Origin of the sequence: Pseudoalteromonas sp. MelDa3 (genome assembly GCF_002863625.1) — a bacterium.
In the GTDB taxonomy this organism is placed as follows: Bacteria; Pseudomonadota; Gammaproteobacteria; order Enterobacterales; family Alteromonadaceae; genus Pseudoalteromonas; species Pseudoalteromonas arctica.
The window spans coordinates 1-49,913 of record NZ_PJBR01000013.1; the positions used below are offsets into that span (position 1 = coordinate 1).

At 39.6% G+C, this 49,913-nt stretch carries 52 protein-coding genes; 8 read left to right on the plus strand and 44 right to left on the minus strand.

What is annotated here, in order from left to right; translation table 11 throughout:
* Positions 1-271: 271 nt before the first annotated feature.
* Together dsbB and CXF89_RS04760 are read left to right on the plus strand one after the other, a co-directional pair.
* A complete protein-coding gene (gene dsbB, locus CXF89_RS04755) occupies positions 272-790 on the plus strand; it encodes a disulfide bond formation protein DsbB (protein ID WP_007584117.1) in 519 nt (172 codons plus the stop codon).
* A gap of 1 nt (position 791) precedes the next feature.
* Positions 792-1,094 carry a DUF6170 family protein gene (locus CXF89_RS04760; RefSeq protein ID WP_010553884.1) on the plus strand — a complete coding sequence of 101 codons (303 nt, stop codon included), beginning with the start codon at positions 792-794 and terminating at the stop codon, positions 1,092-1,094.
* A gap of 24 nt (positions 1,095-1,118) precedes the next feature.
* On the opposite strand, the gene CXF89_RS04765 is transcribed toward CXF89_RS04760, so the two are convergent.
* On the minus strand, positions 1,119-1,415 hold the full coding sequence (locus tag CXF89_RS04765; RefSeq protein WP_121953956.1) for a ComEA family DNA-binding protein: 297 nt from the start codon (positions 1,413-1,415) through the stop codon (positions 1,119-1,121).
* A gap of 313 nt (positions 1,416-1,728) precedes the next feature.
* On the opposite strand from CXF89_RS04765, the gene CXF89_RS04775 reads away from it, so the two are divergent.
* A complete protein-coding gene (locus tag CXF89_RS04775; protein WP_007584105.1) occupies positions 1,729-2,046 on the plus strand; it encodes a YebG family protein in 318 nt (105 codons plus the stop codon).
* A gap of 275 nt (positions 2,047-2,321) precedes the next feature.
* Here CXF89_RS04775 and putP read toward each other — a convergent pair whose 3' ends face one another.
* The gene (gene putP / locus CXF89_RS04780) at positions 2,322-3,800 is read right to left on the minus strand and encodes a sodium/proline symporter PutP (protein WP_101217622.1); all 1,479 of its coding nucleotides are present in this window, start codon (positions 3,798-3,800) and stop codon (positions 2,322-2,324) included.
* 332 nt (positions 3,801-4,132) lie between these two features.
* On the opposite strand from putP, the gene CXF89_RS04785 reads away from it, so the two are divergent.
* Positions 4,133-5,359 carry an EAL and HDOD domain-containing protein gene (locus tag CXF89_RS04785; protein WP_007584100.1) on the plus strand — a complete coding sequence of 409 codons (1,227 nt, stop codon included), beginning with the start codon at positions 4,133-4,135 and terminating at the stop codon, positions 5,357-5,359.
* Positions 5,360-5,621: 262 nt separating this feature from the next.
* Here the strand turns inward: CXF89_RS04785 and CXF89_RS04790 are convergent, their stop codons facing one another.
* The 10 genes from CXF89_RS04790 to ccmA are packed head-to-tail and all read right to left on the minus strand — an operon-like array spanning position 5,622 to position 13,339.
* A complete protein-coding gene (locus tag CXF89_RS04790; protein ID WP_121953958.1) occupies positions 5,622-6,353 on the minus strand; it encodes an MlaA family lipoprotein in 732 nt (243 codons plus the stop codon).
* Positions 6,354-6,362: 9 nt separating this feature from the next.
* A complete protein-coding gene (ccmI, locus tag CXF89_RS04795; RefSeq protein ID WP_010553888.1) occupies positions 6,363-7,613 on the minus strand; it encodes a c-type cytochrome biogenesis protein CcmI in 1,251 nt (416 codons plus the stop codon).
* On the minus strand, positions 7,614-8,075 hold the full coding sequence (locus CXF89_RS04800; protein ID WP_007585854.1) for a cytochrome c-type biogenesis protein: 462 nt from the start codon (positions 8,073-8,075) through the stop codon (positions 7,614-7,616).
* Complete coding sequence (locus tag CXF89_RS04805; RefSeq protein ID WP_007585852.1) at positions 8,075-8,644, minus strand: redoxin family protein; 570 nt, start codon at positions 8,642-8,644, stop codon at positions 8,075-8,077. The genes CXF89_RS04800 and CXF89_RS04805 overlap by 1 nt, the downstream gene beginning before the upstream one ends.
* The gene (locus CXF89_RS04810; protein ID WP_121953959.1) at positions 8,641-10,611 is read right to left on the minus strand and encodes a heme lyase CcmF/NrfE family subunit; all 1,971 of its coding nucleotides are present in this window, start codon (positions 10,609-10,611) and stop codon (positions 8,641-8,643) included. Before CXF89_RS04810 ends, CXF89_RS04805 begins: the two co-directional genes overlap by 4 nt.
* A 2-nt stretch (positions 10,612-10,613) precedes the next feature.
* Complete coding sequence (gene ccmE, locus CXF89_RS04815) at positions 10,614-11,093, minus strand: cytochrome c maturation protein CcmE (RefSeq protein ID WP_007585848.1); 480 nt, start codon at positions 11,091-11,093, stop codon at positions 10,614-10,616.
* Positions 11,090-11,293 (minus strand): heme exporter protein CcmD, encoded by a 204-nt coding sequence (gene ccmD, locus CXF89_RS04820; protein ID WP_007585846.1) that lies wholly within the window; start codon positions 11,291-11,293, stop codon positions 11,090-11,092. The genes ccmE and ccmD overlap by 4 nt, the downstream gene beginning before the upstream one ends.
* 2 nt (positions 11,294-11,295) lie before the next feature.
* Positions 11,296-12,033, minus strand: coding sequence for a heme ABC transporter permease (locus CXF89_RS04825; RefSeq protein WP_007585844.1), 738 nt, complete (start codon positions 12,031-12,033; stop codon positions 11,296-11,298).
* Positions 12,033-12,719, minus strand: coding sequence for a heme exporter protein CcmB (ccmB, locus tag CXF89_RS04830; RefSeq protein ID WP_002959286.1), 687 nt, complete (start codon positions 12,717-12,719; stop codon positions 12,033-12,035). Before ccmB ends, CXF89_RS04825 begins: the two co-directional genes overlap by 1 nt.
* On the minus strand, positions 12,719-13,339 hold the full coding sequence (ccmA, locus tag CXF89_RS04835) for a cytochrome c biogenesis heme-transporting ATPase CcmA (RefSeq protein ID WP_096058052.1): 621 nt from the start codon (positions 13,337-13,339) through the stop codon (positions 12,719-12,721). The genes ccmB and ccmA overlap by 1 nt, the downstream gene beginning before the upstream one ends.
* Positions 13,340-13,452: 113 nt before the next feature.
* On the opposite strand from ccmA, the gene CXF89_RS04840 reads away from it, so the two are divergent.
* Both CXF89_RS04840 and CXF89_RS04845 read left to right on the plus strand, forming a co-directional pair.
* Positions 13,453-15,912 carry a flagellar hook-length control protein FliK gene (locus CXF89_RS04840; RefSeq protein ID WP_121953960.1) on the plus strand — a complete coding sequence of 820 codons (2,460 nt, stop codon included), beginning with the start codon at positions 13,453-13,455 and terminating at the stop codon, positions 15,910-15,912.
* A 2-nt stretch (positions 15,913-15,914) separates the two neighbouring features.
* Complete coding sequence (locus CXF89_RS04845) at positions 15,915-16,223, plus strand: EscU/YscU/HrcU family type III secretion system export apparatus switch protein (RefSeq protein WP_024589934.1); 309 nt, start codon at positions 15,915-15,917, stop codon at positions 16,221-16,223.
* 31 nt (positions 16,224-16,254) lie between these two features.
* On the opposite strand, the gene CXF89_RS04850 is transcribed toward CXF89_RS04845, so the two are convergent.
* The 31 genes from CXF89_RS04850 to CXF89_RS05000 all read right to left on the minus strand — a co-directional run bounded on the left by CXF89_RS04850 (position 16,255) and on the right by CXF89_RS05000 (position 46,561).
* A complete protein-coding gene (locus CXF89_RS04850) occupies positions 16,255-16,656 on the minus strand; it encodes a DUF2802 domain-containing protein (protein ID WP_007585829.1) in 402 nt (133 codons plus the stop codon).
* Positions 16,657-16,673: 17 nt separating this feature from the next.
* Positions 16,674-17,171, minus strand: coding sequence for a chemotaxis protein CheW (locus tag CXF89_RS04855; RefSeq protein ID WP_002959294.1), 498 nt, complete (start codon positions 17,169-17,171; stop codon positions 16,674-16,676).
* Between the two features lie 24 nt (positions 17,172-17,195).
* Positions 17,196-17,990 carry a chemotaxis protein CheW gene (locus CXF89_RS04860; RefSeq protein ID WP_121953961.1) on the minus strand — a complete coding sequence of 265 codons (795 nt, stop codon included), beginning with the start codon at positions 17,988-17,990 and terminating at the stop codon, positions 17,196-17,198.
* Between the two features lie 3 nt (positions 17,991-17,993).
* Positions 17,994-18,764, minus strand: a complete 771-nt coding sequence (locus tag CXF89_RS04865; protein ID WP_007585827.1) for a ParA family protein — start codon at positions 18,762-18,764, stop codon at positions 17,994-17,996.
* 12 nt (positions 18,765-18,776) lie between these two features.
* Positions 18,777-19,736, minus strand: a complete 960-nt coding sequence (locus CXF89_RS04870) for a flagellar motor protein MotB (RefSeq protein WP_121953962.1) — start codon at positions 19,734-19,736, stop codon at positions 18,777-18,779.
* Position 19,737: 1 nt separating this feature from the next.
* Entirely contained in the window at positions 19,738-20,502 is a 765-nt protein-coding gene (locus CXF89_RS04875) for a flagellar motor protein (protein WP_007585825.1), read from the minus strand.
* Positions 20,495-21,661 (minus strand): protein-glutamate methylesterase/protein-glutamine glutaminase, encoded by a 1,167-nt coding sequence (locus CXF89_RS04880; protein ID WP_121953963.1) that lies wholly within the window; start codon positions 21,659-21,661, stop codon positions 20,495-20,497. Before CXF89_RS04880 ends, CXF89_RS04875 begins: the two co-directional genes overlap by 8 nt.
* A 58-nt stretch (positions 21,662-21,719) precedes the next feature.
* Positions 21,720-23,927, minus strand: a complete 2,208-nt coding sequence (locus CXF89_RS04885; RefSeq protein WP_121953964.1) for a chemotaxis protein CheA — start codon at positions 23,925-23,927, stop codon at positions 21,720-21,722.
* A 15-nt stretch (positions 23,928-23,942) separates the two neighbouring features.
* A complete protein-coding gene (locus CXF89_RS04890) occupies positions 23,943-24,716 on the minus strand; it encodes a protein phosphatase CheZ (protein ID WP_007585814.1) in 774 nt (257 codons plus the stop codon).
* Between the two features lie 17 nt (positions 24,717-24,733).
* Entirely contained in the window at positions 24,734-25,117 is a 384-nt protein-coding gene (gene cheY / locus CXF89_RS04895) for a chemotaxis response regulator CheY (protein WP_008132609.1), read from the minus strand.
* A 40-nt stretch (positions 25,118-25,157) separates the two neighbouring features.
* On the minus strand, positions 25,158-25,868 hold the full coding sequence (locus CXF89_RS04900; RefSeq protein WP_007585810.1) for an RNA polymerase sigma factor FliA: 711 nt from the start codon (positions 25,866-25,868) through the stop codon (positions 25,158-25,160).
* Between the two features lie 26 nt (positions 25,869-25,894).
* Positions 25,895-26,755: a MinD/ParA family ATP-binding protein gene (locus tag CXF89_RS04905; protein WP_007585809.1), complete on the minus strand. Its 861-nt coding sequence runs from the start codon at positions 26,753-26,755 to the stop codon at positions 25,895-25,897.
* Positions 26,748-28,229, minus strand: coding sequence for a flagellar biosynthesis GTPase FlhF (flhF, locus tag CXF89_RS04910; protein ID WP_007585808.1), 1,482 nt, complete (start codon positions 28,227-28,229; stop codon positions 26,748-26,750). The genes CXF89_RS04905 and flhF overlap by 8 nt, the downstream gene beginning before the upstream one ends.
* A 21-nt stretch (positions 28,230-28,250) precedes the next feature.
* A complete protein-coding gene (gene flhA / locus CXF89_RS04915) occupies positions 28,251-30,362 on the minus strand; it encodes a flagellar biosynthesis protein FlhA (RefSeq protein WP_010553901.1) in 2,112 nt (703 codons plus the stop codon).
* A 72-nt stretch (positions 30,363-30,434) separates the two neighbouring features.
* The gene (gene flhB / locus CXF89_RS04920; RefSeq protein ID WP_007585806.1) at positions 30,435-31,565 is read right to left on the minus strand and encodes a flagellar biosynthesis protein FlhB; all 1,131 of its coding nucleotides are present in this window, start codon (positions 31,563-31,565) and stop codon (positions 30,435-30,437) included.
* Between the two features lie 9 nt (positions 31,566-31,574).
* Positions 31,575-32,354 (minus strand): flagellar biosynthetic protein FliR, encoded by a 780-nt coding sequence (gene fliR / locus CXF89_RS04925; protein WP_007585805.1) that lies wholly within the window; start codon positions 32,352-32,354, stop codon positions 31,575-31,577.
* 2 nt (positions 32,355-32,356) lie between these two features.
* Positions 32,357-32,626, minus strand: a complete 270-nt coding sequence (gene fliQ, locus CXF89_RS04930) for a flagellar biosynthesis protein FliQ (protein WP_002959325.1) — start codon at positions 32,624-32,626, stop codon at positions 32,357-32,359.
* A gap of 40 nt (positions 32,627-32,666) precedes the next feature.
* Positions 32,667-33,407, minus strand: coding sequence for a flagellar type III secretion system pore protein FliP (gene fliP, locus CXF89_RS04935; protein WP_121953965.1), 741 nt, complete (start codon positions 33,405-33,407; stop codon positions 32,667-32,669).
* A 4-nt stretch (positions 33,408-33,411) separates the two neighbouring features.
* Entirely contained in the window at positions 33,412-33,795 is a 384-nt protein-coding gene (gene fliO / locus CXF89_RS04940; protein ID WP_007377952.1) for a flagellar biosynthetic protein FliO, read from the minus strand.
* Positions 33,792-34,190: a flagellar motor switch protein FliN gene (gene fliN / locus CXF89_RS04945; RefSeq protein ID WP_007585803.1), complete on the minus strand. Its 399-nt coding sequence runs from the start codon at positions 34,188-34,190 to the stop codon at positions 33,792-33,794. Before fliN ends, fliO begins: the two co-directional genes overlap by 4 nt.
* A 20-nt stretch (positions 34,191-34,210) precedes the next feature.
* Complete coding sequence (gene fliM, locus CXF89_RS04950; protein WP_024592743.1) at positions 34,211-35,302, minus strand: flagellar motor switch protein FliM; 1,092 nt, start codon at positions 35,300-35,302, stop codon at positions 34,211-34,213.
* A gap of 9 nt (positions 35,303-35,311) precedes the next feature.
* Positions 35,312-35,839, minus strand: a complete 528-nt coding sequence (gene fliL, locus CXF89_RS04955) for a flagellar basal body-associated protein FliL (protein ID WP_024592742.1) — start codon at positions 35,837-35,839, stop codon at positions 35,312-35,314.
* 57 nt (positions 35,840-35,896) lie between these two features.
* Positions 35,897-38,029 (minus strand): flagellar hook-length control protein FliK, encoded by a 2,133-nt coding sequence (locus CXF89_RS04960; RefSeq protein ID WP_121953966.1) that lies wholly within the window; start codon positions 38,027-38,029, stop codon positions 35,897-35,899.
* 89 nt (positions 38,030-38,118) lie between these two features.
* Positions 38,119-38,565 carry a flagellar export protein FliJ gene (fliJ, locus tag CXF89_RS04965; RefSeq protein WP_024589948.1) on the minus strand — a complete coding sequence of 149 codons (447 nt, stop codon included), beginning with the start codon at positions 38,563-38,565 and terminating at the stop codon, positions 38,119-38,121.
* Entirely contained in the window at positions 38,565-39,899 is a 1,335-nt protein-coding gene (fliI, locus tag CXF89_RS04970; protein ID WP_002959338.1) for a flagellar protein export ATPase FliI, read from the minus strand. The genes fliJ and fliI overlap by 1 nt, the downstream gene beginning before the upstream one ends.
* A gap of 18 nt (positions 39,900-39,917) precedes the next feature.
* Positions 39,918-40,724, minus strand: coding sequence for a flagellar assembly protein FliH (gene fliH, locus CXF89_RS04975; RefSeq protein ID WP_121953967.1), 807 nt, complete (start codon positions 40,722-40,724; stop codon positions 39,918-39,920).
* Positions 40,725-40,727: 3 nt separating this feature from the next.
* Entirely contained in the window at positions 40,728-41,768 is a 1,041-nt protein-coding gene (fliG, locus tag CXF89_RS04980; RefSeq protein WP_121953968.1) for a flagellar motor switch protein FliG, read from the minus strand.
* Positions 41,761-43,476: a flagellar basal-body MS-ring/collar protein FliF gene (gene fliF / locus CXF89_RS04985; RefSeq protein ID WP_121953969.1), complete on the minus strand. Its 1,716-nt coding sequence runs from the start codon at positions 43,474-43,476 to the stop codon at positions 41,761-41,763. The genes fliG and fliF overlap by 8 nt, the downstream gene beginning before the upstream one ends.
* 20 nt (positions 43,477-43,496) lie before the next feature.
* A complete protein-coding gene (fliE, locus tag CXF89_RS04990) occupies positions 43,497-43,829 on the minus strand; it encodes a flagellar hook-basal body complex protein FliE (protein ID WP_007581879.1) in 333 nt (110 codons plus the stop codon).
* Positions 43,830-43,985: 156 nt separating this feature from the next.
* Positions 43,986-45,452 (minus strand): sigma-54-dependent transcriptional regulator, encoded by a 1,467-nt coding sequence (locus CXF89_RS04995; protein WP_121953970.1) that lies wholly within the window; start codon positions 45,450-45,452, stop codon positions 43,986-43,988.
* Entirely contained in the window at positions 45,449-46,561 is a 1,113-nt protein-coding gene (locus CXF89_RS05000; protein WP_121953971.1) for a sensor histidine kinase, read from the minus strand. The genes CXF89_RS04995 and CXF89_RS05000 overlap by 4 nt, the downstream gene beginning before the upstream one ends.
* 132 nt (positions 46,562-46,693) lie before the next feature.
* Here CXF89_RS05000 and CXF89_RS05005 point away from each other — a divergent pair, with 132 nt between their 5' ends.
* Positions 46,694-47,287, plus strand: a complete 594-nt coding sequence (locus CXF89_RS05005) for a DNA-3-methyladenine glycosylase I (protein ID WP_121953972.1) — start codon at positions 46,694-46,696, stop codon at positions 47,285-47,287.
* A 338-nt stretch (positions 47,288-47,625) separates the two neighbouring features.
* On the opposite strand, the gene CXF89_RS05010 is transcribed toward CXF89_RS05005, so the two are convergent.
* Complete coding sequence (locus tag CXF89_RS05010) at positions 47,626-49,062, minus strand: sigma-54 dependent transcriptional regulator (RefSeq protein WP_101216692.1); 1,437 nt, start codon at positions 49,060-49,062, stop codon at positions 47,626-47,628.
* 395 nt (positions 49,063-49,457) lie between these two features.
* On the opposite strand from CXF89_RS05010, the gene fliS reads away from it, so the two are divergent.
* Positions 49,458-49,859, plus strand: a complete 402-nt coding sequence (gene fliS, locus CXF89_RS05015; protein ID WP_121953973.1) for a flagellar export chaperone FliS — start codon at positions 49,458-49,460, stop codon at positions 49,857-49,859.
* Positions 49,860-49,913 lie beyond the last annotated feature (54 nt).

Sequence of the window (49,913 nt, forward strand, 5' to 3'; positions counted from 1 at the left end):
AAAAAGGAACACCTATGCAACAGAGCGCTCTAACTGCAACTTTAAAGAACTTTTTAGGCAATGCACCAATGTGATATAAGTAAACGATATAACTAAGCTTATGTATCAATGGGAACTAAGTAGAGCGTCATGTAGCCTCTGCTGAGGCTGCATTGAGTGGTCAATAATTTCATCTTATAAAAAGCGACTTCGGTAGCTTTTTTTTCCTTTTTGTTGCCGCATACATTATCCTAGGTCATAATCTAACGTCTTATTTAAACGCGGAATTTTTATGAACTGGCTTGCGCAATTACCCACCCAACGTACCCCGTGGCTTTTATTTACAGCTATCGTTTTTTTACTTGAAGTGACCGCCCTTTTCTTTCAATACCAAATGGGATTGGCGCCTTGCATAATGTGCATATATCAACGTACAGCCGTACTGGGTCTATTAGGCGCAGGAATTGTAGGTTCGACTAAACCACAGAGCAAAGCAGTTCGTATATTAGCGTATGTAATTTGGGGTGTATCGAGTGTTTGGGGATATTTAATTGCTCGCGAGCATATTGATATGCAAACCACCACAGACCCTTTTGCATTTAGCTGTGAGTTTGAACCAAACTTCCCGTCGTTTATGCCGTTACATGAATGGATACCTAGCTTTTTTCAGGCGACCGGGGATTGTGGAAATATAGATTGGCAGTTTGTTGGTTTGAGCATGCCTGCTTGGATGGAAATTATATTTGGGATTTTCTCACTAACACTATTTATTATAGTTATTGGCCGTTTATTAATTAAAAAGTCGATTTGATATGTTTACATTTTTTTCAAGCCAATTAGATGAGCTTAAACATCTAAAAGTACGCAAGCGCCAAGACGTGATAGCACTTTCGTTAAGTATGTTATCGCCAACTGATAAAGTGTTACTGCGTATTATTAAATTAATATTACTAAGTCCACTATTTTTAATATTCACGGTATTTAAAGGTTGGATATTAATCCCGTTTTTGATACTCGGCGGACTTTGCTACCCACTTTTAACAACACCTATTGAAATCAACTTTGCTAAAAAACACTTAAGCGATGCATTAAAACAATTTAATCAGGGCGCATAGCGCCCTGATTGTTATCTACTGCTATTAAAGGGATATTTTCCCTTCTAATTTGGTTAATAGTTTTTTACCAATTCCTTTAACTTGCGATAAATCACTGACACTTTTAAATTCGCCGTTTTCTTCACGATAATCCACAATTGCCTGCGCTTTTTTCTTACCTATACCCGGTAGCTTAGCAAGCATATCTGCATCAGCATTATTTATACTAATTGTCTCAACTTGAGGCATTTGCTTAGTTACTTCCGATAGTTGTGCATATACGGTAGTTGCAGGTAGTAAGCATAATAAGCTTATTATGAATAAATTTTTTAACGTTTTCATCAAACTTGTCCCTATTCTTCTTTTCTTAATTTTGAATGTTGCTCAGGAAAACCAAAAAGTAAGGAACTGAAATGCTCATCACTTAAAGTGTACCTAAACGCATTATCACTATGATCCGAAATCCTGAAAATGCAGCTGGTACAACAAAGTGATTGCTTAACTAAAGTAAAGTTACCGTTTTTTGTCAAATTTAAGACACCTAAAATTAATACTTCGCGCTTGCAAATTCACGCCCAAACCATTACTGTACATAAAAACAGTAATCTAATGGTTTTTACAAACCACGGTGCCAAGCAATTTTGCAGGAGAAATCATGGCTGTTGTTGTTAAATATGTTGTAGAACGAAACGGAGTCGAGCGTATGACGTTTACTACCAAAAAAGAAGCTGATGCTTATGACAAGATGCTCGATATAGCAGAATCACTTGAGCTAATGCTAGAAAAGGTAGACGTACCGCTTAGTGAGCAACAAATTGAATCACTTGCTTTAGAAATAGCGAAAAGCAAAGATGACTTTATGACCATATTAAAGGGCGGCAAAGATCCAGTTGTTACCAAAGCGCCAGCAAAAAGTAAAAAGTCAGATAACGTTGCGTCAATTGAAGATAACAACGATAAAAAAGCAAGTTAACTCGTAGATTGTCCTCTCCTCGGACGGGACAAACTAAATAAAAAAGGGAGCAACTTAGTTGCTCCCTTTTTTATTATACCAATTCGCTTAATTAAGTGATCTATTTTGAGGGTGGAAAAACGTATTGATAGCTAGGCAAAAAATTTGATATTTAGTTGTTCTAAATGATAATTTTTTAACGCCGGTAGCAACACGTTTAGCACCGCAAAATGATTAAGTATTATCGCGGATTGGTATTACTTACTACTCATTTTAAAATGAATAGTAATTGCTATTTAAAGCTCTTTTTCTACTTCATCAAATAAAGCAGTGATATTTTGCTCTGGCTCTTTTGTTACTAAGCTAACAACAACAATTGCGATACTCGCTAAAATAAAGCCAGGTACTATTTCATACATGAAGCTACTTAAACTTTCACCATTAATAGTAAACGGACCATAAATCCAAACAAGCACTGTAAACGCACCTACTAACATACCAGATAAGGCGCCAGCAAAATTCATACGTTTCCAATAAAGGCTAAACAATACAAGTGGTCCAAAAGCAGCACCAAAGCCTGCCCATGCATTACTTACTAGGTCTAAAATAGAGCTATCTCTATCGTACGCTAAATAAATTGCAAACAGGGCAACAAATGCAACGCTAATTCGACCAACAGTAACTAATTCAAAGTCGCTAGCATCTTTACGTAAAAATGTTTTATATAAATCTTCAGTCAATGAACTTGAGCTTACTAGCAATTGCGATGAGATAGTACTCATGATAGCAGCCAAAATTGCAGCTAGTAAAAAGCCAGCAATAAGTGGATGGAACAATAACTCAGAAAGAATTAGGAAAATCGTTTCAGGATCTTCAACTACAATATTATTCTCATAAGTATAAGCAGCACCAAATATACCAGTACCAACAGCACCAAGGGCAGCAACAATCATCCATGTCATACCAATACGGCGAGCTTTAGGCATATCCTTAACACTACGTACCGACATAAAACGAACGATGATATGTGGTTGACCAAAATAACCTAAACCCCATGCCATTGCAGAAATAATACCTAATGCAGAGCCTGCTCCAATCCAGTTAAGCATATCTGGATTTACACTATGTAAAGTAGATTCCAGAGGTTGTTCAAGTAAAGAGTATGCAACAGTAGGCACTAGAATCAGTGCGATGAACATAATACAACCTTGCACGAAATCAGTTAAGCTAACCGCTAAAAAACCACCAAACAAAGTGTATAAAACAACGACACCCGTTGTAATGTATAAACCCACTTCATAACTTAGACCAAATGAGCTTTCAAACAATTTTCCGCCGGCTACAACACCAGATGACGTGTAAAGAGTAAAGAAGACTATAATCACAACAGCTGATACAACACGTAATAAGTTTGACTTATCATTGAAGCGATTTGAGAAGTAATCTGGGATTGTTATAGAGTCATTTGCTTTTTCAGTGTACACACGTAATCTAGGTGCAACTAACAGGTAATTTAACCAAGCACCAATCACCAAACCAATTGCTATCCATGTACTACTAAAACCAGTAACAAACATCGCACCAGGTAGGCCCATTAAAATCCAGCCACTCATGTCAGATGCACCTGCAGATAGTGCAGCAACACTTGGTGATAGATTTCGTCCACCTAACATGTAACCTGATACATCGCCAGTAGATTGCTTATATGCATATAGTCCGATACCCAACATTACAACAAAATATAATGCTAGTGAAATAATCATTCCTGTTTCCAAATTAGCCTCCGCATAATTATTAATAACAGGCTCTTGATCCGAATATTGACTCTTAAAATATTATAATAAAGACACTATTAGGATAAAAACCATTCTCGCTGACTATATCATGCCTAACAATAAAATCTCCAACTTGTTGCTTCCAGCTGATACAAAAATACTCATGTTGAATAATTTTAAAGCGAATTGGTAAAATATAATAAATTAAATAGAAGAAACACCTTAATTTATAATGATAATTTATTAATCATGCAAATATACGTAATGCTATTTTGAATCTTTTGCCATATATTAATACAATACCCAATTACATCACTCTTACGGAACTGTTTATGTATTTTTACGCTGCACGTCAACCGATTTTAGATAGAGATAAAAAACTTATCGGTTATGAGCTTTTATTTCGTGATGGCGTTGATAACGTATTTCCCGATATAGATGGTGACGAAGCAACAACACGACTTATAGAGGGTAGCCAGTTTAATTTTGGTTTAGAAGATTTAACCGACAATAAACCTGCCTATATAAACTTCACCCTAGAAACACTATCAAAGGGTTACCCTACACTACTAGGTAAAGACACTATAGTTGTAGAAATACTTGAAACTATCCAGCCTGGTAAGCGTTTATTAGCTATCGTTAAAGATTTAAAAGATAAAGGTTACACTATTGCTCTTGATGACTATATTCATCAACCTGTATGGCGTCATTTTTACCCATTTATTGATATTATTAAAATAGACTTTTTAGCATCCGATATAGATACAATAAAAACGGTTCTAAACGATTTAAAACCGCACTCACATATTAAGTTACTTGCCGAAAAAGTAGAAACCTATGAAATTTACCAACAAGCTTTAGAGCTTGGGTTTGATTATTTCCAAGGATTTTTCTTCTCAAAACCTGAAATGGTACAAAGTAAGGCTCTACCACCATCAGAAATGGCATTAGCTGAATTACTTTACGAAACATCAAGTGTTGATATGGATCTTAAGAAAATCACTGATGTGTTTGAACGTGATGTAAACCTATCTTATAAATTACTTAGGTATTCAAATTCTGCCGCATTTGCAAGACGCGCAGAAATAAGTACCATTAAGCAAGCTCTTATAGTGCTTGGCGCCAATGAAATTAAAAAGCTATTGTCACTACTGTTTGCAGCACAAGTATCAGCAGATAAACCTGTAGAGCTAATTAGGCTATCGCTTACGCGCGCTCGATTTGCTGAATTGCTCGCTATATCCCATGGGCAGTTTAAAGATACCGGCATGGCATTTTTAACCGGTATGATGTCCCTAATGGATGCTATTTTAGATGAGAGTATGGAAAGCGTCATGAAAAAGCTTCCACTTTCTAATGATATAAAAGCAGCGCTATTAAACGATGAAGGCTTGCTAGCAAAATATTTAAACTTAGTTAAATACTACGAACAAGCAAACTGGTCAGCTGCAAACGAGCTAACGAAAGAGCTAAATCTAGGTGAAAAAGTTCCCGATGCCTATCATGAAGCGCTAGCTTGGGTTAATGAACAAATGCAGTTAGTAGTGAACGAAAAATAAACTACCTGAACTCTGGTTAAGATATTTACTAATATATTAAATCATAATGATATTTAAATTTATTTTTCTCTAGCCAGAGATTTTCAGTGAAAACAAGGCGAACTTACACGTCAATAGTTGGCCTATTGCAAGTAAATTCAACGTAGTTAGCGCTGAAAATAACTGCTCGAGATAGATTTATTAACCAGAGTTCAGGTTAAATATATGAACAGCAAATAAAAACGCCAGCATTTAGCTGGCGTTTTTGTGAGTGGCTTTTCAATTATAAACTTTCTAAAAAGTCTTCATCAAAATCAGCTGGCTCTTCTTTTATAGGTGGGTTGCCATCGTACAGCTCATAAATTTGACGCTGAAAGTAAATATCTTTTACAAATAAGTACGGATCAAGTGAATCATTTAATAGCCCTTCTTGAGGTATTAATGATGCACGAGCTTCTACCGCTTTTAAAACAAACACTAGAATAGTTTGTGGAGTCGTTAGCGCAACTTCAGGCAATACAAAGTTGTCGACTACATCACCGGTCAGGTTACGTGCTGTTGTAGGACCCATGCCAGGTAGCATTAAATAAGCGCCATCACCCACGCCCCAGACACCCAACGTTTGTCCAAAGTCTTCATCTACAATTTCAAGACCAAGTGAACTGGCAACATCAAAAATACCAAAAATACCAACCGTAGAGTTAACTAAAAAACGCGCTAAGCTCACACTTGCATTACCCGGCTTACCTTGCAAACCCGCATTAATCATATCCACAGGTGCTGTAATATTACCTGTGAAATTAACAATACAGTTTCTTACCGGTACAGGCGTTACTTCAACATAACCTACAGCAACTGGGCGCAATAAATAAGCATCCAGTACATCCATATTAAAGTCGTATAACGGACGATTAATACTTTGCAGCGGATCTCTGTCATCTACTTTGCTTTGTGGTACTTGAGCACACCCGGCTAGTATCAATAAACATAAAAAAGTAAAACGGTGTTTTAACATCTAACGTCCTTAAGGTATTAATGTATCAATTTGAAGTTGGTAGTCACTTACACTTTCACGCTTTAACGACTCTGAATGACCTTCTAGCTCACCAGAACTTGGCATAACCGAGTCATCTATAGAAATACGCGCCGAAATAATAATATTTTCTGCACTAGATAAGTTAAGCCCTGCAACCATTGCACTACTATCACTCAACTCAACTGTAATTGGAAATGAATATTTAGCGAGTTTAACAGCAGCTAATGGCATTGGCGAACCACTTGCTGCTTTTGCAAATATAAACAAGATACCGTCTTTTGGCTGTTTATCTATAAGCTCTTTTGCAATGTCGACTGTAACTGCAATAGCACCCGTTGTAGTAACTGGCATAACAGAGCCTTCCGTTTGCATTTGCTTCTCTATATCAGCGATACGCTCAGAGATCATGCTATAACGAGAATCATTTTTTTCCATACTAGCAAGTAAAACTTCAAATGCAGCTTTGGCTTGAGGCCAATCTTTACGTTCATAAGCAATGAGTGCTAATAACGAAATTGCATCTAAATTGGTAGGCTCAACTTTTAGTACTTTTGAGAGCATACCTGCCGCACGGGTCATATTAGCTTCGCTGCCTTCTAATAATAAAACTTGGCTATAACTAATAAGTACCTGCATATTATCAGGATTCATACGTAGTGCTTTATCAAATGACTGCTGCGCCATGTCAAATTCATTAAGCGACATAGCAACTCGTCCAAGTAGCATCCAAGCGACTTCATCATCACCTGAGCGGCTAAGCTTTGTACGAAGTGCCAATGCAAAAGCCTGCAGCTCATTTTGGCTAAGCGGCTCACCTTTTTGCATTACAGCACGCTCGCCGTAATCAGCTAAATTATCCATTGCATCATGCCAAGCCGAAATTTGCTGCTGACTACCCGTTAAACCATAAAAAACACCTGTTAGAGCAAGAACAAATGCGCCACCAGTTAAAGCAAAAATACGATTATTACCTTTGCTGTTTAGTGATTTTTCTGGTGATAACTCATTCAATAAGCGGCGTTTTAATTCAATAATTGATTCTGCATGATTTACGGTATCAATACGCTGATTATCTAAATCGGTTTGTAAATCAACTAAACGCTGCTCATAAATGCTAATTAGCTCAGCATTGGCGTTATGAGTAATTGTTTGAACGCGCTCTTTTTTTAAAAAAGGCAACATCACAAACCCAAGAGCAACCAGTGTGAGTAAAGCAAAACACGCCCACATTAAAATCATTTAACTTTGCTCCTGACGTTTATTTTGTTCAATTAGCTTAGCTAACAGCATTTCGTCGTCACTGCTCCACGTTTGTTTTACTGATGCTTTTCGCTGGCGAATAACAATAAAACCAAAGCCGACTATGACAATTAATACAGGTAATACCCAAAGTACTAAAGTCGCTGGTGTAACTGGTGGGTCGTAATGAACAAAATAGCCAAAGCGGTCAATCATGTAATCAATCACTTCGTCTTTGCTCTTACCTTCTTTAACCAATACGAGTACTTTATCGCGCAAGTCTTTAGCAACAACAGCGTCAGAGTCCGCAATGTTTTGATTTTGACACTTAGGACAGCGCAGCTCTTTAGTTAGCTCTTCAAACAATATTGCTTGTTTGTTGTTATCAAATTGATAGCGATCTTGCTCTGCAAACGCACTGATGCTTACAAAAAGGCTAAGCGTAAGTAGTAACCATTTCATTATTTAAGCTCCTGCATAATTGGCGCAAATTTAGCTCGCCATACTCGCGGGTTTATATCGCCCGTGTGATGCAACAAAATAGTGCCGTTTTTATCGACTAAAAATGTTTCAGGCGCACCCGAAACACCTAAATCCAACGACAAAGTACGATGTAAATCCAAGATATTAAATTGATATGGGTCACCCGCACGTTGCAGCATATCGCTCACTTCGGTGCGAAGTGATTGCATATCAAAAGGGCCATCAAAGTCGGCGTCGTAACCTTGTACGTAATAAAGCCCAATAATTTTAACGCCTTGCTCACGTAACTTAGTTAAATAACCAAGTTCAACTAAACATGTTGGGCACCAAGTACCCCATACATTTAGTAAGTAAACTTCGCCTTTTAAAGACTCGTTAGTCCACGGCTTATTGTCTTGCATTAAATCAGGTAGATTAAATGCTGGCATTTCTTGACCTAACCGACCCGTTTGAATTTCACGAGGATTAGCAAAAAGGCCTTGGTATAAAAATACACACACAAAAGCAAATACTAAAAGCGGCGCAATAGCTAAAATTTTACGGTTCATAAAACATTCTCCGATGCAGCTCTACGCGCTGTTTTAGTTGATGTGCGGTAGCGTTTATCAAATAAAATCATAAATCCAGCTAGGGAAATAAGCACACCACCAATCCACATCCAACGAACAAACGGTTTATGATAAATGCGAAGTGACCATGCACCTTGGCTCAACTGCTCACCTAACGCTAAGTATAAATCACGTGTAAAGCCTGCATCTATGGCCGCCTCGGTCATAAACTGCATACCAATATCATACTTACGTTTTTCGGCATGTAAGCGTGTTACTAGCTCATTGTTTTTAAGCACCGATACAACACCAGCATGACCACTGTAGTTCGGCCCGCGAATAGTTTTAACACCATCAAAACGGTATTCATACTCGTTAAGTTGAACTGTATCGCCTTGCTTCATCGATACGTCACGCTCAACTGAATACGCCGATGTAAGCGTTACACCCGCAATAACAAACGAAATACCAATATGCCCAAGCACCATAGCCCAGTAACTTACACCTAAGCGTTTTAAACCTTCTTTTAAGGTGCCGTGTACAGCAGATTTAGTATAAATGTCGATCCCAGTTGATATTGCAATCCAAACCGCAAGCGTAGTGGCTAGTAGCGTAAGTGGTTTTACTAAATCGTAACTTGAAAACAACCAAGCACAGGTAATCACTACACTGGCTAATACGCCCATTAATATTTTGTTTTGTAAGAAAGCCCATTTATTTTGCTTCCAGCGTAAAAATGGCCCTATCCCCATCAAAATAGCAAACGGCACTAAAATTATTGCAAACATCTTATTAAAAAACGGTTCGCCAATAGAAATACTGCCCAAGCCCATTTCTTTATGAACCATAGGTAATAAAGTACCCAGCAATACGATTAATGTAGCAACTACTAAAAATATATTATTGAGCCATAACGCCACTTCGCGTGATACAAGCTTGTATCGACCTTCACTATGTACTTGCGATACACGCAGTGCATATAACGCTAAGCCACCACCTACAACTATGCCTAAAAAGGCGAGTATAAATAAGCCTCTATCAGGGTCTGTTGCAAAAGCATGTACCGATACAATAATACCCGAGCGCACAATAAATGTGCCTAATAAGCTCAATGAAAATGCTGCTATAGCAAGTAATACGGTCCACGATTTAAACACACCGCGTTTTTCAGTTACGCTTAACGAGTGCAGTAATGCGGTCGCAACAAGCCATGGCATTAATGATGCGTTTTCTACTGGATCCCAAAACCACCAGCCACCCCAGCCAAGTTCTGAGTATGCCCACCAGCTACCAATTGTAATACCTAGTGTTAAAAAGCCCCACGCAGTCATTGTCCACGGACGTGACCATTTAGCCCACGTGTTATCAAGCTTGCCAGTTAATAGCGCAGCAATAGCAAAAGAGAAAGCAACTGATAGCCCTACATAACCCATGTACAGTAATGGCGGGTGAATAATCATGCCCGGATCTTGAAGCAACGGATTTAAATCACGCCCTTCTACCGGGAAATAAGGAAGTAGGCGCTCAAACGGGCTTGAAAGTAGTAAGGTGTACATCATAAAACCTACACCTAAAAAACCAAGTACGCCCAATACGCGAGCACGTAGCACCCAAGGGAGTGATTTAGAACGCGCAGCAACAACGGCAGTCCAACCAGCTTGCATTACTAACCACAGTAAAATAGCGCCTTCATGGCCGCCCCATGTAGAGGTGATTTTGTAATACCAAGGTAGCGTACTACTTGAATGATATGCCACATACGATACGGTAAAATCATCCGTTACACTGGCGTAAATAAGTGCTGCAAAAGAGATTAAAACAAAAGCGAATTGCCCAATTGCTAAAGAGGGAGCTGCACGCATTAATCGAAGATTACCGGTATGCGCGCCCCAAAGAGGAAAAATACACAGTAAAACGCTTAGCACCATGGCAAGCGTTAAAGAAAAATAACCAATTTCTGGGATCATAGCTAATTACCACTATCTAAGTTGTATTTTGGTTTTTCGTGCTTAATACCTTTAACTGCCTCAGCAACTTCTGCTGGCATATATTCTTCGTCATGCTTTGCAAGCACTTCAAATGCTTCAATAACATTAGGTTCGATTAATACGCCCTGCGCTACAATGCCTTGCCCCTCACGAAACAAGTCTGGCAATATGCCTTGATAACGCACGGTCACTAATGGACCTGTATCAATTAGCTTAAAGCTTACTTGTAAGCTCTGTTCATTACGCTCAACCGTGCCTGGTACAACCATGCCACCAATACGTAGCTTTTGGCCAATGAATGGTTTTTCTTTATTAGGCCCTTTGCCATCAATAAGTTCGCTTGGTGTATAAAAAAGATTAATATTTTCTTGAAGTGCATAAAGCACTAAACCAATTGATCCACCAATACCAAACAGTACGGCAATAATTACCAATAGGCGCTTTTTACGTCTTGGATTCATGAGGCTTGTTCCTGTTTAGCTTTTTTAATTCGCGCTTCACGTATTATTTGTTGCTCAACTGAAGCCATAATACGTTTGGTATCTCTTAAAGAGTTCACTAAAATACCGAGTAAAATAAGAGCGCATGTACCAAAAGAAAGCCAGATATAAAACCCATAGCCTCCCATTGCAATAAAATCAGAAAAAGAGTCAAACTGCATAATTACCCCTTATTTAACAACAAACGCACCCACGGTCGGTGCTTTTCGCGTTGTAAAATTTCATTTTTAAGACGAATTAAAGTCACTGTTCCTACAAAAGCAGCAAAGGCTAAAATATTAACCATAAGTGGCCAAAACATACTTGGGTCTATTGCTTTGGTGTCTAGTTTTGTAATGCTTGCGCCTTGGTGTAGCGTATTCCACCACTCAACTGAGTAATGAATAATAGGTAAATTGATTACGCCCACAATAGCTAAAATAGAAGCCGCACGCCCTGCTGACTTCTTATCTTCAAATGCATGGTAAAGCGAAAGCACGCCAAGATATAAAAATAATAAAATAAGTTCAGACGTTAAACGCGCATCCCATACCCACCAAGCCCCCCACATAGGTTTACCCCATGCAGCGCCAGTAATAAGCGCTATAGCAGTAATACAAGCACCAACAGGCGCTATAGCAATAACGGCAAGTTCGGCATTTCGTAGTTGCCATACAAGCGCAACAACAGCTGCAATAGCCATTGATGAGTAAGCCCCCATAGACAAAATGGCAGAAGGAACATGAATAAAAATGATACGGTAGCTGTCTTTTTGTTGGTAATCGGCAGGTGCAAAACCAAGCCCCCATACCCATCCAACAATCATACTAACTACAGTAACTACGGCAAAATAAGGCAGTAACGTATTGCATAACTGGTATGCACGCTCTGCTTTAGCATAGGGATGTAACCACTTCCACATTAACTTACACTCACTTTTAAAGCTGACGATATGGCAATTGGTGCGCTAATAATAGCAATAAGTAACATTGCACCAAGGATGGCAAGCTGCCCACTATAATCCAGCGACATGGTGCTGGTATCGATAGCCGACGTTGCAAAAATCAAAACAGGAATATACAAAGGCAATACGAGTAAACTCATCAAAATACCCCCTTTTTGTAATCCCACAGTAAGCCCTGCGCCTATTGCGCCAATAAAGCTCAATAGTGGAGTGCCTAATAATAATGTCAAAACAGTCGCTGTTAACGCCGTACTTTCTAGGTTTAACAACAATGCAAATAGCGGCGTCATTAATACAAGCGGCAAACCTGTTACCACCCAGTGAGCAGCCACTTTAGCAAGTACGGTTAACGATAACGGGTAAGACGATGCAATTAACTGCTCCAATGAGCCATCATTAAAATCATCTCTAAACAGCTTATCCAAGCCCAACATGGTAGAGAGTAATGCGGCAACCCAAATAATTCCCGGTGCCATTCTCGCTAGTAAACCAGGCTCAGGCCCGATTGCTAACGGAAATAATGAAATTACAATTAAGAAGAACAAAATAGGATTTACAATTTCAGCGCGCTGGCGAAACGCAAGTTTTACATCTTTGGTAAATACCGCACTAAATAGCAACCAATAAGAATGTTGACGAGTCATTAGTGACGATACTCCAGTGTAACCGTTTGCAAGTTACTAAAATGGGTCGTTAAATCTTGGTGGGTCGTTAACAAAATAGCTCCACCGTTTAGTAAGTGCTCGGTAAATCGCTGCTGTAAAAAGGCAACACCGCTTTTATCAAGCGCGGTAAATGGCTCATCAAGTACCCATAATTTAGCATCACTTAACCAAAGCCTGACCAAAGCTACACGTCTTTGTTGTCCAGCAGATAACATTCTAACCGGTACATCTTCAAGTCCAACAAGGCCAAGTTGCGCTAAAATGGGATACAAGTCAGGCTGGTTTATGTAGCCATTAATTTGTAACCAATGACGAACATTTTCAACTGCACTAAGCTGAGTATTTACACCTGTTTTGTGGCCTATAAAGAGTAGTTCTCTGGCATACTCTTCGTAATACTTAGATATAGGCTGTTCTTGAAATAAAACAGCTCCTTCATCAGGCACAGAAAAGCCTGCGATAATACGCAATAGCGATGTTTTACCAGCCCCATTAGGACCCGCTAATTGCATGATTTGACCGCTATTAAGGCTAAAATTAAGATCCGCAAACAAACAACGATCTTGCTTGATGCAGGTGACGGACTTAATGTGTAACAAGATGACGATTCTCTCTGCCAAAAATTAGGCGTTAGTCTACCATAATGATAGGGTAATACGAATATTGCTTTAAAATCGATTCACTTAAAATAGAGAAAACTTGATTTAAAATAATGAATACGCCAACGCAAATAACATTATCTAATTCATTGGTTATCAATCAATCGACAAACCCTCAAACCAATGAGTTATCGCAATTACCTAATGAGGTACTTGCGGCTAAAAACATTCAATTTTCGAAAGACTCGATTACGCTTGATGTATTTATTGATAAACATTGGCAGACATTAAGACTTGGCACTGCAAGCACACCTCAAAATTTACAAAAAATAGCCAGTGCTAACATACAACTTAGTCCCGATGGCAAACAGCTCAACATCACGCCAAACACTACAACCCTTACTTTAAATCAACCAGTACAATTACAGCGTTTATTAAATTATGTAAGCACGGGCACTGAGGTACAAAGCAAACCAATGGATTTACAAGTGGTTATGTCCCCTACCCCAAAATTAGTAATTGATAAACTTAACGCCAGTATTGCCATAAATAAAGACGTAGCGCAGTTACTTTTAACCGAGCAGCCTTTAAAAGTAGTTGTTAGCACGACTAACAAAGGCGCACAGCTTAATGTTATTAATCGCTTTGCAGATACAATTCATACGCAACCACTTAGCCAAACTAAACTTACTAAATTACTCGTGGCCTTATTACCTAGTGCGCAACTTCAAGCAACACCTAAACTAGCTATTTTGACTCATCCTCAAAAGTCAGGTTCGTTTACGACGCCTATTACTAATCAACAAGTTAGTGAGCTACCTAGCACGCCCATTAAAGTGAATTTAGTAAATCAGGCTGATAAATTACTTATTAAGACCGATACTAATAATATAAAAGTAACGCTTAATAACTCATTTTCTAAACCGTTTAACGAGTTACTTTTAGCTCAAAAAAGCAGTGTCCCTGAAATACCTTTTTCTGCGTCCACTATTAAAGCAAGCCCACTGCTTACACCTAATAGCCCAATAAAATCGTGGCTACAAAATAGCTTTAGTGATTTAAAAACGCGAATTAATGATGCGGTTAAATACTTTGAAAATAAGCCCTTTGCAGCAGCAAATAAATCTGAGTTAATGCCGCCGTCTGGATCATCTGCGATACAAAGGCCGGGCTTAGTTACGCAATTAACAGTATCACCGTTAAATAGAGTTAACATTACTCAAAATGTAAGTACTGCGTTAAATAGTAATACGAGCAATACTTTACCAGAGCACTTTTCAAGACTTCCGCCACTTGTACAATTAACTCAGCAAATAAAAGGAAGTGTTAGTGTTTGGCAATCATCTACAAATATAACAACAGCTAACACGCCAACGCCAACGCCAAATAATATTACTCAAAATGGAGTGGCGAGCGCTAAGCCAAGTAATTTAAACGAGAGTCAATTGAGTGCTCTGAATATTAGTACTAACAGTAAAGTTGATACGTTAATTAAGCCTACAAGTGAAATTGTTACTAAAGGGCAAATAACCTCTTCAGTGCAACCAGTAATAAACGGCAACAATCAAAACAGTGCAAACTCAGCCTCGATTAAAAACATGCTCCCATTAGCAGAGCCGTTATCTAATATTGCCTCTCGTAGTCAAATGCTACAACCAATAGAAGCAAAGCTATTAAGCACACTATTAAAGCTTCCTGATACCACAATCCCTACGGATAGAGTAGCTGGTAACAAACAGCTTTTAAGTAGTCAAATTACTGACATTACAAATAGAGCAACAAAAGAAACGCCCGATTTAACTCGCTTAATTAACCAAGCATTTAATCGCATGGTCTCAAGTAATAATATTAACCCTGCGACCATACGGCGTGAAGTATTAGCCACCTTACAACCATCTCAATTAACGGGTGATATACTACAAAGTAGCTTCACTAAAGGACTTGAACAAGTTGCAGTGAGTATTTTAGCAGCCCCTATAATTAGCCAATCAGTAACACCGATAAACTTTAATAACCAAACTGGCTTAGATGCACTTTTACAAGTACTCATACCTACTTTTAAAACAGGAAACGCGGGAGCAAAAATACTTGAGCAACTGCAGCAAGCTCAAGTTCAAGCATTGGCTAGCGAAATCGTACAAGTTAAAAACACACTTACCCAAGTAAGTGTTTCAACACCAAATCAACAACCAGACACAAACCCGCTTGCACAATTTTTATTACCAATGAAATTGCCGCCTGAGGCCGCCCAAACAGAAATAACATTGGGGCAGTATAAAAAGCCAAGCGCAGATAAATTAGAAGATAAAAATGTATGGTTTGTCAGGTTAAACTTTGATTATGCACAGATTGGGCAGTTACAGATTACCGCTGAGTTAATGGATAAAGCACTCGATTGCCAGCTATTAGCCTCAAGCCAAGAAGTAAGCGCAATTGCTCACCCTCACTTAGATAATTTAAGATCCAAACTAGCTAAGCATGGTTTACAGGTTGGAGAGCTCAACTTAAAGCGAGGCGATGCAAATAATCAGGCATTTTATAAATCTCATGCAATTATTAATATTAAGGTTTAGTAATGAGTGATACACCTATTAATAAGTCAGCCATTGGGCTTTTATACGAAGCTGGCAACACCCCCACTGTAAGCGTAAAAGGGTTTGGTGAGTTAGCTGACGAAATAATTGCAGCGGCAAAATTAAAAGGAATTATGATCCACGAAGATGCAGCGCTTGCTAAAACGTTGTCGCATTTAAGCTTAGGGGAAGAAATCCCTAAAGAGCTTTATTATGTAATTGCAGAGCTTATTGCGTTTTCGTATGTATTAAGAGGTCAATTTCCGCCAGGCTGGCAAGACTTTCAAGGTAAGTTAAATATTAAAGCGTGAGATTATTTATACGCTTATAGCTAAAAAGGCGCTAAGCGCCTTTTTGTTTATGTAGTGAAAATAGTAATTCGGCTTCTGCTCGCGGTAATTCGCATTCGCGTATCACCTCATCGAGGTCCGCACCTAACTCAACCATTTTTACTGCACGAGAGTAAATTTTAGCATCAGGGTCATCGTATTTCTGCGCAGCTTGTTGCTGTATCAAATCTTGATTTTGTTGCTCAACCTCAAGCACTCGCTTACCAATACTTAAAAGCCCTGTTCTAAGCTCTGAAATTTCACTTCGCAAAATATGAGTTTGCTCTGAGCTATCTTTAAGCTGCTGTAATACAGCATTAATTTCATTCACTTGTTTGTTTTTTAATGCAATTATTAGCGCCAGCGATATAAGTCCTACCGCTAACGCTGATATAGCTATACTAAGTAACAGCATAATTTATTTGGTAAAGCTTATATATCGCTTAACTCATCCCATTCATCATCGCTGAGTAACTTGTTTAAATCGACTAAAATCAGTAGCTCATTATCACGATTACAAACGCCTTGAATAAACTTAGCACTTTCTTCAGTACCAACATTTGGTGCACTATCGATCTCAGAGCTGCGTAAATAAACGACTTCAGATACGCTGTCGGCTAAAATGCCGATAACTTGCTCTTCAGCTTCAATAATTAATATACGAGAATTATCGGTTGCATCAGCAGCTAACAAACCAAAACGTGCACGAGTATCAATAACAGTTACAACGTTACCGCGTAAGTTAATAATACCAATAACGTAAGAAGGTGCACCTGGTACAGGGGCTATCTCTGTATAACGAAGTATTTCTTGTACTTGCATTACATTTACGCCGTAGGTTTCTTCCTCTAGCTTAAACGTAACCCACTGTAAAATTTCATCATTATTATCTGCGTTTTTATTTGCTGACAGTAATTTATCTTGATTCATGCTATTACCCCGTAATGGTCATTACTACTGACGGCTATCTAAGCCTTTCTCTAATAATATATTTAAATTATCTACATCTATTAAAGCACACATTTTTTCTTTTATAACACCAGCAAGCCATGGGCGCTTACTTTTATTTGTACGCCATTTTACATCTTCTTTACTCAATGTAATGTTATTTATCAACTTTTCAGCTAATAAGCCCCACTGGCTATCACCTAAGGTAATTAAATACTGATAATCTAAAGACGCCTCTAATTTATCATCATACTTTTCTGGCATTACCCAACGAGCAGTATCAACAACATTAAGCTTTTCTTCTCTGTTGAGCATAACGCCTTTAAACCACTTTGGCTTACCAAACAAATGATTTACTTCACCTAATTGATGTATACCGCCTAATGCTTTTAATGGCACAGCCAATGTTAAACCAGCGACTTCAAAAAATAATGCCTGAAATTCACCATCAAAATAGTCAGATTGGCTAGTGGTTATAATCTGTGGTTCTGGTTCTTCTGTAGTCGTACTTATCGGCTCTATTACTTCATCGTTAATGACTTTATTAACTTTTGCGGCTTCAAATATCGGTTCAACTATTGGCTTAATTTCAGGATTAAGTAAGTCTTGATCAAATATTTTTTCTGCCGCTTTTATCTGTTCTTTTGGTTTTAAATGAATATGTTCTTGCTGCGAGTCGTGTGGCATTTGCTCAAGTAATTTTGCGACTGGCTCAAGGTTATCTACAGGCTCGTCTTCACATAACAAAGCCCCTAGGTATTGTTTCATTACTTTTTCATTAGCAAATAATTGCTTACTCATTCATTAACCTTGTTCAATTAAATATTCTAGCAGTGCTTTATATGCGTATACACCACGCGAACGAGGACAATACTCTACAGGCACTTTTTGCGCAAAGCTTGCATCTCTAAATTTGGTATCTACCGGTATCACACCTGGCCAGACTTTATCACCATACGTACTTTGCAATGTTTTATATGCTTCTAACGATGCTTTAGTACGTTTATCATACATAGTAGGAATTATAGTATATTGATAATCTTTCGCTTGAGAGGTTTGCATTAATTCCATAGTGCGCATCATTCTATCAAGCCCTTTCAGTGCTAAAAATTCCGTTTGCACTGGCACTAAAATTCGCTCACTTGCTGCAAGCGCATTAACCATTAACACCCCTAAAACTGGGGGGCAATCTAAAATGGCATAATCGTAATGTTCACTGATTTTTGCAAGCGCTTTTTTTAGTATTAATCCCATACCTGTTTTATTACCCATGCTTCTATCAAGCGTGGCTATCGCCATTGTTGCGGGTAAAATATCTAGGTTTTCAAGTGTTGATGGGCATAAAGCTTGAAGTATCTCTTCACTTTGCATGCTCGTGCCACGCGCAAAAATATCATATACGCTGACTTCCAAATCTTCTGAGTCAATGCCAAAGTAATAAGTGAGTGATGCATGAGGATCTGTATCAATAAGCAACACACGCTTACCCTGCAAAGCTAAAATACCAGCAAGGCTCACTGCTGTTGTTGTTTTACCAACACCACCTTTTTGATTTGCGACAGTCCAAATCTTCACATTACATCCTAATTACTGTTCATTGCGCGTTGTTATGCGAATACCACCATGAGGCAAACGAATTATTTTTATTGTATCGTCATCTGAAGGGAGCTCAATTTCAGGCTCTGCCACTACTGGCTTGACGGCCTGTTCATCACCTTTAATGTCTTGTATTGGTGGTAAACCATACTTAGAAAGTGCAATAACAACTTTACGATTTTCTGCTCGCCCTTGTTCTGTATCGTTACTTACAAAAGGTGAATATTGACCATAACCTTCTATCGCCATTCTGGCAGAATTAATACCTAATGCTTCCAGCTCTACTAAAATAGATGTTGCTCTAGCAACCGAGAGTTCCCAATTTGAGCGAAATATTTCATTGCGAATACTTTCATCATCAGTATAACCACGCACCCTAATATAGTTATCTACTGGAGCAATAATATCTTTAACAATTTTGACGACTTGTTTTGCCCTAGAGTGTGCAACTGAGCTACCACTTGAAAATAACATACCTGAGCTTAGCTCTATAATCAGCCAATCTTGATTAAGCTCTAAGCTGGCTTCTCCATCACGAATTTCATCAATAAGCGCTGACTGCAGTTTAGTAAGTAAGCTATCAAGTGGTTTACCTAAATATTTCTGTTGTATGTTACTTGTATCACTTTGACCGTCGAGTAACTCTGGACCTTGTTCTTCTTTTAAAATACTTTCACCATAAAGAACCTCTTGTTCAGGTGTCACTCTATCAGTCAATATTCCATTACCATTGACGCCCTCACCTTGCTGGGAGTGCTGGCGGGCAGATTTATCAAAAACGTGTTCAAGGGAGTCTGACAATATTTGAAATTGTTCTTCTTTGTTAATCGCTATCGCATACAGCACCACAAAAAAAGCAAACATAATGGTCATGTAATCGGCATACGATACAAGCCAACGCTCTGTATGTTGACTTTTAGGAGCAGAGTGACGAAGTCGTCGTCGTAGCATGTTATTCGTCCACTAAATTAGGACGCTCTACACGGTAGGCTTCAAGCTTTAATTCTATATTTACTGGGCTTTCGCCAACGCTTATCGCAATCACACCTTCGGCAAGCATTTCATGGTAAAGCATTTTTTGCTCTACACGCTGTTTTAACTTATTTGCCATAGGTAAAAACAATAAATTAGCTAAACCAACACCATAAATGGTCGCGATAAATGCCGTTGCAACGCCTGCACCAAGCATTTGTGGATCGGTAATAAACGACATTGCCTGTATTAAACCAAGCACAGCACCTAAAATACCAATGGTAGGACTGTAGCCCCCCATCGCTTCATAAACACGTGCGGCTTCAAGCAAGCGATCGCGTTCTAGCAGTAAATCAATTTCAAGCGTGTCACGTAGTTTTTGCTCTGAGCAGCCATCTACAAGCAAACTTAAACCTTTTGCTGCATATGCATCTGGGTGAGCTAGCGCTTCGTTTTCAAGCGCTAAGTAACCTTCTTGACGTGCCTTATGAGACCATCGCTTAACTTGTTCTATTGCATCTTCAATATCATATTGTGGCGCAACAAAAACCCAAGAGCTCATATTTAGCATTTTTTTAAAGGTACTTGCTGATGTTTGTAACATAACAGCGCCAAGCGTGCCGCCTAATACAATAATAAGGGCAGGACCATTAAATAAAGCAGAAACAACGCCGCCTTCTAAAGAGTAACCTAAACCTATTGCACCAAGTGCTACAAATAGTCCAAATATTGAGAGTTTATCCACAACCTACCTCTCTCTTGATACGTGCTGCAACATCGCTTAATGCTAAACTTTCACTCGAAAGCCCCGCATTAGCAATGGCTTGAGGCATTCCATAAACAACACAGCTTTTTTCATCCTGTGCCCAAATGGTTGCACCCGTTTGTTTTAACATTCTTGCACCGTCACGTCCATCAGCGCCCATGCCTGTTAAAACGATAGCAAGCACATCGCCTTGATACGTTTTTGCTGCACTGGCAAAAGTTACATCTACACTCGGTTTATAACTTATTCTCTCGCTATGATCTTCAAATACGCGCAGAGTTCTATTTGCACCACGCCCTTCTACCATCATCTGCTGTCCGCCAGGCGCTAGATAAGCAGTTCCTGGTTGTAAGCGGTCACCTTGTTGCGCTTCTTTCACTTTTATTTGGCACAGACCATTTAAACGTGCCGCAAATGCAGGTGTAAAAGCCGCAGGCATATGCTGAATAAGCAAAATAGGGTGAGGGAAATTAGCTGGCAATTGAGTCAGTATAGTTTGTAGTGCAACAGGGCCACCTGTAGAAGTGCCAATAGCTACAAGCTGGTATTGCTTTCCACTTGCTCGCATTGAGGCAACATTAGAATCTGACGGTGTTGTAGGTGCTGCTCTTTGAAAGCTTCTATCGGGTTGTTTTATCGAAGGCGTTAGTGTGTTTGTTCTTTGCGAAAGTGAGCTTGTTATCGGTTTACTTGATATTACTGGCTTAGGTGGTGTTGCAGCTTTAAACGTTCGCGGTAAACGTCTTCGCCCTATATCCTTCACTTTATTTTGTAAAAGCTTTATAGCGTCTTCATTATTGCGAGCGATGTCTTCAAATTTTTTCGGTAAAAAATCCATTGCTCCAGCATCTAGCGCATCAAACGTTGCTGTTGCGCCATCACGTGTTAGTGATGAAAACATTAAGATAGGCGTTGGATTACTCGCCATTATCTCTTTAACTGCGCTAATACCATCAAGCACAGGCATTTCGACATCCATAGTGATCATATCTGGACGTAGCTGAGCTGCTTTTTCAACAGCTTCTCTGCCATTCACAGCAAAGCCTATAACTTGTATGTCGCTATCTTGCTCAAGAATTTCGCTTACCCTGCGGCGAAAAAAGCTTGAATCATCAACAACTAAAACTTTAACGGCCATTTAGCTCTCTTATTAAATTTATGCGTAGGTATATATTAAATATATACCTACTTTATTATTAGCCTGCGTAATGTTTTAACATGTTTGGAACGTCTAAAATCAGTGCAATGCCACCATCCGAAGTTATTGTAGCACCTGCCATACCTGGTGTTCCTTGAAGTAACGCATCAAGCGGCTTAATCACTACTTCTTCTTGACCAATTAATGAGTCAACAACAAAACCAATTTGCTGCGTACCAATTTGCACAATAACTACATGGCCTTTTGCTTTTCGCTGTGAACGATCTGAGCCTTTAACTAACCAGTGCTCGAGGTAGAATAACGGTATTGCCTTTTTACGCACAATAATTGTTAATTGCCCATCAACCACATTTGTTTTCGTTAAATCTAAGTTGAATATTTCACTAACACCTGCAAGTGGTAACGCAAATGTTTGTGCGCCAACAATTACCATTAAGGTCGGTAATATGGCTAAGGTAAGTGGTACTTTTATCTCTAAAATAGTACCTACACCTAACTCAGATTGAATACTTACAGAGCCGTTTAATTGGGTGATTTTAGTTTTCACCACATCCATTCCAACACCACGACCTGAAATATCAGATATCTCTTCTTTTGTAGAAAAGCCAGGTGCAAAAATTAGGTTGTATGCTTCAGTGTCAGAAAGTCGACTCGCTTGATCGTGATCGAGCACGCCTTTACTAATTGCTATTTTTTTCAGTTTCTCAGCATCCATACCAGCGCCATCATCTTTAATGGTCAACAAAATATGGTCGCCTTCCTGAGACGCTGATAAAGTAACATTACCTGTTCTAGGCTTACCGGCAGCCTCACGAACAGCTGGCATTTCAATACCGTGGTCAACTGAGTTTCGAACTAAATGCACAAGCGGATCGGCTAGTGCTTCCACTAAGTTTTTATCTAAATCGGTTTCTTCACCTACAAGTTGTAAGTCAATGTCTTTGTTTAAGCTGCGTGCTAAATCGCGTACTACGCGAGGGAAACGACCAAATACCTTTTTAATTGGTTGCATTCGCGTTTGCATAACCGCGCCTTGAATATCAGCAGTCACTACATCTAAGTTAGAGATTGCTTTACCCATTGCTTCACTGTCTGAATTGGTCGCTAAACTAACCAAACGATTTCGCACAAGTACTAACTCACCAACCATATTCATAATTTGGTCAAGTCGTTTTGTATCTACGCGAACTGTCGTCTCTGCTGCTGGTGGCGCTGATTTTTTAGGCGTTGCTGGCGCTGCTTTAGCAACCGGTTTTTCTACCGGTTTAGAAGCGGGTGCTTTTACAGGTTCTGGTTTTTTTACAGGCACACTCGCTTTTGCAGCTGGTTTAGCTGGGATATTGGGCTGTTTCACAGCTGGAGTGCTTTCTATTGATTTAGGTGCAGTGCCTTTACCATGAAGTTCATCAAGAAGCGCTTCAAATTCATCATCACTAATTTCATCATCTGATGAATTAGCAGTATTTGACGCTGGTTTAGCTGATTCTACAGGCGCTTTAACTGCACTACTTTGCTCAGGTGCTTTACTCGCAACCTCACCAAAACTGCCAACTCCATGTAACTCGTCTAATAAGCTGTCAAATTCATCATCAGTAATATCACCATTAAAATCACTACTACTTGCTACTGGCTTTTCAACTGCAGGACCTTGTCCTTTACCGTGTAGTTCATCAAGTAAGTTTTCAAATTCATCTTCAGTGATTTCGTTTATTTCAGCGCCACTAACCGAAGGAGTTCCACTAAACATTTCATCAAATGCAAATGGATCTTCCTCATCAGCTATTGGCGTATCAACTACTTCATCAAGAGGTTGTTCAACGTCAGTTTCTGAAGCGACTCCGTTAAGCTCGGCTTCTGTTGGAGGTAGGCCCAAAATGTGGAGGGTTTGAAGTAACTCAGGATCTGCTGGTTCTGGCTTATCCCTATTTTGGATAGTCGCGAACATTTCATTAATGGTGTCGAGCGCTTGTAAAATAACATCCATTAACTCTGAATTGACCGTTCGCACGCCTTGACGTAGTAAATCAAATACGTTTTCAGCGCCGTGGCAAGCATCAACAAGTTCTGTCATAGCTAAAAAGCCTGCACCACCTTTTACAGTGTGAAAGCCTCTAAATATGGCATTTAGTAACTCGGTATCTTCTGGATTATTTTCCAGTTCAACTAACTGTTCAGATAAAAGCTCTAGGATTTCTCCTGCCTCTACAAGAAAGTCTTGTAAAATATCTTCATCGACTTCAAACATGCAGTTACTCTCCTCTTAGAAGCCCAAACTTGATAAAAGATCATCGACTTCATCTTGATCAGACACAACATCATTACGCGATTCTTTATCAATAATAGGGCCTTCAGGACCTGCTAAAGTTTGTGTGGCAACTGGTTCTTTTATTTTTTGTTGTTCTACTTTATTCGCTGTGTTGTCACTGTCATCTTGTTCAGCAAACGCTGTTAAAAGATGAAGTAAGCTTTCTTCTACTTCTCTAACAAGTTCTATAACACGGCGAATAACTTGACCTGTTAAGTCTTGATAGTCTTGAGCCATTAGTACATTTGTCATTAAGCTTTGAAGCTCATCCGTTTTATGATGAGAGTTATTCATAAACTTATCGATACTATGGCAAAGTTGTTTAAACTCACCAAGCTCAATCTCCCGGCTCATTAAACGATCCCATGTCGGTTTGATATGAGATATTTCATCTGCAAGTTGCTGAGCTATAGGTAAACTAGCCTCAACAGCATCCATTGTTTTATTAGCCGCATTTTCTGTCATTTCTATAACATAATTAAGCCGCTTTTTAGCATCTGGAATCGCATCTGTCGTTATGTTAGTTAAGCGAGTATCAAGCTCAAAACTTTTAAGTGCTTCGTGCAGTTGACGAGTCAACTTCCCAACTTCAGCAAATAATTTAGACTGCTCTTGCGAAGCTGTCTCTAAAATCAACTGATTAGCTTTATCTTGCTCATCGTTTTCTAAATAAATGACGAGTTGACGAGCTTGTTCTAACGTTATTTGAGGCGCAGCTGGTGCTGACATAAGCCTCTCCCCCATCATTAGCCTAAGCGTTCAAATACTTTTTCTAATTTAGTTTTTAATGTTCCAGCCGTAAATGGCTTAACAATATAACCATTAACGCCAGCTTGCGCTGCAGCTATTATTTGTTCTTTTTTAGCTTCTGCCGTTACCATCAGTACAGGGATATGTTTTAACTTATCATCTGCACGAATTGCTCTTAAAAGGTCAATACCTTGCATTCCCGGCATATTCCAATCTGTAACCACAAAATCAAATACTTGATTTTGTAACATAGGCAAAGCTGTAGACCCGTCATCAGCTTCTTGAACATTAGTGAAACCTAAGTCACGTAATAGGTTTTTTATAATTCGTCTCATCGTTGAAAAATCATCAACTACAAGAATTTTCATGTTTTTATCCAAAACATCCCCCAGTGAGGTATTAACCTTAGTTTACTTACTACTAGTTTATCCAGTCATTGATTTTAGCTTTAAGCTTAATCATCGCCTGACCATGTATCTGACTTACACGCGATTCGCTTACATCGAGTATATGTCCTATTTCTTTTAAATTCATTTCATCGTTATAGTATAAAGAAAGTACCATCGCATCACGCTCTGGTAATGACTTTATTGCATTTAGCAAAGACTCATTAAACCGATCATTTTTAACATTATTAAAAGGTTTGTCTAGCGCTAAATCTTGGCCTACGGGAGTAATAACATCCTCATCTACACCAAGGTCTTCTATGCCTAATACTTTACTGGTATTAACATCATTTAAAATATGATGGTACTCATTGAGTGAAATTTCAAGTTTTTCAGCAACTTCTGTATCTGTTGGTTCGCGATTCAGACTGCTTTCGAGCCCAGTAATTGCCTCTGCAACTTGTCGGCTTTTACGGTGTACTGAACGAGGAGCCCAATCACCACGACGCATTTCATCAAGCATAGCCCCGCGAATACGAATACCGGCGAAGGTTTCAAAGCTTGCGCCTTTTGTTGCATCAAAGTTTTTTGAAGCTTCTATTAAACCTATCATTCCTGATTGAATTAAATCATCAAGCTGAACGCTAGGTGGTAATCGAGCAATTAGATGACATGCCACTTTTTTAACAAGTGATGCATGTTTCTCAACAATCACATTTAAGTTTTGTGTTGATTGATATCCCATAGCTCTATTCACCAATGTTGTCATAATTAGCCGTTTACTAGTTTCTCAATGAAAAACTCTAAATGCCCAGATGGTTGATTTGGTATTGGCCATTTAACTGCTTTTGTCGCCAGCGCTTTAAACGCGAGAGCGGCTGGCGAACTTGGAAAGAGCTCAACAATCACCTTTTGGCGACGTGTTGCTTTGCGCATATTTTCGTCATAAGGAACCGTTGCTACTAGCTCCATTGAAACATCTAAAAAGCGATCGGTAACTTTAGATAGTTTTGCAAACAATTCAGTGCCTTCACGCATACTGCGGACCATATTGGCAACAATTTTGAACTTATAAACACCGTGCTCGCGGCTTAATACTTTAATAAGTGCGTAAGCATCGGTTATTGATGTTGGTTCATCGCACACTACAACCATTACATCTTGTGCTGCTCGTGAGAAGCTTAGCACCATGTCTGAAATACCAGCGGCTGTATCTACAATTAAAATATCAAATTCGGTATTCAATTCGCTAAATGCACGAATTAGCCCGGCATGCTCAGATGGCGATAATTCAACCATACTTTGCGAGCCCGATGTAGCGGGTACAATTTTAATACCAGCAGGCCCTTCAACTAAAATCTCGTCAAGCTCACATTCACCTGACAAAACGTGTGATAAATTGCGCTCTACACGTAAACCAAGCATCACATCACAGTTTGCTAAACCTAAGTCAGCATCCAGCACTAATACTCTATTACCTTGTTGCCCTAGTGCAATAGCGGTATTTAGAGAAACATTTGTTTTCCCCACCCCACCTTTACCACCGGTTACAGCGATAACTTTTACGCCGTTGTTATTGTTTTGACTCATTTTGCGCAGGCCGCTTGCTTGATCTAATACTGTGTTAATCATACATCCCTACTGTACTTGGCGCCACTGCTTGGTGCCTTGAATGTTGTGCTTTTGTTCTTTTTAAATATAACTGCTCAGCCTTTTTCACTAGTTTTTCAGCATTTGCAACACGAATATCTTCTGGCACTCGTTGACCGTTAGTAAGATACCCTATTGGAAGGCGATTTTGAATCGCAATACTAATTATCTCACCCAAACTTAATGATTCATCTAACTTAGTGAAAATACAACCACTTAACTGTACTTTTTTAAAGTGGCGTACTGTTTCTTGTAATACATTAATTTGTGCCGTCGCGCTTAGTACTAAGTAACTGCGAATATCCACACGTTGGTTACGCATTAACGTGTTTAACTGCTCAGTTAAACGTAAATCTCGCTGACTCATACCTGCTGTATCAATTAATACTAGACGTTTATTTCGTAAATGATATAAAACTTCAGCTAATTCATTAGCATCTTTAACTTGCTTTACACCACAACCAATAATACGGCCGTAAGTAGCAAGCTGTTCATATGCACCAATTCTGTATGTATCAGTGGTTATTAAGGCCACTTTATCAGCGCCATATTTTTGTGCGCCTAACGCTGCAAGCTTAGCAACTGTTGTTGTTTTACCAACACCTGTTGGACCCACTAACGCATATACACCACCTTGGCGAAGTATTTCATTATTGGTTGTTTGCATTTGATCTTCGACCATCGTTAACAATGCTTTCCAACCTTGCTTACGAGATACATCATCAGGTACAAAACATGCCATTTGTTGCGCTACTTCTTTATCAATACCCATACCGACTAAGCGGTCAACCATGCAAGCGCGTGTTGGATCGCGACGCGCCATATCTTGCTGCATTAAGCCCGATACTTGATGCTCAAGCAATTGACGAATTGCGTTCATTTCTTCACGCATTGTTGTCATTTCTTCGCTTTCATTATTGGGTGTTTGTTGGCGAGCAGTTACTGGACTATCTAAATCATCAAAGTCGCTGTCTAAATCATCAAAACCTAAGCTATCCGCTTGAGTTTGTGGACGAACTGGCGCTGCATTTTCAGGAGCAAACATATTTTTAGTACGCTGTTCCATAACTGGTTCTTGATAGTTATCGGTAGTATCAATACCTGATTGTGAAAACATTGATGCAAGTTCAGGGGAGCGAGGACGCGGTGATTGGCGCTCTAATAAAGCCTGTAGGCTGTCAGCCACTTTTGCTTGCGGCTCTGGTTTGGCACGCTGAGGCTCTGGTTTTACAAAATTATGCATACTTTGCTGTGGTGCTTGAGCACGCGGCTCTGCAGTACGTTGTGGTTGCGCTGCTACTTTAGGGGCTGCTTTGTCATAATCAACTGCCGCTACAATTTCTACACCGTTAGCCAGCTTCTTATTTGACATAATAACCGCATCAACACCTAATTCATCTTTAACTTCTTTAAGTGCTGTGCGCATATCTTTAGCAAAAAAACGTTTAATTTTCATGATTCAACCCCTGTTAAAATCTTATTGTTGGCCTACAGAGCTAACAATCTTGATCTGTCTTTCGTCTGGTACCTCTTGATAAGACATCACTCTCAATCCTGGAATGGTGTACTTAACAAAACGAGATAACACAGTGCGTAACATTCCTGACGTTAGCAATATAGAAGGTTCACCGGCCATTTCTTGATTTTGATGCGCTTGTGTCAATGACACTTGAAGTCGCTCTGCAAGTCCAGGCTCAATACCGGCACCTTCATCGCCTGCATTTTGTAATGACTGATGCAACATCTGTTCCAACTCAGGTGCCAAGGTTATGACAGGGATTTCTGATGACATACCAACCGCATCTTGAACAATTAACCTACGCAGAGAAATACGCACTGCAGCCGTTAATACATCAGGGTCTTGGCTACGCGGACCATACTCAACAAGGGTTTGAACAATTGAGCGCATATCGCGAATAGCTACACCTTCATTCAATAAATTTTGCAGTACTTTTACAATTGCAGTTAATGGCAACACATCAGGTACTAGCCCTTCTACTAAGCGAGGATGGCTTTTAGCAAGCATATCAAGCAGGTTTTGAACTTCTTCATGCCCTAGTAACAACGCCGCACTGTTAGTTAATAACTGGCTAATATGAGTGGCAACTACCGTGGCTGAATCTACAACGGTATAACCTAGTGATTGCGCTTCATCTTTTTGATCAGGCTTGATCCATACTGCATCAAGGCCAAACGCAGGATCTTTAGTTTCAACCCCTTTAATTGGGCCAAATACTTGCCCTGGGTTAATTGCTAGCTCGTCGCCATGTTTAAGTTCGCTTTCACCGGTTGAAACACCCATTAGCGTTATTCTGTAAGCATTAGGGTCAAGCTCTAAATTATCGCGAATATGAACAGGTGGTACTAAAAAACCAAGCTCTTGAGAAAGCTTTTTACGTACACCTTTAATACGATTAAGTAGCTCACCACCTTGTGATTGGTCCACTAACGGAATTAATCTATAACCTACTTCTAGGCCAATTACGTCAACCTGTTGAACATCATCCCAACCAAGTTCTTTTTGCTCTTGTTTATTGGCAATACCTGTTGCAGCGCTTCCGCCACTGGCGGCCTCTTCGGCTTCTGCTGCAGCGGCTTTTAGCTTAGTTTGCTGTGTGTAGTAAGCTAAATAACCCAATAACGCACCTAAACTTAAAAAAGCAAAATGCGGCATACCAGGCACTAAACCCATGATGATCAAAATACCTGAAGCAATAAAGAGTGATTTTTCGTTACCTAGTTGTTTCTTAAATTGGTCACCCATATTGAGCGACTCATTTTGACGTGTTACAACAATCGCGGTACCAATTGAAAGCAGTAAAGAAGGAAGTTGAGCAACTAAGCCATCACCAATGGTAAGTAATGTATATACTTCCATTGCGTTGCCAAAACTCAAATTATGTTGAATCATACCGACAAATAAACCACCAACAATATTGATGATTAATATAACAATACCTGCAATGGCATCGCCTTTTACAAATTTACTCGCACCATCCATTGAGCCGTAAAAATCAGCTTCGCGAGTTACTTCCTCGCGGCGGTCACGCGCTTGCTCAGCACTGATAAAACCAGCGTTTAAATCGGCGTCAATTGCCATTTGTTTACCCGGCATTGCGTCAAGGGTGAAACGTGCAGATACCTCAGAAATACGCCCAGCACCTTTAGTAATTACCACAAAGTTAATAATGATCAGAATTAAAAATACGACCAAACCAACAGCGTAGTTACCACCAATAACTACGGAGCCAAACGCTTCAATTACCTTCCCAGCAGAATCCCCACCGTTATGACCCTCAAGTAATACAACTCGAGTGCTGGCAACATTAAGCGCTAAGCGCATAATCGTAGCGATTAGTAATACAGAGGGGAATATACCAAACTCAACCGGCTTCATCGTGTAAACAGTCACGAGTAAAACCACTAATGCGAGGGCAATATTAAACGAGAAAAGGATATCGAGTAAAAATGGCGGTAACGGTAAGATCACCATTCCCAAGGCAGCAAGCACAAGCAAAGGAGTACCTACCCCTTTGGCATAGTCTTTTTTGTCTCTGTTAAGTTGTTGTAATACCGCTTTAAAACTCATAATTCTACAATTTCAAAAAATTGACACTACGTAGAATTTGCAATAACTATTCCAAGTTACTGAGTTAACGGTTTAATACTTGTAGGCATCGGGGATTGGGAGCTTATTATTAAGTTTAGTTGGGCGTTTTCCGCGCCCTTTATTAAAGCGCTTAAGCTGAAATACATACGCTAAAACTTGCGCTACTGCAGTAAATAGCTGATCGGGTATTTGCTCTCCTACTTCAGCAGTATGATAAAGCGCTCGGGTCAACATGGGGGATTCTAAAATAGGTACTTCATTCCCTATTGCTACTTTTCTAATTTGCATCGCCATTTCATCGATACCCTTAGCAAGCACTATTGGCGCTCCTGCGCGCTCTGTATCGTATTTTAATGCTACTGAGTAGTGAGTTGGGTTTGTAACAATAACATCAGCGTCAGGGACATCTTGCATCATACGGTTTTGCGACATTTGCCTTTGAGTTTGCCTAATACGCGCTTTTATTTGTGGGTCACCTTCAGAGTTTTTATACTCATCTTTAATCTCTTGCATTGTCATTTTAAGTTGTTTGTTATGGTTATAACTTTGAAATGGTGCATCAATAGCCGCAATAATAATTAAAGTGCACGAAAGACCTAAAAACATCCAGCCTAAAATCTCTAAGGCATGGATAATATTACCTGGTGCACTTTCTAAACTTAAATGCAGTATTTCATCAAAATAGGTATTAATTAAAAATATAGCAAAACTTGCAACCAAACCAAATTTTAAAAGTGACTTTACAAGCTCAATAGCCGCTTGCGGGCCAAACATACGTTTAAAGCCTTTCATTGGCGACATTTTACTTGCTTTAGGTGCAGCGGCTTCCCAGCTAAAATTAAAACCACCTAGTAACGTATTACCAATAAATGCAGCCAAAACTATAATTAATACAAACATAGCCATAGGAAACATTAAAGCGTCTGCAACCTCTCCCCATACGGCAAACATTTTAGTAGTATCAAAGGCTTCGTTGCGATTTAAGCTAAGGGTTCGGCCCATTACATTGTATAAACCTTTGCCAATTTCTGGCCCATACATCAAAAGCGATATAGCCGAAAAAATAAGTACAAACATGGTACCTAGCTCTTTTGAGCGCGCTATTTGGCCTTTCTTTTTAGATTCTTCAAGTTTTTTGGATGTGGGTTCTTCTGTTTTTTCTTGTCCTGAGTCTTCAGACATGACTTTCTCCTAAGGTGAACAACCAACTAAAGTACACATTAGCTCAACCATTTTTAACCATTGAAACTCAAACTGAGTAACAAAGTTACCTAGTGTCGCCCAAATAATAATAAGTCCCGCTACCAAGGTAAACGGAAAACCAATAGAGAAAATATTTAATTGCGGTGCTGCACGCGTCATAATACCAAACGACATATTAATAACGAGCATCGCGGTAAGCGGTGCAAGTGAGAGTACCAGTGCTGTAGTAAACATCCAGCCACCCCAGGTCACTATGTCCCAGTAATGATCTACAGACCACCATGTGCCATCAATGGGTAGCACTTGAAAACTATGCACCACCATTTGAATCATCATTAAATGACCGTTAAAAGCAAAAAATAATAGGGTGGCCAAAATAAGGAAAAACTGGCCCACAGCAGGCACACTCGCACCATTAGAAGGGTCAATAACCGAAGCAAAACCTAAACCGGTTTGCATCGCGAGTATTTGCCCTGCTAACACAAAAGTATTTAATAAAAGTATAGATGCAAAACCAATAGCAACACCAATCAGCATTTGTTGAATAACGACTAAAATCATCTCAAACGAAAATAAATTAGTGAATGTAGCTGGGGGCAGAACAGGAACTACAACAAAAGTTACAACAACCGATAAACCCATTTTTATACGTGTAGGAACATTTTTAGCCCCCAAACCAGCCATAATCATAATCATTGAGCTAATGCGTACCAGCGGCAACAAAAAATCGCTCAACCATTGAATAACGACAGCAAAGGGGTATTCCACGTTTAGCCTGCAATTTCAGGAATAAGTAATACTAGGCGAGTAAAAAAGTCCATTAGCTCTTGAGTAAGCCAATGCCCACCCACAATAAGCGCACTAATGGTAATTAATAAACGAGGTAAAAAGCTCAATGTTTGTTCATTGATAGACGTTGCGGCCTGAAACACAGCCACAACTAAACCAATAATTAAGCCTGGGACTACAATTGCAGACACCAGCTTAATAACTAAAAAAAGAGCGTCACTTAGGATATCAACAAAAATTTCCGGTTCCATGTTGTACTCCTATTGTTGGGTCATGTTAATGCTTTGCATACTAAGTCACTAAACCAAAGCTTTTGGCTAGAGTCCCCATCACTAAGCTCCAACCGTCTACAAGTACAAATAACATAATTTTAAACGGTAAGGACACAATCATGGGTGAAAGCATCATCATACCCATCGCCATTAATACTGAGGCGACCACTAAATCAACAATTAAAAATGGGATAAAAAACATAAACCCTATTATAAATGCGGTTTGCAATTCGCTGGTTACAAAGGCGGGTATAAGCACTATTAACGGTGTATCTTGTGGCGAATCTAGCTGATCGTAACCGGCAATTTTAGCAAACGTTTCTAAGTCTTTGAGACGCACTTGAGAAAGCATAAAGGCTTTCATTGGCTCTTTAGCCAGCTCTAAAGCTTGTACTGAAGTAACCTGCTCATTTAAGTAAGGTTCTATAGCTCGCTCGTTTACCTGCTGATAAATAGGCGACATTATAAAAATACTTAGAAAAAGCGACATCCCTAATAACACTTGGTTTGACGGTGTTTGCTGCAAACCAATTGCTTGGCGCAAAATGGCGAGTACAACAATTATTCGTGTAAAGGAGGTCATCATAATTATGGCAGCCGGTATAAAACTCAGCGCCGTCATAATTGCTAAAACTTGTAACGTTACTGAGTAATCCTGTGTGCCATCAGCGTTTGTTGTAATAGTAAGCGCATCAATTCCTTCCGCGCTTACACTTGGTACAAACACCATGGCAAAAATAATAAGCAGCCACTTTGTCATAGGTTTAATTCTTTTTATTTTGGTTTGATTGCGGGTTTAAAAGTTTACCAAATCGTTTAGCGAGTTCAGGTAGTTCTTTTTCACTTAATGGGGTTTCTAACTTGTGTAAATAATTAATACTGTGGGGAGTTACACCAAGTAAATGCTGAGCATTATCTATCTCAACAACCATTAAACGCTCGCGAGAACCCAAAGGTAGACTTCTGACTACTTTAAATTCATCGCTGTTTGCTAAATTTGGATTAAGCTTTTTAACAAAAAATGCCAGCACAATAATTAGTACTAGCACCATTACAAGCGACAGCACCATAGAGAGTATATCTCCAGTTGGTGTTGCCACATCTGCTTTTGAAAAAACGGAACTCGTTAAAGCAACTAATAAGCTCATCGTAGTTTTTTGATCCGCTCTACTTGGCTTATCACGTCAGTTAAGCGAATACCAAACTTGTCGTTTACTACAACTACTTCACCATGGGCTATCAAAGTACCGTTAACTAGCACGTCTAGCGGCTCGCCCGCAACACGGTCAAGCTCAACAACAGAGCCTTGGTTAAGTTGCAATAAGTTACGAATATTAATTTTAGAGCGTCCTACTTCCATTGAAATAGTAACGGGGATATCTAAAATAGTGTCGAGTTTTCGTTTTTCATCGCCACTCATTTCGTGTTTTGAATCACTTAACTCATCAAGCTCTGCAACATGTGCTTCGCTACTATCATCTGGAGCTTCGGCTTCTGCTAATGCTGCAGCCCATTCATCCATTGTGTCTTGATCATCGCTCATACTTTTAACCTTTTAATCAATTACCAGTCTAAGTCTACACCGTCAGAGAGGTGTAAATCATCTTCTAGTTCTGCTAATTCTGCATCTGAGTCAATTTTCTTGCCGCCTTTGGTAAATACATGCAGCTCAGATTTAACTGAATCAGGTCGTTTAATTTTTTCACTAATTTGAAGCGCAACATTATCGCGAGAGCGACCCATTTTAGCTCTAAATGTAGGTAGTTCTTCAACAAACACGGTTATATGCTCAGGCATTTCAACCGGAATAATATCACCGGCTTTGAGTTCCATAATTTGTTTTAAGGTTAAATCAACTTCAAGTAACTGAGTTGATATTTCAACCTCTACATCCATTATTTCATCGCGAAGCGCTTTGCTCCAACGTAAATCAGTATCTTCAGTATCAGACTGAACACCCGCATCTAACAGCTCTCGAATTGGCTCAAGCATTGAATACGGAAGTGCAATATGAAAATCGCCACCGCCGCCATCGAGCTCAATATGGAAAGAACTAATAACCACAACCTCAGTTGGGCTTACAATATTAGCCATAGCTGGGTTTACTTCAGAATCGAGATATTCAAACGATACATCCATAACCGGTGCCCAAGCTTCTTTATAATCTTCAAAGATTATTTTAAGGAGCATTTGTACAATTCGGCGCTCTGTTGGGGTAAATTCTCGGCCTTCTATTTTTGCATGATAACGCCCGTCACCACCAAAAAAGTTATCTACCAAAATAAACACAAGTCGTGCTTCCATGGTAATCAGGCCAGTGCCTTTTAAAGGTCTAAAACGCACCATATTTAAGCTGGTTGGAACAAATAAAGTATGAATATACTCGCCAAACTTAATCATTTGCACGCCGTTAATAGACACCTCTGCGGTGCGGCGCATCATGTTAAATAGGCTAATTCGCATATGACGAGCAAAGCGTTCATTAACAATTTCCAGCGTCGGCATACGACCACGCACGATCCGATCTTGCGAAGAAAAATCGTACTGAAGCGTACCTCCCCCGCCATCTTCACCGTCGTGTATATCTTCCTCTTCAACGTCATCAACGCCATGTAATAGCGCATCAATTTCGTCTTGGGATAATAAATCGCTCACGCTAACCCCTTATTGCATTACAAAGCCGGTAAACAATACCCGCTCAATTACTTTGCTGCCTTCAACATCCATTAAAGCTTCCTGTACCTTTTCAAGTGCAGAAAAACGAAGTGTTTCTTTGCCCGTACTCGTACTTAACTCATCGGCTGTTGTAGTAGAAAACACACTTAATAGCGTACCTTCTATTAATGGAATGTGTTTTTTAGCTGTTTCTTCATTTACTTCGCCACGTACCAGTAACTGTACTTTAATTTGCACAATCCTGTCGCGACTTGAGCCAGGCACGTTAAATACAAATGGGCGTGGCATTGACACATATAAAGCACTGCCTATCTCAGCTGAATCACCAAATCCGGTTGACAGTTCTGCAGAGATTCCCGCTTCTTCATCTAAGGTTTCAACTGACGCATCCGAACCCGACATAAAAAAGTAACCCGCAGCACCAACTACAATAAGTAGTACAGCTACTATGATTATTATTAGTTTCTTTTTACTTTTACCGGTTTCTTCAATTTCTAAACTTGTTTCTTCAGCCATCATGATTCCTTTAATCGCAAAGGTACTTGCTTGTTTTAGTTATTATAATAGCAGCACTTAGGCATAGTAATCTATTGATGATGAAGTTTGTTGTCGAGAACTTTGTGCAGTGTTATTTGCTTGCTCGTCGTTTTCATCATTAACTGACTTATTATTAGCCATATTACCTTGGGGTCCACTCTCACTTTGCTCAGCAGTTTCGCCACCTGATTGCCCATAAGAAATAGTACTTTCACCAAGCTCTAACCCTTGTTGCGCTAACATTTCACGTAAGCGCGGCATTGATTGTTCAAGTGCTTCTTTGGCTTGCTGGTTTTGTACTACAAAGTTTATATGTGCTTGTTCTGCATCGCTACGAATACGTATTTGCATACTGCCCATTTCGGGAGGATCTAGGCGAATTTCTGCTTCTTTATTATTAATGCTTAACATTGAGCTAACGCGCTCTTGCAATAATTTAGCTGCATCACTTTTAACAATATTAATTGCTTGCATTACACCAGGATCAATACTTATTTGCTTAACTTGCGATATACTTTGTAATTGTTGAGTTTGTATTATTTGGGTATCAAGTAAGCTCTGCTCGTAACTTAATGAGTCGTATTGGCTTAATGTGCTCACTTGCTGAGTATTTAAAGCAGCTGTAATTTGCGTAAATACTTGTGCTACGCGTGCAGGGGTTTGTTCTGCAGTTATTTTTTTAAGGCCATCTTTTTGTAATTCTTCAAGTGATTTTAATAAATCATCACCCTTAGTTGAGGTTGTTACGACTTTATTTAAATCAGCCCCTTCGTTTGTCGATGTCTTTAAGCTTAACTTTTGTGGATTATATACTGTATTAGGAGTCTCTGACGCTACAAACGTTTTTGAGTCGGTCTTAGCGGTATCGACAAGCCCTATTTCAATTGAGGCTTTTAATTCATTAACAGTTTGCTGAAGCACTGCCAATTGCTCGCCTCTAGGTTGCTCTGTTTTAATATAAGCGTTTAATTGCGTTAATAAGCTTTGTTTTTCAGTTGTATTAAGTGAATTGATTTCTGCGCTAAAAGAGTGTTTTGTTACCGTGCTCGTGCTCTGCGTTTTTTCGTTATCAGTAATAAATTGCGCAAGCATTTGCTTAAGATTTGAAGTGTTACTAGTTGCGTTACTGGCTGAATCAGTATTTTCTAATACTTTAACTTGCGCGTTAAGTTGTGAGCGCTGTTCAGGCGTTAAACTAGCAATAACATTATTAGCTTTAATTAAGCTTGCATCTTTAGCAATTAACGTATCTATTGCTGCGCCTTTTTCAATCTCAGATGTCTGTGAACTTACTTGTATCGTTTCTGATTCAGTTAAAGGAGGTGTCTCTACAGATGCAGCTGCTGGCGTAGGTACTGGTGTTGGCAACACTATATTTTTTAAGTTTTTATCAACGGGTTTCCCTTGAGCTAACTGCTCCTTTAAATCCATTGAAACTAATTCAGCATCATCAACTATGGGCCCAATGCTGTCATCGGGCTTTTTATTTATAGAATTTAATGGCCCTTCAATAGCTTCAGCAACACCACTTTTACGATGCTTGCCTTCATTTAATGGTAATGAATTTAAAGGTAGTGAGCTTAAGCTATCGCTTTTTGAATCAGTTAATTTAGCCGTTTTAGAGTCTACATTAGTGGCAATTGGATTTTTCACTACACTGGCTGTATTCGCTTCTTCAGCCGATACTTCATCACTTGTATTAGTGGATGCAATTATTGGTGTGCTTTGTAATTGTGTATTCTCTATTTCTGTGTTTTCTATTTTGGTATTCTCTGCTTGTGTAGCTTCTAGCTCTGCATTTTCTGATTCTAAACTGTTAGTTGCATCGAACGGCTTATTGACCGAAGTGCTCATTGCTTGTGCTGAATTAATTTGATCAAGCATCTCAACAGACACAAAAGTAACTTCGTCCGTTGTTACTTCATCTAGCTTTACGCTCAGATTTTCATTTTCTTCTGGCTGTTTATGCTTAGGTATGGCAATCGAATTTTCGGCATCGGGATTTTTATTGCCTTTAAGCAATGGCTCCATAGAGTTATGCGCTTCGTTTAGCTGACTTAAAAATTCATCGCCTAAATTTCCTTCGCCATTAGCTAAGCTATTGTCTTTAAAAGCTAATAGTGAATCTTTTTCAGAAGAAACTAAAAACGAAATGTTATTCATCGCCATAAATCACCTAATACCATTACGGCAATATGCCACCGCATACCGCCAAAAGTTGAATTCCACTAAGTAACAAAGCAATTAACGTGCCTGAATTACAAAGCTTTACGACGTTGAAAAAACTGATTAGCTGAAAATTCATCTAACATTTTTTGCTCATTTTTTGCCATTAACGCATTTGCTTTAAGTTTTTGATTTTCGATTAATTTGGCAACTGCTTTAGCTTTAATTTGCTGCTTAAGCCATAGAGTTTTACGTTGAGTAACAACTTGCTTAGCGGTATTTACGGTACTTGCTTGTTGGCGAATTGCCTCTTCAATTTTAGCTATAAAAGCATGGTACTGACCAAACCCTGCACTAGATAAACCCGACTTACCTTTTAGGTGTAACTGCTGAGAGTATTCAAGTCTAAAATTGTTTAAACCTTGTAACTTTTGTTGATTCGATTGCAAGTTTTGATTAGCTTGTAAGTAACTCATGCGCAAATTTTCTTCTTTATCATTTTCAATTTTGAGCAATAAATCGAGTTTGTTTTTAGCCATTATGCTTGTCCTAGTAACTGAGCAAGACCTTGCAGACCATCATCGTAACTAATGACATCTCGCATACCTTGTTGTAAAAATGCATTTACTCTTGGCATCATATTTATGGCTTGGTCGAGCATTTGATCGGTCCCTTTTTGATAAGCACCTAAAGTAATCATATCTTTGTTTTGTTGATACATTGAATAAACTTGCTTAAGTACACGGGCTTGTTGCATGTGTGGTTCAGAAACGACTTGAGGCATAACACGCGAAATCGATTTTTCTATATCTATAGCGGGATAGTGCCCGCTGTCTGCTAAATCACGCGATAATACAATGTGGCCATCTAAAATAGCTCGCGCTGCATCAGCAATAGGGTCTTGCATATCATCGCCTTCACTCAACACCGTAAAAAAGGCGGTAATAGAACCTTGCCCTTCACCGCCATTACCAGCACGCTCCACCAGCGCAGGTAATTTAGCAAACACCGAAGGCGGATAACCCTTTGTAGCGGGCGGCTCGCCAACAGCAAGTGCAATTTCACGTTGTGCCATTGCGTAACGTGTTACCGAATCGAGTAACAATAATACGTTTAAACCCTGATCTCTAAAATACTCTGCAATAGTTACGGCGCTCTCACAGCCTTTTAAACGCATAAGTGGTGATGAATCAGCGGGCGCTGCGACAACAACTGAACGTTTGCGCCCTTCTACACCGAGTATTTCTTCAATAAATTCTTTTACTTCGCGGCCACGCTCCCCCACTAAGCCAACAACAATTACATCGGCTTCGCTACCTCGGGTCATCATACCGAGAAGTACTGATTTACCCACACCAGAGCCTGCAAACAAGCCCATACGCTGGCCTTGCCCTACTGTGATAACCGAGTTAATAGCACGCACACCTACATCCATAGGCTTAGTGATTGGTCTTCTTGAAAGCGGGTTTATAGTATTTTGCGCAAACTTTAAATGATGCTCAGCATTAATTTTACCAAGGCCATCTAGCGGTCGCCCTAAACCATCCACCACGCGGCCTAATAAACTCATCCCTACAGGTAAACCTAAATTATTTACTTGAGGAATAACACGCGCACCAGGTAATACACCAGAGATGTGGTCGTTAGGCATTAAGTACAAAGTTTGATCGTTAAAACCGACTATTTCAGCGTCTACAAAGCCGTTCATAGTTTCTATTTTACATTGGCTACCAACGGGTGCACGTAAGCCTCTAGCCTCAAGGGTAAGGCCAACAACACGCGTTAAAATACCTGCCACAGCAGGCGCCGGGGTTTTAATATGTTGTTGATATTGAGATAAGCGTTCGCTTAAAGGTGCACGTTGAGTTGACATAACACGCCAATAAAATAGTTAGATACCACTATTATGCAAAAAACTATCCAACGTTTCTTTGACACGTGTTTTAAGGGTCATGTCGAGTGAAGATTGCGCTGTTTTAACTTCACAGCCACCGCGCTCAAGAGTGGGCTCTGCCATTAATTGCCAGTTATTATCAATAATGGTTTGTTCGCCGTAGCTCTCTTTTATGAGTTCTAAGTCTTCGGGGTTTAAATGGATTCGTACTTTTTCTTGCTCCGCATTAAGTGAATCAATACTTTGCTTTAACGTATGTAAAATCACATCAGGCGATGTTTTTACTTCTTGATAAATAACAGCTTCCGCCAACATGCTAGCTAGTTGTACTAATTGCTTCTCGGCTTGTTCGTCCACTTTATCTAGCGGTGCAGTTAGCCCCTCTAAAATGGCTTTTAAACTTGTTAACTGCTCTTCAATTAATGGTTTTACATCTTCAAGGCCTTGTGTTTTACCTTGATCTAAGCCTTCTTTGTAACCTGCTTCTTTACCTTCGCCAACGCCTTTTTCAAAGCCGTCTATGTAGCCTTGCTCATGACCTTGTTTAAGGCCTTCTTCGTACGCGTCTTGTCTAATACGTTCAAGCTCAACCATGGTAAGCGCAGGGAGTTCTGGTTCTTGTGGCTCATCAATAGGCATTTCTTCGGCTAATTCTTTTTTGTACAACTCACTAAGCGGTGTGCCATAAGCTGTAGAGCGATTCCCAAAGCTGCTCTCATCTGGTGCTACATCCGGAATAGCCCAGTTTTTTAATAATTCATCTGCTTCATCAGCCCGAAGTGTGCGTCCTTTGAGTTTGCTCATGGTTTACAGGAACTCCTCGCCACCGCCGCCGCCCAGCTGAATTTCACCCGAGTCAGACAAACGACGCGCTGTTGATAAAATCTCTTTTTGCGCCGCTTCTACTTCGCTTATACGTACCGGTGCCATTGCTTCTAAATCATCAGCAAGCATTTCGGCTGCACGCTTAGACATATTACCTAGTATTTTATCTTTAAGTGCATCATCAGCACCCTTAATTGCTTTCATTAGTACGTCTTGTTGTACTTCTCGTAGGATTGCTTGAATACCACGGTCTTCAACATCCATTAAGTTTTCAAACACAAACATTAAGTCTTGAATTTGCTGCGACATCTCTTCATCATGCTCACGAATAGAGTCCATTAACTGCCCTTCAACGTTAGTATCAAGGTAATTTAAAATATCTGCTGCAGCCTTCAAACCACCCATTTTAGCAGCTTGCGCACCTGCTTGGCCGGCAAATTGTTTTTCCATTATTTCGTTTAGCTCTTGCAGTGCTGCAGGCTGAACTTCTTCAAGGTTTGCAATCCGCATGGTTAAATCTAAGCGTACTTTTTCAGGAAACTGAGAAATAATTTCAGCTGACTGTTCTGGCTCTAAGTACGATAATACAATAGTTTGAATTTGTGGATGCTCATTGCGAATAATACTAGCGACCTGTTTAGAGTCCATCCATTTTAATGAATCCAAGCCTTTAGCGCCTGAGCCCATAACAATTTGGTCAATAAGGCTAGCGGCTTTGTCTTCACCAAGGGCTGCAGTAAGCGCTTTTCTAATAAAGTCTTCTGACTGAAAACCAATGGTACTAAAGCTTTGAATTTGTTCTATAAACAAGTTGTGTACAGCGCTAATCTTGGCTTGTGATAAATCCTGTAACCCAGCCATCGCCATACCCACTTTTTGCACCTGTTTAGGTTCTAAGTGTTTAAGGATTTGCGCGGCATCTTCTTCTGATAAACTCAAAAGTAATATAGCGGCTTTATCTACCCCATCTAGCTTATCAACATCAAAGGCTGGCGGGAGTTGTTTTTGTTCTTGATCAGTCATCTTCTGTTAACCACGCTTTGACTACTTGTGATGATAGTTCTGGTTCGTTAGCTACAAGGGCACGAATTGCTTTAAGTAAATCTTCGTCACCATGTAAATCCGGTAACTGCAGTGTACCATCACTTGAGAAACCAACCGAAGCAGAATCAAAGTCTTTATTTAGCATATCAAGCGTGTTGTCGCCAATATCTACGCCCGAACTTAATGCATCTTCGTCGTATTCTTCTAGTGTATCGTCTGGGTAAATTAAGCGTTTAAGCATTGGTTTTACTACTGCCATTATCAATACAATGATAACTAAGGCGCCTAATACAAGGCGGGCCATTTTCATAAACCAGTCTTGTTCCCACAGTGGCACTTCTATTGCTAAATTTGTTTCTTCACGTACAAACGGCACTGTTACGACTTCAAGTGCATCACCACGTTGCATATCAAAACCTACACCACCTTGTAGTAAGCGACGAATATTTGACAATGCCTCTACCGAGCGTGGAGTCATGGTTGTTTCACCGTTTTCTCCCACTTTAGCAATGTAGTCAACAGCAACTGATACGCTTATTCTACGTATTACACCACTTTGCTGGCGCTTATGCGAAATGGTTGTATCGAGTTCATAATTACGTGTGGCTTCTTTGTGGCTGCGTGTTGGTGACGTAGCTGTGCCTGCACCACCTTGCCCCGCAACCTCAGGAATGTTCGAGTTTAGCGGTGGCTGATTTGTAAGTGCACCTGGAATACCAACAGCTAGGCCGCCAATGTTATTTTCTTCAAATGTGGTCTCGCTTCTAACCGCTGGTAGGTCTGGGTTATAACGCTTTTGAGTTTCTTCAATAGAGCTAAAGTCCATGCTCAAATCGACTTGGGCTGTATAGTTTGCAAGCCCAACAACCGGTATTAAAATACTGTCTATTTTTTCAAGGTACTCTTGTTCGCGCTTACGTTCTAAGTCGTATTCTTTACGAGAGCGTGCTGCTAATGAGCTTTGCGAACCTGAATTTAGTAATCGACCATTTTGATCGGTTACAGTAACTCGCATAGGCTCTAAACCCTGTACTGCTGAAGCAATCATATCAACAACAGAGTCTACTTCTTCACGGTCAAGTGAGCGTCCACGTTTGAGTGTTAATACAACGGTAGCTGATGGTTTTTTTTCTCTGCGGGCAAATACGTTTTCTTTAGGAATAGCTAACAATACTTTGGCGCGAGTAATGTTATTAAGCTCTTCAATGGTGCGTGCTAATTGCTGTTCACGACCATGTTTTAGGCGTTCGCGCTCTAAGCGTTGGCTTACACCAAAGCCCATATCTTGCATAATTATATCAGAGCCCGACGCTGGCCCTTGCTCTAACCCTTCGCGGGTCATTAACAATTTAATGTTTTGGTATTCGCTTTCATCAACCGATACAACGTTGCCATCTAGTTGATATTCAATTTGTTGCGCATCTAAAAAGTCGAGCGTTTGAATAAGCTCTTCAGTTTGCATTTTACCTAACGGGCGCATATCTGGCTGACGAGCCCAAATAATAATGAAAATTGCGATAGCTAAACAAATAGCTAATGCTATAACCAATGTTACTTGGCGCAATACATCAACACCATTTAAAGCACTTAAGTAGCCTGACTTTTGTTCTTGTTGATCATCACCACCACTTTGGTCAATACCGCCACCAGCAAGTGCTAGGTCTGTAGATTGGTTAGATTGCGCCACAATAATTCTCCACTACCTAATTAAACAGGCATGTTCATGATTTCTTTATAAGCTTCAACAAGTTTATTACGAACCTGTACTGTAGCCTCAAAAGCAACTGACGATTTTTGAGAAGCAATCATCGCCTCAGCAAGCGATACACTTCGATCACCCATCTCAACTGCTGTTACTTTTTGAGCGGCATCTTGTTGTAATCCATGCACTGAATTTAGTGCATCACTTAGCATGTCGCCAAACTGGGAAGTAGAAGTAGGTTGAACTTGAGTCGGCAATTTATTTATTTGATTATTACGGCCGGCTTCTAAAGCCATTGATTGCATTTCTTGAAATACAGCACTGTTTTGAATTTTCATAATTTATCTCTGACACGCAGTGAACTCTTATAAGTAATAAAGCACAAAGCATGCCAAATAATTAATCATTAAAATACAATAGGTTAACTTTAGTTTGTGTTAGTCAGAGTTTTGACAACCCTAAGTTCGCAGCGCAAACTCAGGGTTTATAGGAGGTTATGCAGGAAGTGAAATACCTAAATCGCGCATTTGCGCTAGTTTATAACGTAAAGTGCGTGGGCTTATGCCCAACGTTTCGGCAACGTCTTTACGCTTGCCTTGGCAACGTGCAAGGGTTTCTAAAATAATGCGATGCTCTTTGTCTTTAAGCTCATCTTTATAGCTACCGGTATCTGCCGCAAGTAAACCTTGTTTGGGCTCATCCTCGGCATGCAATTTTTCATCATAATATGCAGAGCTTAGCGTGCTTTTATCAACGCCTTTATCTGCGTGAGCTAATTCTGTTGGCGATACTGTTTGCGCTGGTGCCAATGATGGCTCCATAACAAAGTTATTAGATACTAAGTTTTCGATAAAAATAGCATGCTCGTTTATTGTATCGCCACTTCGCAGTATAAGCGCACGTTGTATAACGTTATCAAGCTCGCGCACATTACCAGGCCACGCGTGAGCCAATAACTTTTGCTCGGCAGCTTTATCTAAATATGCCATGGGCTCTTTGCTTTTACTTATATGGCGCTCAATTAAATGCTTAGCCAATACAATAATATCGCCAGGGCGTTGGCTCAATGGTCGCCACATAAGTGGAAAAACATTAAGCCTGTAATATAAATCTTCTCTAAACTGATTTTCAGACACAGCTTCTTTTAAATCACGATTACTGGTTGCCAAAATACGTACATCGAGCTGGATTGTTTTACGACCCCCTAAACGCTCTACTTCACGCTCTTGCAGTACGCGTAAAAGTTTAGCTTGTAGCCCTAAGTCCATCTCAGTAATTTCATCAAGTAAAATAGTACCGCCTTGTGCTTGCTCAAACTTACCCGGACATGCTTGAATCGCGCCCGTAAAAGCCCCTTTTTCGTAACCAAATAACGTGGCTTCGAGCATATTTTCAGGAATAGCCGCGCAGTTAATCGCCACAAATGGCTCATTACATCGGCTCGACTTATCATGAATATAACGAGCAAGTACCTCCTTACCTGAACCACTTGGGCCAAGTACCATTACACTTGCATCAGAGCGTGCTACTTTACTTGCAAGCTCCAATAATTGAATACTAGTTGGGTCGGCAACAATAGGTCCGTCGGTTTCTTTTGCTTTTTCAGGCAAATAACGGCTCACCATATTTAACAGCACTTCAGGTGCAAATGGTTTAGCCATGTAGTCAATTGCACCTAGGCGCATGGCTTCTACCGCATCGTCAATTGTGGCGTACGCCGTCATCATCAATACAGGTAAATCAGGGTGGTTTAATTTAATACTGCGTAGTAAATCAAGTCCACTCATTGCGCCCATTTGCACGTCGCTTACAACAAGCGAAAATTGATCTTTTTTAAGCAGTAACATTGCTTGCTCAGCACTGTTAGCTGCAACACATTCAATACCCGACATTTCAAGGGTATCTATTAAGGCTTCACGAAGACCGGCGTCATCTTCAACAACTAAAATAGTGTTACTCATAATGAACCCTCTAGTTTAGATTTTGCCTTAATAGGCAGTAACAAGCTAAAGCAGGCACCACCCTGCGTATTATTGGTCACATCAACACGGCCTTGGTGCGCACTAGCCACCGAACTCACTACAGCAAGCCCTAAACCTGTGCCCTGACTTTTGGTAGTAAAAAATGGTTCAAAAATTTTATCGCTTTGGCTTAAATCAACACCTGGGCCATTGTCGCTCACGCTAATACGAACCATATCTAAATCTTTTAAATCTCTTTGTGCGCTAATTTTTACTTTTGCACCGCCGCCAATAACTTGAATACTATTGTGCACAAGATTTTGGATAGCACTGGCCAATGCCGTTTTATTACCGACTATTTGTATATCTGGCTCTGGTAAGCTTACATCCAGCTCACTTTCATTAAGTGCGACCATCGCATCAGCACCTGCTTTAACTTCTGTTAAAAGCTGCTGCATTGAAACTTGCTCAACAACTTGCTGATCGCCACTTTTGGCAAATAACAGCATGTCGTTTACTTGAGTTTCTAAATCTTTTAAACGCGACATTAACTTTGTTTGAAAGTTATCGCGAGATGCTTCGGGTAAGCGCTTTGATCCTAAATTAGCAGCGTACAGCATAGCGGCTGAGAGCGGCGTACGTACTTGATGCGCTAATGATGCAACCATTTTACCCAGCGCGCTTAATCGCTGCATATGTGCAACACGTTTTTGTAAACGGCGAGTTTCGGTTAAATCCGTCATTAAAATAAGTTGCCCAGGCTCTGGGGCTAAAGCGGTAATATCAAGTTTTATTAAGCGCCCATCTTTTAAAGACACTTCGTGACCATCGTCTTGATGTGGCCTAAAAGAGCGCTGAATAACATTAAACCAGCGTTCGCCTTCAAGTGGCTCGCCAAGCATATCAATCGCTATTTGATTCGCTTTTGCAATCAAGCCTTTGCCATCAAGTACAACCACGCCTGCTGGCATGGTATCAACCAAATGTGAAAGCCAACTTGCTTGCTTGCGCAGATCGCTTAATTCACCAATGTACTCCTCTTGAAGTAAACATGGGTTATACTGATTTGCAGAAAAAAACTGTGGTTTTAGCACGCTAGCAAGGGCCATAATCAAATCTCGAATTGATGTAGATACATGTCTAAATGCACGATTTATACCAAAATTTATTTACATACTTATCATTAAGTTACATCAATAATTTGAGCGACATAAAAATGACGCACGCAAAAAGGAATAATAATGAGTGAGCAAATAAAGTGCCGTTGCCCGTGGCTCGACACCACTAAACCCGACTACGTTATTTACCATGATGAAGAATGGGGCGTCCCCCTTTATGATGATACAAAGCTGTTTGAATTTATCACTCTAGAATCAGCGCAAGCAGGCTTAAGCTGGTACACAATTTTAAAAAAACGCAGCGGTTACAAAAAAGCATTTGCTAATTTTGATGTAAAAAAAGTGGCACAATTCACACAAGATGACGTTGAGAGATTAATGCTTGATGAGGGTATTGTGCGAAATCGCTTAAAAATTGCGGCAACTGTCAACAACGCAAAGCGCTTTATAGAAATACAAGAAGAATTTGGAAGTTTTAGTAACTACCAATGGCAGTTTGTGGGTAATAAACCGATTATAAGTAATTTAAATAACGTTGAAGACTACCCAACAATTACAGAAGCATCAACTGCATTCGCTAAAGATTTAAAAAAACGGGGTTTTAAGTTTTTAGGCCCTACAACGGTTTACGCTCATATGCAGGCCTGCGGTATGGTTAACGATCACAGTAATGATTGTTTTAGAAAAGAAGAAATTATTAAAGCTTTTAGTGGGTAAGTGATTTATAGCTATAAAAGTAATTTGTTCACAAAGAGGTTAAGAGACGCTGCGCTATAGAGAAGTAAAGCGTAAGTTGACTATGGTTTCTCATTTACCTTCGTTTTTCTCTTTGTGAAATAGCGTTTTATTTAAGTGATTAAAAGTCTCGTTTTTCACGCTAGCAAGTCTAGCGTCTACAACAAAAGTAAAAACCGTGTAGGTGCGAATTTACTTCGCGCTCTTGCTAATATTTTTTAAGTAAAGTGCGGTATAAAACCGCACCTACAAAACGAGGGGCTCTTTATCTACTGTGTTTGGCCAATTTATAACTAAACACTGACAGCTGCTTTTAAACCTTAATCTCTTGAAAGATTATACTTTTTCATTTTCTCAACGAGTGTTGTTCTGCGAACACCCAATATCTCTGCAGCGCGAGCTACAACGTAATCATAACGCTCTAACGCTTGGGTTATTAAGCTTATTTCGAGCTCGGCTAAATAATCTTTAAGTTCAATACCATCATCTGGCAATAGCCCACTACCCGTTTGGCTAAACTCAGCGTCTGGCTCACTTTCGTAATCGCTAAAACCGGTGCTAAATATATCGTTAAAGGCGTCTTTTTCCATTAACTCTTCAGGGTATTCTGGCTCGTAGGCTTCAACTTCGATGTAACGATATTTATTAGGTAAATCGGGAATATCAACCACTTTTTCAGGAAACATAATAACCATACGTTCCACTAAGTTAGCAAGCTCACGAATATTACCAGGCCAAGCATGTTCTTTTAAGCTCTCAACTGCGCGCTCTGTAAACTTAGCGGTAGAACCTGTTTGGTCGTTAACACGGCGCATTAACTCTTTTAAAAGCAGCGGAATATCATCAGCACGTTCACTCAGCGATGGGTTTTCGATAGGAAATACATTTAAGCGGTAATATAAATCTTCCCTAAAACTACCCTCTTCAATCATTGTTTCAAGGTTACGATGCGTGGCTGCAATAACGCGTACATCAGCCTGAATAGCCTTTGTACCACCAACTCGTTCATAACTTCGCTCTTGCAATACTCGCAGCAACTTAACTTGCATTTGCAGTGGCATATCGCCTATTTCATCTAAAAATAGCGTTCCACCTTGAGCAAGTTCAAAGCGCCCTTTACGAGCCGATATAGCACCAGTAAACGCGCCTTTTTCGTGGCCAAATAGTTCACTTTCGAGCAGCTCTGCCGGAATAGCACCACAGTTAACAGGTACAAACGGTCCATTAATACGCTTTGAAAGCAAATGTACATTACGGGCAACCACTTCTTTACCTGTGCCTGATTCGCCTAAAATTAAAACATTAGCGTCGGTTTTTGCCACTTGTTCAATTAAAAAGCGAACATCTTTAACCGCATCGGTTTCACCAACAAGTCCATCAAAAATTTTATGTGGTTTAGTATGCTTATGCTCATTAGGCAGCATACGCTGATATTGCTGGCAGTCGTGAAGTAACTGAGTTGTCACTTCGTGATTAAACGGCTCACAGATAAGCCCCACTACATTAGCTATACTTAATAGGGGTTTTAGCGTTTCGCCAATTAATAAAAACGGTAATGTTGGATAGCGTTTAATTAAGCTTTCGTGGTCAAGTGATTGCAATGCTCCTAAAATGATCATGCATTCTTGCTGCTGATATTTTTTGCATTCTTGTTCAAAGCAGTCTTCGCTTAATAGTTGAGCAGCTTCACCAATAAAGCCAAGTGAAGCATTTAATCCTATTGCGCGGTTGTTATTATTATCTAAAATCAAGATCATATTTAGCGAGCCGTACTTTCACTAATTTGTATAATTAGTTAAATTGTAAGCCAGTTCAGCATGGATGCAAGCAATAGCGGCAGTTTTTTGACATAAACGCCAAAAAACAGACGGGCTAGTTAAGTCAATCATACTTAATAGTTAATCATTAAGTATGGGTTATAGTTTTAACTTAGTTATTACTTAGCCATTACTTAACTATTACCTAACTATAACTTAGCCCTAAAAATTAATTTACTCGGCAATAAAAATGCTATTGTTAGTAAATAAACTCAATTATAAATTTAAGTTGAAGTTACAAATGCCGATACATAAATAAGTGAAAATGCTTGGCATTAATATTGCTTTGTATTAGCTTTCACATAATTTTATTGTTTTAAATTTTAGGATTTTCCATGGCTCACATCTCAGTAAAAAAATACGGTCAAGTTCGTGCTAGTAGTATTGCCGAAATGACTCCTTACGAACAAATAAACCTTATATTTAGTAATATTATCGGCCGTTTAGCAGCTACAAAAGGGTTTATTGAGCGCAAAGAAATAGCTAAAAAAGGTGAGAACATTTCAGCTTGCATTTTATTGCTTGGTGCTCTGCAAGATGCACTTAATTTAGAAGTAGAGCAAGACCCTAGTATTTCTAACAATTTATTGGCACTTTACGATTACTGCCAACGCCGTTTAACTCAAGCTAACTTACACAACGATATTGAAGCAATTACTGAAGTATCAAGTATTGTTAAAGAAATTAAAGAAGGTTGGAATAACATTCCGCTAGATCAACGCAGCCCTGCGGTTTAATTTAAATTATGGACTCGCCAACATCTTCGCAGCAACTAACAAGCCATGCAGAGC

Bases quoted from the DNA above. Each gene is read 5' to 3' on its own strand.
- dsbB (WP_007584117.1), top strand. From the start codon at position 272: ATGAACTGGCTTGCGCAATTACCCACCCAACGTACCCCGTGGCTTTTA.
- CXF89_RS04760 (WP_010553884.1), top strand. From the start codon at position 792: ATGTTTACATTTTTTTCAAGCCAATTAGATGAGCTTAAACATCTAAAA.
- CXF89_RS04765 (WP_121953956.1), bottom strand. From the start codon at position 1,415: ATGAAAACGTTAAAAAATTTATTCATAATAAGCTTATTATGCTTACTA.
- CXF89_RS04775 (WP_007584105.1), top strand. From the start codon at position 1,729: ATGGCTGTTGTTGTTAAATATGTTGTAGAACGAAACGGAGTCGAGCGT.
- CXF89_RS04785 (WP_007584100.1), top strand. From the start codon at position 4,133: ATGTATTTTTACGCTGCACGTCAACCGATTTTAGATAGAGATAAAAAA.
- CXF89_RS04790 (WP_121953958.1), bottom strand. From the start codon at position 6,353: ATGTTAAAACACCGTTTTACTTTTTTATGTTTATTGATACTAGCCGGG.
- ccmI (WP_010553888.1), bottom strand. From the start codon at position 7,613: ATGATTTTAATGTGGGCGTGTTTTGCTTTACTCACACTGGTTGCTCTT.
- CXF89_RS04800 (WP_007585854.1), bottom strand. From the start codon at position 8,075: ATGAAATGGTTACTACTTACGCTTAGCCTTTTTGTAAGCATCAGTGCG.
- CXF89_RS04805 (WP_007585852.1), bottom strand. From the start codon at position 8,644: ATGAACCGTAAAATTTTAGCTATTGCGCCGCTTTTAGTATTTGCTTTT.
- CXF89_RS04810 (WP_121953959.1), bottom strand. From the start codon at position 10,611: ATGATCCCAGAAATTGGTTATTTTTCTTTAACGCTTGCCATGGTGCTA.
- ccmE (WP_007585848.1), bottom strand. From the start codon at position 11,093: ATGAATCCAAGACGTAAAAAGCGCCTATTGGTAATTATTGCCGTACTG.
- ccmD (WP_007585846.1), bottom strand. From the start codon at position 11,293: ATGCAGTTTGACTCTTTTTCTGATTTTATTGCAATGGGAGGCTATGGG.
- CXF89_RS04825 (WP_007585844.1), bottom strand. From the start codon at position 12,033: ATGTGGAAGTGGTTACATCCCTATGCTAAAGCAGAGCGTGCATACCAG.
- ccmB (WP_002959286.1), bottom strand. From the start codon at position 12,719: ATGACTCGTCAACATTCTTATTGGTTGCTATTTAGTGCGGTATTTACC.
- CXF89_RS04840 (WP_121953960.1), top strand. From the start codon at position 13,453: ATGAATACGCCAACGCAAATAACATTATCTAATTCATTGGTTATCAAT.
- CXF89_RS04845 (WP_024589934.1), top strand. From the start codon at position 15,915: ATGAGTGATACACCTATTAATAAGTCAGCCATTGGGCTTTTATACGAA.
- CXF89_RS04850 (WP_007585829.1), bottom strand. From the start codon at position 16,656: ATGCTGTTACTTAGTATAGCTATATCAGCGTTAGCGGTAGGACTTATA.
- CXF89_RS04855 (WP_002959294.1), bottom strand. From the start codon at position 17,171: ATGAATCAAGATAAATTACTGTCAGCAAATAAAAACGCAGATAATAAT.
- CXF89_RS04860 (WP_121953961.1), bottom strand. From the start codon at position 17,990: ATGAGTAAGCAATTATTTGCTAATGAAAAAGTAATGAAACAATACCTA.
- CXF89_RS04870 (WP_121953962.1), bottom strand. From the start codon at position 19,736: ATGCTACGACGACGACTTCGTCACTCTGCTCCTAAAAGTCAACATACA.
- CXF89_RS04880 (WP_121953963.1), bottom strand. From the start codon at position 21,661: ATGGCCGTTAAAGTTTTAGTTGTTGATGATTCAAGCTTTTTTCGCCGC.
- CXF89_RS04885 (WP_121953964.1), bottom strand. From the start codon at position 23,927: ATGTTTGAAGTCGATGAAGATATTTTACAAGACTTTCTTGTAGAGGCA.
- CXF89_RS04890 (WP_007585814.1), bottom strand. From the start codon at position 24,716: ATGTCAGCACCAGCTGCGCCTCAAATAACGTTAGAACAAGCTCGTCAA.
- CXF89_RS04900 (WP_007585810.1), bottom strand. From the start codon at position 25,868: ATGGGATATCAATCAACACAAAACTTAAATGTGATTGTTGAGAAACAT.
- CXF89_RS04905 (WP_007585809.1), bottom strand. From the start codon at position 26,755: ATGATTAACACAGTATTAGATCAAGCAAGCGGCCTGCGCAAAATGAGT.
- flhF (WP_007585808.1), bottom strand. From the start codon at position 28,229: ATGAAAATTAAACGTTTTTTTGCTAAAGATATGCGCACAGCACTTAAA.
- flhA (WP_010553901.1), bottom strand. From the start codon at position 30,362: ATGAGTTTTAAAGCGGTATTACAACAACTTAACAGAGACAAAAAAGAC.
- flhB (WP_007585806.1), bottom strand. From the start codon at position 31,565: ATGTCTGAAGACTCAGGACAAGAAAAAACAGAAGAACCCACATCCAAA.
- fliQ (WP_002959325.1), bottom strand. From the start codon at position 32,626: ATGGAACCGGAAATTTTTGTTGATATCCTAAGTGACGCTCTTTTTTTA.
- fliP (WP_121953965.1), bottom strand. From the start codon at position 33,407: ATGACAAAGTGGCTGCTTATTATTTTTGCCATGGTGTTTGTACCAAGT.
- fliO (WP_007377952.1), bottom strand. From the start codon at position 33,795: ATGAGCTTATTAGTTGCTTTAACGAGTTCCGTTTTTTCAAAAGCAGAT.
- fliN (WP_007585803.1), bottom strand. From the start codon at position 34,190: ATGAGCGATGATCAAGACACAATGGATGAATGGGCTGCAGCATTAGCA.
- fliL (WP_024592742.1), bottom strand. From the start codon at position 35,839: ATGGCTGAAGAAACAAGTTTAGAAATTGAAGAAACCGGTAAAAGTAAA.
- CXF89_RS04960 (WP_121953966.1), bottom strand. From the start codon at position 38,029: ATGGCGATGAATAACATTTCGTTTTTAGTTTCTTCTGAAAAAGATTCA.
- fliJ (WP_024589948.1), bottom strand. From the start codon at position 38,565: ATGGCTAAAAACAAACTCGATTTATTGCTCAAAATTGAAAATGATAAA.
- fliI (WP_002959338.1), bottom strand. From the start codon at position 39,899: ATGTCAACTCAACGTGCACCTTTAAGCGAACGCTTATCTCAATATCAA.
- fliH (WP_121953967.1), bottom strand. From the start codon at position 40,724: ATGAGCAAACTCAAAGGACGCACACTTCGGGCTGATGAAGCAGATGAA.
- fliG (WP_121953968.1), bottom strand. From the start codon at position 41,768: ATGACTGATCAAGAACAAAAACAACTCCCGCCAGCCTTTGATGTTGAT.
- fliE (WP_007581879.1), bottom strand. From the start codon at position 43,829: ATGAAAATTCAAAACAGTGCTGTATTTCAAGAAATGCAATCAATGGCT.
- CXF89_RS04995 (WP_121953970.1), bottom strand. From the start codon at position 45,452: ATGAGTAACACTATTTTAGTTGTTGAAGATGACGCCGGTCTTCGTGAA.
- CXF89_RS05000 (WP_121953971.1), bottom strand. From the start codon at position 46,561: ATGGCCCTTGCTAGCGTGCTAAAACCACAGTTTTTTTCTGCAAATCAG.
- CXF89_RS05005 (WP_121953972.1), top strand. From the start codon at position 46,694: ATGAGTGAGCAAATAAAGTGCCGTTGCCCGTGGCTCGACACCACTAAA.
- CXF89_RS05010 (WP_101216692.1), bottom strand. From the start codon at position 49,062: ATGATCTTGATTTTAGATAATAATAACAACCGCGCAATAGGATTAAAT.
- fliS (WP_121953973.1), top strand. From the start codon at position 49,458: ATGGCTCACATCTCAGTAAAAAAATACGGTCAAGTTCGTGCTAGTAGT.